The organism is Shewanella sp. MM_2022_3 (assembly GCF_022557375.1).
GTDB classification, from domain to species: Bacteria; Pseudomonadota; Gammaproteobacteria; order Enterobacterales; family Shewanellaceae; genus Shewanella; species Shewanella xiamenensis.
The window spans coordinates 115,344-157,258 of sequence record NZ_JAKZGV010000007.1; the positions used below are offsets into that span (position 1 = coordinate 115,344).

At 48.0% G+C, this 41,915-nt stretch carries 40 protein-coding genes, 1 tRNA gene and 1 rRNA gene (1 of these 42 only partly in view); 16 read left to right on the plus strand and 26 right to left on the minus strand.

Annotated features, from left to right (window positions below; all coding sequences use genetic code 11):
- Window positions 1-81: the end of a thioesterase family protein gene (locus MMG82_RS06620; protein ID WP_041416664.1), read on the plus strand. It extends 348 nt beyond the left edge of the window; the window shows 81 of its 429 coding nt (coding positions 349-429); its start codon lies off the left edge, out of view; its stop codon occupies window positions 79-81.
- A 60-nt stretch (window positions 82-141) separates the two neighbouring features.
- Window positions 142-405, plus strand: coding sequence for a GNAT family N-acetyltransferase (locus MMG82_RS06625; protein WP_241406651.1), 264 nt, complete (start codon window positions 142-144; stop codon window positions 403-405).
- A 20-nt stretch (window positions 406-425) separates the two neighbouring features.
- On the opposite strand, the gene MMG82_RS06630 is transcribed toward MMG82_RS06625, so the two are convergent.
- The 7 genes from MMG82_RS06630 to MMG82_RS06660 form a co-directional block, all read right to left on the minus strand.
- A complete protein-coding gene (locus MMG82_RS06630; RefSeq protein ID WP_039977429.1) occupies window positions 426-974 on the minus strand; it encodes an HPP family protein in 549 nt (182 codons plus the stop codon).
- Window positions 975-1,092: 118 nt separating this feature from the next.
- On the minus strand, window positions 1,093-1,503 hold the full coding sequence (locus MMG82_RS06635; RefSeq protein WP_023265906.1) for a thioesterase family protein: 411 nt from the start codon (window positions 1,501-1,503) through the stop codon (window positions 1,093-1,095).
- Window positions 1,504-1,610: 107 nt separating this feature from the next.
- The gene (locus MMG82_RS06640) at window positions 1,611-4,100 is read right to left on the minus strand and encodes a hypothetical protein (protein WP_047536439.1); all 2,490 of its coding nucleotides are present in this window, start codon (window positions 4,098-4,100) and stop codon (window positions 1,611-1,613) included.
- Window positions 4,101-4,240: 140 nt separating this feature from the next.
- Window positions 4,241-6,034 carry a long-chain fatty acid--CoA ligase gene (locus tag MMG82_RS06645; protein WP_047536437.1) on the minus strand — a complete coding sequence of 598 codons (1,794 nt, stop codon included), beginning with the start codon at window positions 6,032-6,034 and terminating at the stop codon, window positions 4,241-4,243.
- Between the two features lie 128 nt (window positions 6,035-6,162).
- A complete protein-coding gene (locus MMG82_RS06650; RefSeq protein WP_144376203.1) occupies window positions 6,163-7,473 on the minus strand; it encodes an ABC transporter permease in 1,311 nt (436 codons plus the stop codon).
- The gene (locus MMG82_RS06655; protein WP_047536432.1) at window positions 7,470-8,333 is read right to left on the minus strand and encodes an ABC transporter ATP-binding protein; all 864 of its coding nucleotides are present in this window, start codon (window positions 8,331-8,333) and stop codon (window positions 7,470-7,472) included. The genes MMG82_RS06650 and MMG82_RS06655 overlap by 4 nt, the downstream gene beginning before the upstream one ends.
- A gap of 40 nt (window positions 8,334-8,373) precedes the next feature.
- Window positions 8,374-8,745: a GntR family transcriptional regulator gene (locus MMG82_RS06660; RefSeq protein WP_218678099.1), complete on the minus strand. Its 372-nt coding sequence runs from the start codon at window positions 8,743-8,745 to the stop codon at window positions 8,374-8,376.
- A 92-nt stretch (window positions 8,746-8,837) separates the two neighbouring features.
- Here MMG82_RS06660 and MMG82_RS06665 point away from each other — a divergent pair, with 92 nt between their 5' ends.
- The 4 genes from MMG82_RS06665 to MMG82_RS06680 all read left to right on the plus strand — a co-directional run bounded on the left by MMG82_RS06665 (window position 8,838) and on the right by MMG82_RS06680 (window position 12,743).
- A complete protein-coding gene (locus tag MMG82_RS06665; protein ID WP_241406652.1) occupies window positions 8,838-10,457 on the plus strand; it encodes an alpha/beta hydrolase in 1,620 nt (539 codons plus the stop codon).
- 3 nt (window positions 10,458-10,460) lie between these two features.
- A complete protein-coding gene (locus MMG82_RS06670; RefSeq protein ID WP_037416198.1) occupies window positions 10,461-11,195 on the plus strand; it encodes an ATP-binding cassette domain-containing protein in 735 nt (244 codons plus the stop codon).
- A gap of 91 nt (window positions 11,196-11,286) precedes the next feature.
- Window positions 11,287-12,426 carry an ABC transporter permease gene (locus MMG82_RS06675; RefSeq protein ID WP_037427971.1) on the plus strand — a complete coding sequence of 380 codons (1,140 nt, stop codon included), beginning with the start codon at window positions 11,287-11,289 and terminating at the stop codon, window positions 12,424-12,426.
- A 56-nt stretch (window positions 12,427-12,482) separates the two neighbouring features.
- On the plus strand, window positions 12,483-12,743 hold the full coding sequence (locus tag MMG82_RS06680; RefSeq protein ID WP_037416192.1) for a phage-shock protein: 261 nt from the start codon (window positions 12,483-12,485) through the stop codon (window positions 12,741-12,743).
- 166 nt (window positions 12,744-12,909) lie between these two features.
- On the opposite strand, the gene mog is transcribed toward MMG82_RS06680, so the two are convergent.
- The 4 genes from mog to MMG82_RS06700 form a co-directional block, all read right to left on the minus strand.
- Window positions 12,910-13,443, minus strand: coding sequence for a molybdopterin adenylyltransferase (gene mog / locus MMG82_RS06685; protein ID WP_088587005.1), 534 nt, complete (start codon window positions 13,441-13,443; stop codon window positions 12,910-12,912).
- Window positions 13,444-13,649: 206 nt separating this feature from the next.
- Window positions 13,650-14,609, minus strand: a complete 960-nt coding sequence (locus MMG82_RS06690; RefSeq protein WP_241406653.1) for a carbohydrate kinase — start codon at window positions 14,607-14,609, stop codon at window positions 13,650-13,652.
- 92 nt (window positions 14,610-14,701) lie between these two features.
- A complete protein-coding gene (locus MMG82_RS06695; protein WP_241406654.1) occupies window positions 14,702-17,098 on the minus strand; it encodes a TonB-dependent receptor in 2,397 nt (798 codons plus the stop codon).
- 257 nt (window positions 17,099-17,355) lie between these two features.
- A complete protein-coding gene (locus MMG82_RS06700; protein WP_241406655.1) occupies window positions 17,356-18,576 on the minus strand; it encodes an MFS transporter in 1,221 nt (406 codons plus the stop codon).
- 257 nt (window positions 18,577-18,833) lie between these two features.
- Between MMG82_RS06700 and gtfA the strand changes: the two genes are divergently transcribed.
- Window positions 18,834-20,318, plus strand: coding sequence for a sucrose phosphorylase (gene gtfA / locus MMG82_RS06705; protein WP_241406656.1), 1,485 nt, complete (start codon window positions 18,834-18,836; stop codon window positions 20,316-20,318).
- Between the two features lie 60 nt (window positions 20,319-20,378).
- Here the strand turns inward: gtfA and MMG82_RS06710 are convergent, their stop codons facing one another.
- From MMG82_RS06710 to MMG82_RS06725, 4 genes are all read right to left on the minus strand, one after another.
- The gene (locus MMG82_RS06710; RefSeq protein ID WP_047536421.1) at window positions 20,379-21,407 is read right to left on the minus strand and encodes a LacI family DNA-binding transcriptional regulator; all 1,029 of its coding nucleotides are present in this window, start codon (window positions 21,405-21,407) and stop codon (window positions 20,379-20,381) included.
- Between the two features lie 88 nt (window positions 21,408-21,495).
- The gene (locus MMG82_RS06715) at window positions 21,496-22,944 is read right to left on the minus strand and encodes an MFS transporter (protein ID WP_241406657.1); all 1,449 of its coding nucleotides are present in this window, start codon (window positions 22,942-22,944) and stop codon (window positions 21,496-21,498) included.
- A gap of 24 nt (window positions 22,945-22,968) precedes the next feature.
- Window positions 22,969-23,433 (minus strand): NlpC/P60 family protein, encoded by a 465-nt coding sequence (locus MMG82_RS06720; protein WP_037427995.1) that lies wholly within the window; start codon window positions 23,431-23,433, stop codon window positions 22,969-22,971.
- 115 nt (window positions 23,434-23,548) lie between these two features.
- Window positions 23,549-24,286: a sulfite exporter TauE/SafE family protein gene (locus tag MMG82_RS06725; RefSeq protein ID WP_172587826.1), complete on the minus strand. Its 738-nt coding sequence runs from the start codon at window positions 24,284-24,286 to the stop codon at window positions 23,549-23,551.
- Between the two features lie 133 nt (window positions 24,287-24,419).
- Between MMG82_RS06725 and MMG82_RS06730 the strand changes: the two genes are divergently transcribed.
- From MMG82_RS06730 to MMG82_RS06750, 5 genes are all read left to right on the plus strand, one after another.
- Complete coding sequence (locus MMG82_RS06730; RefSeq protein ID WP_241406658.1) at window positions 24,420-25,346, plus strand: pirin family protein; 927 nt, start codon at window positions 24,420-24,422, stop codon at window positions 25,344-25,346.
- Window positions 25,347-25,572: 226 nt separating this feature from the next.
- Window positions 25,573-26,619: an ATP-binding protein gene (locus MMG82_RS06735; protein ID WP_241406659.1), complete on the plus strand. Its 1,047-nt coding sequence runs from the start codon at window positions 25,573-25,575 to the stop codon at window positions 26,617-26,619.
- Complete coding sequence (locus MMG82_RS06740) at window positions 26,620-27,309, plus strand: response regulator transcription factor (RefSeq protein ID WP_188871359.1); 690 nt, start codon at window positions 26,620-26,622, stop codon at window positions 27,307-27,309.
- A gap of 44 nt (window positions 27,310-27,353) precedes the next feature.
- A complete protein-coding gene (locus MMG82_RS06745) occupies window positions 27,354-28,052 on the plus strand; it encodes a TrkA family potassium uptake protein (RefSeq protein ID WP_188871361.1) in 699 nt (232 codons plus the stop codon).
- A 1-nt stretch (window position 28,053) separates the two neighbouring features.
- Window positions 28,054-29,415, plus strand: coding sequence for a TrkH family potassium uptake protein (locus MMG82_RS06750; RefSeq protein ID WP_241406660.1), 1,362 nt, complete (start codon window positions 28,054-28,056; stop codon window positions 29,413-29,415).
- A 36-nt stretch (window positions 29,416-29,451) separates the two neighbouring features.
- On the opposite strand, the gene MMG82_RS06755 is transcribed toward MMG82_RS06750, so the two are convergent.
- The 7 genes from MMG82_RS06755 to MMG82_RS06785 form a co-directional block, all read right to left on the minus strand.
- Window positions 29,452-30,531 (minus strand): Fic family protein, encoded by a 1,080-nt coding sequence (locus tag MMG82_RS06755; RefSeq protein WP_047539608.1) that lies wholly within the window; start codon window positions 30,529-30,531, stop codon window positions 29,452-29,454.
- Window positions 30,532-30,873: 342 nt separating this feature from the next.
- Window positions 30,874-31,404 carry a hypothetical protein gene (locus tag MMG82_RS06760; protein WP_099457171.1) on the minus strand — a complete coding sequence of 177 codons (531 nt, stop codon included), beginning with the start codon at window positions 31,402-31,404 and terminating at the stop codon, window positions 30,874-30,876.
- A gap of 326 nt (window positions 31,405-31,730) precedes the next feature.
- Window positions 31,731-32,051, minus strand: a complete 321-nt coding sequence (locus MMG82_RS06765; RefSeq protein WP_241406661.1) for a hypothetical protein — start codon at window positions 32,049-32,051, stop codon at window positions 31,731-31,733.
- Window positions 32,052-32,072: 21 nt separating this feature from the next.
- Complete coding sequence (locus MMG82_RS06770; protein ID WP_241406662.1) at window positions 32,073-33,257, minus strand: NAD(P)/FAD-dependent oxidoreductase; 1,185 nt, start codon at window positions 33,255-33,257, stop codon at window positions 32,073-32,075.
- 240 nt (window positions 33,258-33,497) lie between these two features.
- Window positions 33,498-34,514 carry an NAD(P)H-dependent glycerol-3-phosphate dehydrogenase gene (gene gpsA / locus MMG82_RS06775; protein WP_037431152.1) on the minus strand — a complete coding sequence of 339 codons (1,017 nt, stop codon included), beginning with the start codon at window positions 34,512-34,514 and terminating at the stop codon, window positions 33,498-33,500.
- Window positions 34,515-34,518: 4 nt separating this feature from the next.
- Window positions 34,519-35,004, minus strand: coding sequence for a protein-export chaperone SecB (secB, locus tag MMG82_RS06780; protein ID WP_011620882.1), 486 nt, complete (start codon window positions 35,002-35,004; stop codon window positions 34,519-34,521).
- Between the two features lie 256 nt (window positions 35,005-35,260).
- Window positions 35,261-35,695 carry a rhodanese-like domain-containing protein gene (locus MMG82_RS06785; RefSeq protein WP_037414466.1) on the minus strand — a complete coding sequence of 145 codons (435 nt, stop codon included), beginning with the start codon at window positions 35,693-35,695 and terminating at the stop codon, window positions 35,261-35,263.
- 265 nt (window positions 35,696-35,960) lie between these two features.
- Here MMG82_RS06785 and gpmM point away from each other — a divergent pair, with 265 nt between their 5' ends.
- From gpmM to MMG82_RS06805, 4 genes are read left to right on the plus strand one after another with little or no spacing between them, the layout of a single operon-like run.
- On the plus strand, window positions 35,961-37,505 hold the full coding sequence (gpmM, locus tag MMG82_RS06790) for a 2,3-bisphosphoglycerate-independent phosphoglycerate mutase (protein WP_037431153.1): 1,545 nt from the start codon (window positions 35,961-35,963) through the stop codon (window positions 37,503-37,505).
- Window positions 37,506-37,515: 10 nt separating this feature from the next.
- Window positions 37,516-38,649: a peptidoglycan DD-metalloendopeptidase family protein gene (locus tag MMG82_RS06795; protein ID WP_047539598.1), complete on the plus strand. Its 1,134-nt coding sequence runs from the start codon at window positions 37,516-37,518 to the stop codon at window positions 38,647-38,649.
- Window positions 38,650-38,697: 48 nt separating this feature from the next.
- Entirely contained in the window at window positions 38,698-39,903 is a 1,206-nt protein-coding gene (locus MMG82_RS06800; protein WP_047539596.1) for a S41 family peptidase, read from the plus strand.
- A gap of 12 nt (window positions 39,904-39,915) precedes the next feature.
- Window positions 39,916-40,671, plus strand: coding sequence for a divergent polysaccharide deacetylase family protein (locus tag MMG82_RS06805; RefSeq protein WP_037431157.1), 756 nt, complete (start codon window positions 39,916-39,918; stop codon window positions 40,669-40,671).
- Here MMG82_RS06805 and MMG82_RS06810 read toward each other — a convergent pair.
- From MMG82_RS06810 to rrf, 4 genes are all read right to left on the minus strand, one after another.
- Entirely contained in the window at window positions 40,646-41,101 is a 456-nt protein-coding gene (locus MMG82_RS06810; protein WP_037431159.1) for an Rrf2 family transcriptional regulator, read from the minus strand. The genes MMG82_RS06805 and MMG82_RS06810 overlap by 26 nt on opposite strands.
- Before the next feature lie 21 nt (window positions 41,102-41,122).
- Window positions 41,123-41,377, minus strand: coding sequence for a YkgJ family cysteine cluster protein (locus MMG82_RS06815; RefSeq protein ID WP_011624688.1), 255 nt, complete (start codon window positions 41,375-41,377; stop codon window positions 41,123-41,125).
- A 306-nt stretch (window positions 41,378-41,683) separates the two neighbouring features.
- Window positions 41,684-41,760: transfer RNA gene (locus MMG82_RS06820), tRNA-Asp, on the minus strand.
- Between the two features lie 36 nt (window positions 41,761-41,796).
- Window positions 41,797-41,912 (minus strand): 5S ribosomal RNA (rrf, locus tag MMG82_RS06825).
- Window positions 41,913-41,915 lie beyond the last annotated feature (3 nt).

Genomic DNA, 41,915 nt, shown 5'->3' on the forward strand with positions numbered 1-41,915 from the left:
ATGTTTAACTTTAAAACAGGTCAAAAAGCCGAGCTTCCCACAGAATTACTCGCCATTCTTAAACAACACGAGCAAGCTTAAGCTACCGAGTCGCAGGCTTAATTGCCAGCACACCTTAAGCCAAATTCAGTAGGAGTATGTATGCCAGAAAAAGAGCAAATCGAAACCATCGTTGAACATCAACATGATAAACAACGCTTTGTGATCCCCGTTGATGGGCATGAGGCGGTACTGGAATATCGGCTCAATGGTCAGCACATCGATTTTAGTCGTACCTTTGTGCCCGACAAACTGCGTGGCAAAGGTCTTGCCGAACGTTTAGTTCGCCATGGCCTAAAATGGGCCAAAGCCCAAGAGTTTGAGATAGGAGCCAGCTGTTGGTATGTGCAGAAGTTTTTGAAATAACAGGCTTCGCAACAGGTAAGCTAAATCCAATACACTGGATAGTGGCGTTTGGGATCGGTGGAGAGGTTATTCACGACCAGCGCCACCAGCAATAGCAGCAGTGAGCCGAGAAAGACTGGCATCACCGCATAGAGAAACCCGAGTTGATGCACGTTATCACCGCCTATCACAGCAATTAATGCCGTTGCGCCGCCCGGTGGGTGCAGCGTGCGGGTTAAGTACATCAATGCGATGGCAAGTGATACCGCTAACGCACTCGCGAGCACCATATAATCGGCAAATACCTGATAAACAGCCACACCAATCAGTGCCGATAGCACACTGCCACCAATCAAGTTACGTGGCTGAGAAAACTCAGCCAGCGGCGCGCCATACACTAATACCGCCGACGCCCCAAATGAGCCAATCACAAACATGGTGCCAAGCAGATTATCACCCATATAAGTGGCGAGACTGGCGACTAAGTAAATGCCACAAAAGGCCCCTACCCATGACCAAACGATCTTTTTCAGGGGTTGTCGTGGCGGACAGATGTCCTTAGAACGCATTCGGGTGAAGTAAAATCTCATGCTAGATCCGGCCGGGAGGAATAAAGGCGCGGATAAGTGATCCGCATCACATTTGCGGCCGCCACGTTAACGTTTTCACCGCGCAATTGCAATTGTGCGGTGAAAGCGAATACCGGACTTAAGCAGTTTCGCCGTTCAGGCTAGCTAAGATTTCACGAATATCTTCGGGGATAGGGCGACTCTTCTCGCAGCTGTAGTCGTAGTGTACTAAGGTGGTTTTCACTTCGGCGGTTTTATTGCCAGCCTGCCAACAGCTTTGGGTCAGCTCGAAACTGCTATTACCGATACGGCTAACATAGGTTTTCACCGTCACACTCTTGCCGTAGTATGTCGGCGCGATAAAGGCCACGGTAAAGCCTGCCACTATGAGGTTCCACTGATGCAAATCCAACTCGGGATTAAAAATCTCGAAGATTGGCGTGCGCGCCGCCTCGCACCACACGGGGATCACTGTGTTGTTGATGTGGCCTAGACCATCGGTTTCGGTAAATCTTGGCTGGATGTCCAGGCTGTATTCGGTGACTGACATGCAAACTTCCCTTTTGTTGTTCTTATACTTTTATGCTGTGAATGGGATAAACGAGGTGATTGCCCCGTTTATCCCTACCAAGCCTAACAGAAATAAGAAGCGCGATGCTAGAACTGGCAGCTCGCGGTCTCTGGGGTTTGCTTGCCATTGGCATCGTATTTTTTCATACAGCCAGCCTTACCCATATCATAGATTTTTTCGTATTTGAGCTTGCCACTGCTGTCGTAGGACTTAAACACGCCATGGCTTTTGGGGTTTTCTAAGTGATAGATTTTGCGCCCCTTAGTCACATGGGAAAAATCCGAGAATCCAGGTTCTTCCTGATAGATCACTCCGTTGATATAGCGCTTATGCACCACATGTTGCTCATCAATCCGCAGCATTTCGCTGGCTAACTTACCATTCTGGTCATAACAGACTTTATCCACGGCATAATTGCTGTCGAGATCCTCGATACAACTCACGGCACCATTATCAAAATACTCCCGCTGGATACCACAGCGCGCAATGGCGTTATCCCAGAAATAAGGTTCACCGTTCCAGGTTTCGCCTTCTTGCTGGCAATAGTTCCACAAACTCTTTAACTGACCGTTCGGATAAAAAGTGTAATGGGGGCCAGAAAGACGGTTATTGATAAGATGACCATATTGTACGAGCGAATAGCCGCCGTCGGTGGAATAGCGAATGCTTGGGCCATATTCCTTACCCGCTTTATAAGTCTGCAAGGACATTAAGCGGCCGTTAGAATCAAATCGATATTCTTTATCGACTGACCCATTAGTGTAATAGCTTAATTCGGATAGTCGGCCGCCGCGATACACTCGCTGCTCACCATCTTTAATCGAGCTAGTCTCGGCATTGTTTGTGTTTATTACACCCTCACAATCGCCTGCATAAGGCTCTTTTCGCATCATGCATTCATCCTGCGAGGGTTTAAGTTTTACAGCGTCATTGAACTTATACTGACTCAACTCATTCAGATCGCCGTTAGGTTCGAGCCACATTTGTGGGCCATCTAACTCGCCTTGACGATAGTTAGCTACATTGCTGACAGTGTTCGGGGCTGAATACCATAGACTCTCACCGTGGAGTCTGCCCTTATCATAATGTTTAAGGGCAAACATAAAATTATCTTTATTGAATAACTTAGCCTCACCTTGGCGTAGGCCGTTCTCATAGTTGACTTCGGTCTTGTAGAGGTAAGTCACCGATTGTCTAGTGGTAAATGCATCGTTAGCATCTGGGGTTCGAATATAGACCCAAGTGCCTGAACGTTTACCATCGAGGTAGCTGCCTTCACCGCTTTGAAAGCGATAATCCCCTTGGGTGACCTTTTCTACCCAAGCGCCTTGCTTCACACCCTTTTGGTATTGGCCTTTGCTACCATCGGACTCAAGCCACTCACCGTCTTTTACGCCATTGAGATAAATGCCCTTTTCGGATAATTTCTTCGCGCCTTCGGTGCCGGAATCGTAATCTGGGGTATAGATTTCACTCGGGCCATCGGGCACGCCCTTGTTGTAGTGAATAAAGCCGTAGTTATCGGCGTCATCCATAATGGACTGCAATACCCATTTACCCTGCTTTTGGCCGTCGAGGTACTCGCCCTCCCAATAGGTTTCACGGCTGTCGGCTTCTATCCATTTACCCACTTGTTTGCCCAGCTTATAGTCACCAGCATACATCACACTGCCATTGCGGGCATCGTAGGCGGCAAAGTGACCATCAAGTTCGCCTTGAACATAATTGGCTTCACTGGCAACACCAGCCCAAGTACTGCCCATGCTCATGAATTCGTAAAAAGGCCCTGTTCGCGGGATTTTTTCGCTGCCATTTTTAAGCCAATCGACATCGTCGGCCTCATAACCAATGGCGACTAACATAAAACTGCCATCTTCTTCGACGTAAGCACTGCGATCAAACGTGGCGACTAGACTATATTTTCGTTCACGCCCCTCGGCATCCTTATCGGTGCGAGTCACGGGATAGCGCAGCTTGTATTCCACTGCGGTTTTTACATCCGCCGCTGTGCCTTCAGAATTGCGATAACCAATTAGTGTTGGTTTGAGCTTAGAGGTACCATCTAAAATCGCTTTAATATCAGGATCTTTTACCCCTTCCGCCTCATAGGTCATACGATACTGCTGTGGTGGCAGCTGGCTTAACACCTTGCGAACGCCGCCGACGGTAAAGGTGCTAATGGTTGGTACAACTTCATCGAGCACGGCTTGCAAGCGTGGCAATTTAGTTAGCTCTTCACCCTCAAAGCCATAACCCCGTAGATGCTGACCATCGGCATCCTTGAGCATGACGATAACTTCCTTAGTACCGCCCTTGTCAAAGTCATGGTAAAACACCGCCACGATTTCAGCGCGGCCGTAATCGTCAATACGCACACCGGGCGCATCGCCATAGAGCATTTCGCCCCATACCTGTTGATCTTTTTGATAAAAATTAAGCCATTGGCCATTGGGAAGATCCACGGGACCGTGAACCATTTTGTCATATTCCGCCGCAACCGCAGCAGGAATGACCACAAAAGAAGATAACCACACCGCACCGACCGCGGCGCATAAACGACGAATCGAAAGTTCCATTTAACTATCCTTTACACCGACACCTTGCGCCTCGTGCGCACCAGTAAACGGGGCGAATTTTAAGCTAAGAACTATGCGTCAGGAAGTAGTTGAGACAAAAAAGGCCGCTAAGCGGCCTTTTAAGATCAAATATTTAACAATCAATTATTATACATAGCATTAATTTCATGGGCGTACTTGTGATAAATCATTTTGCGACGCAACTTAAGCGTCGGCGTGATTAATCCTGCCTCCATCGAAAAAGCTTCCGGCAGCAGGGTAAACTTTTTGATTTGCTCAAAACCAGCCAACTCCTGCTGGAGCTGTTTGAGACGCTGCTCGAAATGCTCAACCACATGGCTATGGCGCAGCAGCTCAATAGGCGACTCATACTTTAAGCCTTTTTCCTTTGCCCATGCTTCGAGGGATTCAAAGGCTGGCACAATCAGCGCCGTCACATAGTTACGCGCATCGGCAATCACCGCCACTTGTTCGATAAAAGGACAACACCCAACAGCACCCTCAACCCTTTGCGGTGCAATATATTTACCGTTAGAGGTCTTCATCAATTCTTTAATACGATCGGTAATAAACAAATTGCCGTGGGCATCGAGTCGTCCCGCATCACCGGTTTTTAACCAGCCGTCTTCAAAGGCGGCGGCAGTATCTTCAGGGCGATTGTAATAACCGCGCATCACAGTGTCGCCACGGACTAAGATTTCATCGTCTTTACCCAGTTTAATTTCGATTTCGGGCAAGACTTTACCGTTTGACCCCGCGACACGGTTATCCAAAGTGTTACAGGTCACAGTAGCGTTTGTTTCGGTCATGCCATAGCCACAAAGCACAGGAATACCAATAGCATGGAAAAAAGACGCCACATTTAAATCAAGTGCAGCACCGCCACAGGGCATAAACTTTAAGCGTCCACCGAGCACTGCCTGCAACTTGCTGTAAACCAATTTGTTCGCCAAACGCCATTGCAAGGATAACCACAAACCGCCCTTAGCGCGGCCTTGGCTCACTTCAAACTGACGCTCGCCAACTCCCATCGCCCAAGCAAATAATTTTTTACGACCCTCTGCGGATTTCGCTACCTTATCCTGTACTGCGCTGTAAACCTTCTCGAGGAAACGCGGCACCACACACAAGGTATGCGGACGCACAGCACTTATCGCTTCTTTTACTCTTTGGGTATTTTGCAGATAGACATTATGGCCACCACGGCATAAAACGTAGAAACTCCAGCTACGCTCAAACACATGGCTTAGAGGTAGGAAAGCTAAAGACACATCGCCAGCATTAAAAGGCAAAATCTGATCGTGCTGACGCACAGTCGAAGCCATATTGCGGTAATCCAGCATGACGCCCTTAGGATCACCCGTGGTGCCGGAGGTATAAATCAGGGTTAACAGATCATCAAGATTCGCGTCTTTTAAGCGTTGCTCCAGCTCGGCACTTTGGTCATATGCCTGCGCTAGCACGTTATCTAAATGTCTATGCTGAGGTTTATCCTGAGCCAACTGAACTGAGGCATCGAACACAATCACATGCTCTAGGGTTGGACACTGTTTTTGTAGCTCGCAGGCCAGCGCATATTGCTTAGCGTCGTCGACAAAAATCACCTTAGCCGCCGCATCATTAATGATAAAGCTGGCTTGCTCTAAGGTACTGGTTGGATAAATGGGCACGACAATGGCACGGCTTTTCAGAATGCCGATATCGGCACAGGTCCATTGTGGGCAGTTTTGTGACAGGATCACACAGCGGTCTTGCACTTGTACGCCGAGTTGAATCAACACTTGTGCAATTTTATGGCTGATCTCATCAAATGCCTGCCAACTGACTTGATGCCAAGGGGCTGCCATTTCAAAACCTTCCAGCGCAATAGCCTCCTTTAACGACTGGCTTTGCTGCTGTAATAGTCGAATTACGTGATATTGTTCGAGCGACATGAGTGACTCACCTTTTAGCTTACAAGTGTTCCGCTTTTGCAGCATTCTACCTGAAGGCAAGCTAAAAACTAAGAGTTTTTGCTCTAATCTTGTGCAAATGTCGCCCAAATCACGTCATTTAAGGCCGATTACAGCCCAACGATATCGCCCCGCCATAACTTTTTACGGCCGCCAAACAGGGCAATTTGCCCCAACACAACCAGTAAAAGATCGCCTATTAACCAATAATATAGATGACCATCATGCTGCAATGCCGCTAAACTGATAGACACCCATAGTGAATGCCCCAGCACCACCAGCATAGTCAAGCTAACCTGTAACACTCGGCGGCACAGGCAACCTAGCCCTAACACCAAGGCACAAGCCCAATAGGTGCTCATCACTAAATGCGCCAGCAATGGCACACTCATCTCGCCATTGAGCCAAGTAATAAACACACTACAGAGCAACATGCCGACACTGATGAGATACAGCAATCGTTGCTGTCCTCGGGCAAAAGCATTAACCAAACCAGTTCTGCCATCAAAACCCGGCATCAACAACAGTAACTCTGTTGCACGCGCTCGTTGCACCCGACTCCAATGCACTAGCGAACAGCTGATCACACAAAACTGCGCCAGTAGCAGTAACACCGGAAAATCCCAATTAAACTGATGGGATAATACCCCCAGCACTAATGTCAGCACGGGCAGCAACAACAGCAATACGGTTAACATCGGCCCGATAAAAAAGTTAACCGGATGCAAATAACGCTCGAAACGGCTCAAAAACCGCATGGATTGCAGATTAGGCAACCAAAACCAGCCCATTTCTAACCCGTTGAGGTACACACTGCGTGCTTCCACCCGCCAAGGTAATACTAGGCAGCGGCGCCAAATCAGAACGACAAACACAAACAGCACTATGATGCTCAGCCACAATGGTACTTGCTCAGCCAAAGCGCTAGAAAACGGCACTAAAATAAACAGTAAAAATGAGGAGTAAAACCATTGGGTTTGCCGCAGACACAGCAAAATAAAACCTAAGCTTATCCCTTGGGCAAACACCAGTAACGACAGGCTAGAGGTAAAGTCAAACAATACGCATAAAAGCACCGCAAGGCTAAACACGCCAATGAGCATCACCTCGCACTGGATAAAAATATTCTGCCGATAACGGGGGATTAAGATTGAGCACTCACTCGCCATCAAGCGAATCAACTGCCACGCGACCGCAGCTGAGGTAGAGACAATCCCCATGCCGACAAAAATATCAAAACTCTCCTTCTGCCCAGCCCATCCCGCCAAAACGCTCAGGGCTAAGCCAAATAATCCGGTACCCAAAAAACTCACACTGCCGACATCAAATAACCACAGGCGCAGCATGCCGTTAAAGGGATTGATTGAATGCTGTGTTACAGGCTTATCAGTAGGTTGCACAAGCGGTTTAGCTGAACTCATTTGTGTAACTCCACAAAGAGTTGCTCCAAATTAAGCGCTTCACTTCGCTGCACGCCGGGAAGATTGAGATCGATTGCGCCACTATCCACCAGCACAGAATTACCATCACGGCTCAAAATACGCACCTGCTCAGGCAACTCCGTACCCACAGCCAGTTTGAGTAGACGCACCTCTTCCCGTAGAGCATCGATTTCCTTAAACAGCACTAATTCGCCCTGTTTAATCAGTGCCACATGACTAGCGACCCGCTCTAAATCTGAGGTGATATGGGATGAAAACAGCACCGCCGAGCCGGATTCGAGGGCCAAGTCGAACAAATCGACCATAAATTTGCGTCTGACGATAGGATCGAGGCTGGCCACAGGTTCGTCGAGGATCAGCAACTCGGGACGATAGGCCATCGCCATGATCAAGGCCAAGGATTGACGCTGCCCAACGGACAGACGTTGTACCTGTTGGCTGACATCTAACTCAAAGCGGGCAAGCCAATCTTGCTCTAACTGCATGTCCCAATGGGGATAAAAGCTGCGGTGTAAATCAAGAGCGCGCTCAACGGTAAAACCTTCATAACCAAAGGGCTGTTGTGGCACATAACCAAGGCGCTCCTTTGCGGCTGACGAAAGTTGTTCCGGCGTCTCACCTAAGGTGCGGATGTCACCCGAATCGGGCGAAAGAATCCCCAAAGCGCAGCGCATTAAGGTCGATTTACCCGCACCATTTTGTCCCAATAAGCCAACCACCATCCCGGCAGACAAGCACAAGGACAGATCCTTTAACGCCTGTTTTTCAACGCCATTTTTTCCACGAAAAACTTTGTTTACCTTAGAAAACTCAAGTATTGGGGGAAACTCTTGATCCATCGAATTGCGTCCTTTTTATTCTCGTTTTCGCTTGGGCCGACTAGGCTTGCCAGCGATCGTTAATCAATTGCAGCAACTCGGGCAGGCTCACGCCCAGCTGCTTGGCTTGTGCCAATAAGCCCTCTAATTGTGGCTCAAGCAGACTCACGCCCGACTCCATCGCCTCGGTACGGGCAGCAACCCGAGTCGCCTGCCCACGGCGGCGTTCTAACCAGCCCTGATCCACCAATTGCTGAATCGCGCGAGATACTGTCATCGGGTTCACCGCAAGGTATTCCGCAATCTGGCGCACTGAGGGTAATACGTCTTCCTCTTGCAGTTGGCCGCCCACAATCAAGCGCACGATTTGCTCGTGTAATTGCTTGTAAATTGGCTCACCACTGCTGGGGTTGACATTTAAAAGTTCTAACATTAGGCTTTACACACTGTATTAATACATTGATACACCGATACACTGTATTTAAAGTATCACACTCATCCTGAAATGCAAAAAGGAAAGCGCTCATGATAGATAGCATGATCCACAGGAAGTCCCATAATGCCGGCGCTTGCGTTGCGATTAAGCGTTCAAACACTGGCTGGCATAAACATATTTCAACTCGCAAAATCATAGGCTTGAGCACACTTATGCTCGCTATGGCTAGCGCAACGGTTTGGGCAAGTGAAAAATCAGCTCCTTCAACAACCCCCACAAATACCTGTTATGTAGAAGGTGTTTCGGACCGTTTAAACTGCGGCTTTGTGACTGTGCCAGAGAATCCCAACAAGCCCGATGGCAAACAGATCCAAGTGCATTATGTGGTCTTGCCTGCGGTGAAAAACGTCAATCATGAAGAAGCACTGCTGGCGATAGCAGGCGGCCCAGGTCAATCGGCCATCGATAATGCGGCAAGCTTTGATAGCATGCTGAATAAAGTGCGTCAGCAGCGGGATATTTTGCTGATTGATCAACGCGGTACAGGTCGCTCAAATCTATTGAATTGCGATGCAGGTGAACAATCCTTACTCGCCCTCAACGATGACAATGTTGATAGCTTAGCCGAGGCGCAAAAATGCCGAGATCAATTAACGGGTAGCGATGTCACCCAATACGGCAGTCTCAATGCCGTGGCAGACTTCGAAGCCGTGCGCGCCCATTTAGGCTACAAAAAGCTGCACTTATACGGCATTTCTTACGGCACACGCATGGCGCAGCTCTATATGCGTTTGTATCCCGAGCACTTAGCCACAGTTACCTTAGACGGCGTAGTGCCGATGCAGCAAAGCGTATTAGAAATCGGCTCGGCAATTGAGCGCGGCTTTGACTTATTGTTTAAAGATTGCCAAGACACCGCGGCCTGCCATGCCGAGTTTCCTGAGCTCAGGGCCGAGTTTGACCAAGTGGTCGCAAGACTGACCGAAGGGCCAGTGATGGAGCAAGTACACGACCCGGTCACGGGTGAAAAGACCTTACTCACGCTCACCCGAGCGAAGTTTTATGGCGCGATCAGAATGGCACTGTATCAAACCAATGTGCGCGCCTTAGTGCCCCATGCGATTCATCAAGCCGCCAAAGGTAACTATCAACCGCTACTCGGATTGTATGCCTTAACTACCGATGGTGCAGGCATGGCAATGGGCATGCACGCCTCCGTAGTTTGCGGTGAAGACATCCATCGCATCACCCCAGCGATGCGTGAACAGGCAAAAACCTCCTATGTTGGCAAATCTATGCTCGAAGGCCTAGAGGCATCATGCTCTGTGTGGAAAGTGCCACCCGTCGATGCCAGCTTTAGCGAGCCTATTAAGAGTGATATCCCCACGCTGTTGCTGTCGGGCGAAATAGACCCTGCCACACCACCAAGTTGGGCGGAACTTGCCATGGAAAAACTCACCAACGCTAAACACTTGGTCGCACCTTATGCGACCCATGGCGTGGCCTATCAGTCCTGCGCCAATAACCTAGTTGCCGAGTTAGTGCGTACTGGTTCGGTTAAAGATCTCGATGGTGAATGTTTGAAAAAGGATGTGCGCCGCAGTTTCTATTTAAACGCCAGCTCAGTTGAACCACTCGCGACCGAAGATGCAACCCACTCTTCCAAAGATAAGCCCAAAGATAAGCCCAGCACTGGAGCCAAGGAGTAAGTCATGATCAAAGTATCCCATCTTTCTAAGCGCATCGGCGAAGTGCAGGCCCTAAACGATTTGAGTTTTGTTGCTGAAAACGGCCAGATCACCGGCCTGCTCGGCCCCAATGGCGCGGGTAAAACCACCTGTTTACGCACTATCTTTGGCCTGCTGAAACCCGATACTGGCACGGCAGAAATTGAAGGTATCGATGTCGCCATCGACCCAATTGGTGCCAAGCAGCAACTCGGCTTATTCCCCGATCCATTTGGCCTGTATGAGCGCCTCACGCCGCGGGAATATATCCGTTACTTCGCCGAACTCAGCGGTTTATCCGCCAGTGACGCCAAGGAGGCCACCAGCAAGGTTATCGCCAAACTGCGCCTCGAAGATATTAGCGATCGCCGCTGTAAAGGCTTCTCCCAAGGGCAACGAATGAAAACCGCCCTCGCCCAAGCCATAGTCCACAGTCCGAGCAATATTATCCTCGACGAACCGACCCGTGGGCTGGATGTAATGAGCACTCGCTTGCTGCGCGATATTCTTATCGACCTTAAAAACCAAGGGCATTGTGTGCTGTTTTCCAGCCATGTGATGCAGGAAGTCGCGGCGCTGTGCGACCAAGTGATTGTGATGGCACAGGGCCGAGTGGTGGCCATCGGCAGCCCAGAACAGCTTTGCGCACAAACGGGTAAGGCCTCACTCGAAGATGCCTTTATCCAGCTGATCGGCACCGATGAGGGTATTGCCGCATGATGACTCACAGCTACATCAACGCTTATACAAATTGCGATAACGCCTGCTTCGACTTAATAGCGAACAGACAAACTTGGGATAAGGAATAATCATGAACAAAATCATCGCAATGGTTCGCAAGGAACTGATAGACGCCGCCCGCGATAAACGCTCTGTGATGGCGGGCCTCTACTACGCCATAGGCACGCCGCTGATCATGTGCGGCCTATTTATGGTGCTTATCGGCCAACTGACCAGCCCGGACGATCTGAAAATCAGCATCACTAACCCCGACAAAGCACCGGACTTAGTGAGATTTTTGTCCAACAAGGGGATTACTCAGGGCGAAGCAGGCGCTAAGGATCTGAAAGCCATCGAGCTGATTATCAGCCCCGACTATGCCAAGCAGATGAACCAAGGCAAAGGCGCCGAGATCACTATCGTGGCCGATAACTCAGAGGAAAAACTGCAAAACTCGATTCGCCGCTTAGAGAAACAGTTGCAGGCCTACAGCGCCGAAATGGGCAGCCTACGCTTAATCGCCCGTGGCATCGACCCTCGCGTGGTGCAGCCACTGAAAGTGAATGTGCACGACCAAGCCACCACCGACTCTAAGGGCGGGATGATCTTAGGCATCGCCATTTTCACTATGATTTACTCAGTGTTTATCTCGGGGATGAACTTGGCCATCGACACCAGCGCCGGTGAGCGTGAACGTAACTCTTTGGCATTGTTACTCAGCCATCCGCTGACCACGCGCCAATTAGTGCTCTCTAAAATCATTGCTGTCGGCCTGTTTGCCCTGCTCGGCTTAGTGTTGATTTTATTAGTATCTAAGGTCGCCTATACCTTCGTGCCTTGGCAGGAACTCGGCTTTAGCGTCAGCATTACCAGCGAATTTATGGCGTTGATGCTGCTAGTTGGTATCCCAGTCGCCCTGATGGCTGCCTGTTTGCAATTGTTTGTGTCCTTTATGGCCAAAACCTTTAAAGAAGCCCAGTCCTATCTAACCATGGTGCTGTTTGTGCCCTTGGCACTGTCGATGGCCGCCAGCTACAACATCGCGCCCGACGTCCTGCAATGGTTGCCCGTTTCGGGTCAGCAACAGGCACTGATGGACTTTATTAAAGGTAAAGATATGAACATGCTGCAATTGCTGGTATCGACCTTGGGCACACTCGCCATTGCGGTAATACTGGCATTCGGCATGGAAAAATCGTTAAAGAGCGAAAAAGTGATCTTCGGTTTGTAACACTATCAACCCACAGAGGGCGCGCCGCGCCCTAACATTGAGTTAAGGAGCCAATCATGGAAAAAGAATTTATTATCATGGTCATTATGGTGACCTTTATTATCGGTGTAAGCGCCACAGAGATGTTTAAGCATTACCTAAAAATGCGCCAACTGGGTGGCGGAAACGATCGACAGCTTGAGGATAAACTCACCCAGCTGAGTCTACAAAATCAGGTACTGATTGAACGAGTACAAGTGCTGGAGCGCATAGTGACAGATGCAGAGGACAACGCCGCTAAAACCACACTGGCACAGCAAATTGAGGCATTAAAATAGTCATTAATGCACCGCAGTTAAACTCGTATTACAGAGTATTAAAGCTGTGTCTATAGGCGCTAAGTCAAGCTGCGTAGTTGCGACTTAGCGCGACCACAACAGTCCACAACAAATGCCAATAAAAAACCCAAGCTAGGCTTGGGTTTATGCAATCTTGCAGCGCGGATTATTTTGCCTTAGGTCTAAAAGGTTTCATCACGGCTTCGTTACACTCGAGGTACGGCCCTTCCATCAGGTCGATACAGTAAGGAATCGCTGGGAATACCGCATCTAAACATTCACGGATTGATTTAGGCTTGCCCGGCAGGTTCACAATTAATGAATCCCCCCGTAAGCCCGCAGTTTGGCGCGAGAGAATCGCCGTAGGCACAAACTTTAATGACTCAGCGCGCATCAACTCGCCAAAGCCCGGCATCATACGATCGCACACGGCCTCAGTCGCCTCGGGCGTCACATCGCGTTTTGCTGGGCCAGTACCGCCCGTGGTCACAATCAAGCAGCAATCCTGCTCATCGGCCATCTTGATCAGGGTCGCTTCAATCACATCCTGCTCGTCGGGGATCACTTGATAAATCGGCTCCCACTCGCTGGTGAGGTAATCATTGAGGGTGTCGATAATCGCCTTGCCCGAGATATCCTCATAAATCCCCGCGCTGGCACGATCGCTCACCGTTACAATCCCGATTTTTGCTTTGCTCATAGGAAATCCCCAATCATGTTGAAATAAAACCATATCGACCGAAAGCAGAGGAGAAACCTATGCTCCTTCGACTATAAGCCGCAGCTAAAATAGCACAAATGCTCGGCCAATGGGGCAAGTAAAACGTGATGAAGTTCGCGCAATATGCTCGAAAAAAGCTAAGACAAGCCATAGCTCACCTTAGCTTAATAGTTTGGACTAAAGGGTTAACTCACCTGCGACAATGTGGGTAAAGCAGGGAAAGCGCCCTTCTGACAACAGGTTACAGCACCGCAACGCACCGCAAACTCAACCGCCTTGCGCAACTGTGCCTGACATGCAAGTCGATGTTTTAAGGTTAAATGCTCGAGATCAAACTCCAACTCAGAACCCAGTGCAAACAAAAATCCCGCCATAAAGCTGTCGCCCGCCGCCGTGGTATCAACGGCTTTAATTTGGGGGACTGGCACGCTAAATCGCTCATCTACTGTGATGCACTGCACTGGATTGGCGCCGTCAGTAATTAGAATCACTTCAACACCTTGCGCCAAACAAAACTGCAAATAATCTTCGAAACTCTTATTCCGCGTTAAGGCTAAATAGTCGGCTTCTTCACGGCTCATTTTCAGCACTTGTGTGTAACGAAAACACTGCTCTACTCGCTCTGCAAGCAATGCGGTATCGGGCCAGAGTGATAAGCGCAAGTTAACATCAAAACTCACTATCTTATTGAATGAATTAGCGCAACGGGCACCATAGATGCTCGCGTTAAAAATGCTCGCTTCGGTAAAGGTGTTGGAACAGAGATGAAAAACATCCATCTGTGGCCATGGAATGGCATCGAAATGGCGCTGACTATAGCAAAGGTCGGCAGTCCCTTGGCGGTTAAACTCGAAGGTTCGTTCACCATTCTCATCCAAATTTACCACCACTGTCGCCGTTGGCGCACCTGGCACTTCGGCCAAATAATCTGTAGCAACGCCTTCGTTTTCGAGGGATTGTTTTAACATTGCGCCATAATCATCGCTGCTAATGCCGCCAGCAAAATAACTCTTACCGCCCAGTTTGGCATAACCTACAGCCACGTTTGCAGGCGCGCCGCCCGCAATGGCTTGATGGGATTTGTCGCTAGCCTCTGTGGGTAATAAATCCACTAACACCTCTCCAAAACTGAGTAATACCGTCATATGGATCCCTTTATATTTCTATTAGTTAAGCAAAAAGCCCATGCTGGATGGGCCTTTTAAATTGTCGGTTTTAAACCTCAAACCCGCCGGAATTAAAACTCGTATTTCAAGGTTGCACTCGTGGTTCTGCCATTAATGGTGCGAGCGCGGATAATATTGTTATCAGGAATAGAACCTTCCTCAGCCTCTGTGATACCCGTGGCTTCAAACAGGTTGTTGACGTTTAAGGAGACACTTAAGGCCTGAGTTAAGTTGTAGGTTGCAAAGGCATTGACCTGATTGTAACCATCAAACTTGAGGTCATTATTATCTTGTGCATAGGAGTCAGTAGTGCCAATCAGGTTGATGCCCACTGAACCTTGGTCAAAGTTATAACGGCCCATCAGCGAGTAGATAAAGTCGGCCTGTCTTCTTGGAGTATTACCCACAACATCTGGTGTTAAAGCGTCCTTAGCAATCTCAGCATCGGTCCAAGTGACATTGCCCCTAAAATCGAAGTCACCGATAAAATAGGCCGATTCAATTTCAATTCCTTTGGCTTTGTACTTACGGTCGAAGAAACGCTGACTGGTCGCCTCAAAGTTTTGCTCTTCGGTCTCGGAGTAGAAAGCGGTCGCGAACACCGATAAATCATCGTAACGGTACTTAACGCCTAACTCATATTGATCCACATTATCGACCGCATCTTCTTTTGCCACTGAACCATCGGCACGAACCTTACCAAATAACAGGCGATCCGCGTTGGCACGGCCGCCATGACTCAAGCGACCAAAAGCAGCTAAATCGCTGTCAAACTGATAGTTTGCACCGAGTGAATAGGAGGTGTAGCTCCAGTCATAATTCACGGGTTGCGGATTAGCATTATCGATAGAAGAGACACTTTGCTCAGGAATAGAGATTACGCCATCCAAGTTCATATCGACTTGCGATTGCACATTGCCAGCGTAGTAACCACTGGCATCGCCGCTGTCGTAACGCACACTGGCATCCAGCGATAAATCCCCAAAGCTTGACGCGACCGCAAGATAAGGCGCCTTAATGTTGTATTCGGTATCGTAATTACGTTGGCAACAATTACCCCAATAAGGCACACCATAGCCGTAGAGCCCAGCATCGGAATAGGCGGTACCATCGGCAGCCACAACATCAAGCAATGCGGCGTTATCCCCTTTGACTTCCATCAAATAGGAGTTCCACATCCAAGTCATATTGATATTTTGGGTGGCATTGTAATAACCCAAAGTAACGCTGGTATCGTCAAAGGTTTTCGTTAATTTTAAGTCGTTTACGATTGAACCAAAGTCATTCATCTTAACGTCGAAGGTATGGATCCGCATGGCGAGTCCATCCATAGGATTGCCCGCATCAGGACCATTGGCATAAATTAACTTGGCGCCAGTGCCCGCAATACTGGCCGCAATGTCGGCGCCATTAGCCACTTCTGCTGGGAATGGCGCCATAAAATTGCCACTCACATCCGAGAAACGGAAGCGGTTTTCGACCTGCCAGTCATTGCCTAAATCAAAGGAAGCTTCTAATCCCACTGAGTTAACCTCAGGATTCATCCCATCGCGCATATCGCCGCGACGACGCTCACCATCGGCACCTAAACTCAGGGTTGAGAGAAAATAAGCTGACTGGATGGCATCGGATTTCGCATTAAAACCAGGAACAGAGCTACCGTCCGAATACATTGGCATGGGTAAGTAGCCAATACTTTTATCATCTAAATGTTTGAAATAAAGACGAACATAGCCACTATCGAACTCTTTGGTTATGTTAGCTTTTACCTGACCACCTTTGTTGGCGTCATAACCTGCTTGGCGAGGGCCTTCACCAGTACGCACAAAACCACCCACATGGAAACGCAGGCTGTCATTGATGCTCGAGCCATATTCAAAGTCAGTACGGAAAGTATCGTAGTCCAAGCCAAAGGTGGTAGACACGCTGCCAGCATCCGAGCTCCCAGTTTTACTGATCACGTTAATAATGCCGCCGGGAGCGTTACTCGCCGCAGTGGATGCCGAACCACCACGAATAGATTCAATGGTTTGTACTGTAGAGTCTAAACGTAAAAAGATATCCGCATTACCAAAGGCAATATCGCCAAACTGTAGAATTGGTAAACCATCTTCTTGAATTTGAAGAAACTTAGCACCACCCGATGCCACAGGTAAGCCACGGACTGCAATGTTAGCATTACCTTCGCCGCCCGTTGATTCCACCTTCATGCCCGGAATGATCCGGAACGCTTCGGCGGATGAACGTGGAGTACTAACCTCCAACTCCGCGAGTGATACGCTGCTGACTGACACGCTTGAGTCCATAACGCGGGTACCACGGGCCACGCCCGTAACAGTAATGCGCTCAAGGCCTAACGCATCTTTCTTGGTTTCTTCCTGCGCGGGTGCATCGGCAGCCCAAAGCTGAGAACTCACCAAGACGGCGATTGTGCTTAACAAGAATTGTTGTGATGTGCGATTTATCATTTTTATGTCCCCACCCATATTTGAGAAGCCGCCCTCTCCCCACGGCGACTTCTACTGAAATTGTTGTTAATCGATTAGCCTGTTATTTCACTTTACTAAAAAACATCTTAATCGATTAAGTTAACAAGTTAGCAACTAAACAACAAAAAGCAAGTGCATTTTTTGTACAAACCAACAAACTTAAAGTGGGAACAACAGACAATTAATTGATTCATTAGAGAAATGTGACATAAAAATTTTTTCTGTCACATTTCAATTCAAGCGCTTTCACGGCTTAACAGCGGTTGGGAAGGATCTTTAATCAGATTAACCCCCGCTAGTAGACACAACAAAACGGCAAACCCAGTAGCGAGGTAAAAGCCATACTTCACATGGCCGAAAATATCCCCAACTAACCCCATACAAAGGGGAGCCAGCGCCGCAGAAACCGCGGTAAAAAACAGGATAACCCCAGCCACAGAACCGTGCTGCGCCACGGGGAAACAACTGATCCCCTTGGAGTTTAAGGTAGGATATATCATTGACATAAACAGCCCAGAGAGGGGCAAGAGAATAACGGCGGCCTCAACACCATAGAGCATAGAACCGAGATAGCAAAGGCTGATCGCCAAGCTAAACCAGAACATAACCTGTTGCCACGAAAAGTGATTTAATATCCATCCGCCCAAAAACCGCCCACCCGCTCGCAGGGTAAAAAAGAGGGTTAAGGCATAGGCCGCCAGTGCAGTGTAATCCCCCTGATACTCTTGCAGCAGGCTAGGCATCCATACATAAATAGCCACTTCGGTGGCCACATACAAACCAATCGCAAGGGAAAACCCTAATGCATAAGGGTTTTTCATCATACTGAAGGTGTTCGCCAGATTAATTGTTTCCGTCGAGGATTGCTTAACCTGCGGATAATCGGCCCTAAACGCTAACCAACAGAGCAGCAGACAAAATACACCCGCCCCAAAATACAAATACTTCCATGACACACCACTGATAAGCAGATAGCTGACGATGGCTGGCCCCACCATCGCGCCAACCCCAAAGAATCCTTCGACCGTGTTCATGGTGCTGGAATGTTGTTTTGGTGACCGAGAGATATCACCGATCAGGGCTAAAGCCCCAGTTTTAAATACCCCAATTGCCAAGCCCACCAAGGCCAATAGCATCAGGAAATAATAAAACGACTCCCCAAGCGCAAATAAAAAACAGGCAATAGCGAACAACAACAACCCTAATAAAATGGTTAGTTTACGCCCTATTTTATCCGCCAAAAAACCCAGAAACAGGCCACTTATTGCGATAAAAATCATCGGCATATAATGGAAGGCGCTCGCCTGAGACAAAGAGAGGCCAAATTCAGCAATCAGCTGCGGGATGATCACGCCCACGGCATCGGAGGTCATAGCAAACATAAAAAACATTAAATACGTCAGCACTCTAATACGAGTGTGATGGCGATTTTCTACAGAATTTGAATCACTTACCATACTGTTTCACCTTATCGTTATCGCGCCTAACTCCCTTTGAAGCTGGCTAAGCCCCAAACAGCTTTAGGCATTATTTATGTACAGCAGTGAGCTAATCCCCCCAAAACCTAAGACTAACTCAAAAATAAAACAAACCACTTGAATAATGTTTCACATTGGTTAAATATACAACTTAATCGATTAAGTTTGTTTGCGCAATTTATAAATAAACGCGGGCAAACTTTACTCTGGGAAGGCTACTCAAACGTGGGCAAAGTATGAAAAATCAAGTGCAATTGATCACCTATGTCGATCGGATAACCGGTGCCGGACTCAAAGAACTCAAAACCTTACTCAATAACGAGTTACAGGGGTTATTTGGGGGCGTTCACCTACTGCCCTTTTACTATCCTATCGATGGCAGCGATGCGGGTTTTGATCCCATAGACCATGTCCAAGTGGATTCACGCTTAGGTGATTGGGACGATGTCAAAAGCATAGGTGAAGAGTTCGACATCATGGCCGACTTGATCGTTAACCATATGTCCGCGGAGTCTCCGGAGTTTAAAGATGTGCTCAAGCATGGCAAACAATCGGCTTACTGGGATTTATTCCTAACCAAGGACAAGGTATTCCCCGAGGGATTAAGCGAGCAGGATCAAAAAGCTATCTATCGCCCTCGCCCAGGGAGCTGCTTTAGCACTTACACCTTAGCGGATGGTTCAACGGAAGAGTTTTGGACCACCTTTACCCGTAACCAAATCGATATCGACGTACACTCCGCAGCAGGTAAAGATTACTTAAACCGTGTATTGGCGCGATTTAACCACAGCAAAGTCAATTTAATCCGCTTAGATGCCGCAGGTTATGCGATCAAAAAGCCCGGCACTAGCTGCTTTATGATTGAGGAATCCTTCGAGTTTGTAGATAAATTAGCGAAGCAAGCCAATCAGTTAGGCATGACAACCCTAGCCGAAATTCACTCCCATCACATGACGCAAATCGATATCGCTAAACGGGTCGATATGGTTTACGACTTTGCATTACCACCGCTGATTTTACACACGCTCTTCAGCCAAGATTGTCGTGCCCTGAGCCACTGGCTTGAAATGGCGCCTCGCAACTGCATTACCGTACTCGATACCCACGATGGTATCGGCATTATCGATGTGGGCCCAATGGATGGCTTACAAGGATTATTGGACGAAAAACAAATCGATAATCTAGTTGAAACCATACACAGCAACAGTCAAGGCGAGAGTTTACAAGCCACAGGGGCAGCCGCCAGCAATGTCGATTTGTATCAAATCAACTGCACCTATTACGATGCCCTCGGGCAAAATGACCTAGATTACTTGATGGCTCGAGCGATTCAGTTTTTCGCACCGGGTATTCCGCAGGTGTACTACGCAGGCCTGCTTACCATACCCAACGACATGGTATTGCTAAATCAAACCCATGTTGGCCGAGATATTAATCGCCCCTATTTAAACCGAGAAAAAGTGCAACAAGCCCTGCAAAAACCAGTGGTTAACGCTCTTATTCAATTGATTAAACTGCGTAATAGCAGCGCCGCATTTAATGGCCGTTTTACGATGGCAGCCAGTGGAAAATCACTAACACTCACATGGTCTGCGGTAAATGCGCAGGCGAGTCTTAATCTCGACTTTGCCAATAAACAAGGGCTGATCACCCTGCTTGATGAGCAAAGCATCGAAACCCAAATCAGCTTAGCCGACCTGCTCACCCCAGCACAGGGATAAATACCAAACATAAAACAAAAGGCGCTTTAATAGCGCCTTCTTCATTTAAAAATCCATATATTAACAGCTTTTACCTAAACGTAATTCATACCCTAATACCTGAGCATGTACGGCATCGTCGATAAACATCTGCGCCGCCATTTGGCCTTTTTGTTCAGAGTATTGATAAACCGTAGTCAGCGGAGGATTCGAGCGAGTCGCCTCATCAATACCATCAAACCCCACTACACGAATATCCTCAGGGATCGCTAATCCCATCGCCAGTGCCTCGCCCAGCACGCTAAGAGCAATTAAGTCACTCATGCATAAAAATACGTTGGGTCTTGGGGTCGAATTCAGCGCCTCCTTGGCCGCAATCCGCGCATATTCCGCATTACTTTCAGGAATATTCCAAATTCGATCATTGCCAAGGGTAATACCGGTTTCCTCAATTGCCTGTAAATATCCCTGCAACCTCTGGTGTGCAATCGACATATCGATTTCGAGCAAATTCAAATCGTAAACTCGGCAAGTTAAATGGGTATCGAGCAGTCTTAGGCCTAATATTGCAACCTGATCGGTAGGTGATTTTAATGCCAATTTTGCCACTTCATAGGCGGCTAGCTTATTGTCAATGCTGACAGCGGCGTTGCGGTGGATATCAAAATCCACTGTAACCACCTTCTTCTTAACCTGTTTCAATTGCTCAGCAAGCAAGGCATTGCGGGGGCGACCATAACAAATAAACCCATCCACAAAATCTGCCACCGCATTCACACTGTCAGAGCAGCCCGAAAACAGCAATAAGTTGAGTTTTTCCCGCTCCAATACCGAAGCCACACCCTTCATAAACTTACTGGCGACAGGATCGGACACCATATATTCAACACTATCGGACAATACCAGCGCGACGGTATCAAATTTGCCTCGGCGTAAGGATTGCGCCGCCTTGTTTGGGCCAAAGTAACCCAATTTAGAGCAAGCGGCCAAAATTTCGTTGCGGCGTTTTTCCGATAGTTGATCGGGACGATTAAAAGCATTAGAAACAGTGGCGTTAGAGACACCTAGCTCGTTAGCTATGCTCTTTAAGGTCCAGTTTTTAGTTGTCATGCAGAATTCCTGGCAAAGAATGGGGTCACAGCGGAAGCTAACCTATCGCAAATACTACACAGCTTAAATCCGTCATGCACCAACAAATCTACTCATGATCCCTAAGCGCTGTGGCGGGCGAGAGATACCCTACAATCGCAGAGCTGAGCGCCACCAAGGCCGCCGCGATAAAACCCCATTGGAAGGCGTGATGCACAACCTCAATGGGTAGCTTTTTTATCGCCGCAATCCCCACCTGCGCCCCTTCGAGCGGTAACAAGCTATATAGCAACAGGCTGAATAAGGCCGTACCAATTGCCGCGCCCATGGAGCGACACAAGGACACCATAGCGGTAATTTGGCTTAAACGCGCCTTGCCCGACACACTCTGCACAACTAACTGCACGCTGGGCATCACGGTTCCTAACCCTATGCCCACCAGCACACCTAATCCGCCAATAAGATCCGCATTGGGCGGGACTAAACCGATAGAGAGTAAACCGATAGAAGCCAGCCCCATCCCGAAGGTCGGCAACCATTTAGGTGCTACATCTCGGCTCAACACCCTGCCCGCAATAGTAGAACCTGTCACTATACCAAAGGTCATTGGTATCAGTAGCAAGCCAGTTTTGGCCGGATTGGTTTGCAGACCGACCTGTAAGTAAATGGGTAAAAAGAAGATCATCGCAAACAGACAGGCGGCAAACAGCGCAGCGGTTAATAGCGGCATATAAATGGCTTTGTTGGCGAGTAAATCCAGCGGCAAGAAAGGACTCTCACGCTGACGCTCCCACCACAACAGCAAGGCGGCGCCCACAAAGATAAATCCCATAAAGCCTAAGCTTGTGGCCGATAGCCAAGCAAAGTCTTGCCCTGCCACGGACAACCAATACAGCAGCGCCGTAATGATAGAAGGAAATAACAGCACGCCAAGCAAGTCAAACCGACCCAGTCGTACAGGTTTAACACTCTGTTTATGCAAGCGATTAAGCCGCCAAACCGCCAGCATGGCCAAGGGAATATTCGCCCAAAATAACCAGTGCCAAGAATAGGCATGCACCACAAAGCCACCAATCACTGGGCCGACAACACTGGCGAGAGTAAACATAGCGGCAAAATAGCCCTGAAAACGCGCCCGTTGCCGTATAGGCACCAGTTCCCCCACAAGGGATTGGGACAGACTCATCAAACCGCCACCACCGAGGCCTTGGAGAATCCTTCCGGCAATCATATGGTCCATCGTCCCGGCGCTGGCGGAGACAATTGAGCCTAACGCGAACACCGCCAAGGCAATCATCAAGATTTTGGCGCGGCCAAAGTTATCCCCTAGCCAGCCGTAAATAGGCACACTGGCCGCCATCGCCAGCATATAACCGATAGTGATCCACGAGGCTTGCCTGAGGCCGCCAAGATCTTCCACTATCGCAGGGGTTGCGGTGGCGAGTAGGGTTTGATCGACCGCCGCCAGAAACATGGGTAAGAATACGGCGGAGAAAATCGCCAGAAAAACCGAAGTGGGTAGAGGCTCATGTTGGGACGAAGCAGACGCTGTAGTCATAGAGTCTCCACCTGTAATCAAGGCTTAAATTCGCCTTGCATTCCAATATTTTGATGCCCAATAGCTATTAAGTAAGCTCGAAATTTTTACCCCTTGGCTCGTCGAAACATGGAGGAAATTATTCCCGCCCACATAAATGCCGACATGGTGCGTGCTCCAGCCGGTTTTAAAGAATACTAAGTCCCCCTTACGCAGTTGATCCCGCGCCACGGGTTTACCAAGTGCTTGCTGCTCCTCCACTGTACGCGGCAGAGTCATACCCAACATTTTTTGGTAAGCGACCGACACAAAGGCCGAGCAATCGATACCTTTCTTGGTCGCCCCCCCCAAACGATAAGGGACGCCGCGCCATTCGGAATGCAATTCGGCGATATTGCTATCGTTCCATACCGAGACGGGTTCAACTTGCTTAACCACAGGCTTAGGTTCTGGCGCGCTCGCACAGGCACCAAGACCTAAGGCTAAGATAACTATCAGTAATCGTTTCATTAGCGTAAAACTCATCGCGGGCAATTCTTGCGTAATATCGGGTGCTATCAGAGCGATAACTAACATACCGTGAAAAAATCGATGGTAACAGCCTAAGCTAATCTCAAGCTTAAAACTATAACGCCGTCCACAATAAGCGAATACCCACCAGCACCATTAAAATCAAGATGATGCGTTTAAACAACCTATCGCTGATCTTATCTTGGATCAACAGTCCCAGTTTTACCCCTAACCAAGCCAAAGGCGCAAGTAACAGAGAAATCAGAATGTTACCTTGGTTAATTTGCCCGAGCAGACTGTAGGGCACTAACTTAACCAGATTCACCACCGCAAAAAACACCACGGCCGTGGCTAAAAACTCTGGTTTGGCCAAGCGTAACGGCAGCAAATAGGCATTGAGTGGCGGCCCGCCTGCATGGGCCACAAAGCTGGTAAAACCTGCGGTTAAGCCGCAGAGTCGTCCCACCAAAGGTGAAGGGGTCGCTTGGGTTTTATCCCCTAAAACCAAGCCATAAAGACCAAATCCTAAGGACACACAGCCCAAAATCGCCCGTAAGTAATCTTCGTTTAATCGGTCGAACAACCAATAGGCTATACCTATGCCCACAATCGCCGCGGGTAAGAGGATCCATAATTGGCGTGGATTATGTTGGCACCACCACGAACGAACACTTAAAAAATCCATATAAATCAGCAGTGGTAACATGATTGCCGCCGCAGTTGCTGGGCTTATGGCTAGCGCTAACAGGGGCACAGTCAAGCCACCGACGCCACCAGCAAAACCCGATTTAGAGATCCCAGTGATCAACACCGCAGGAATCGCCACTAGCCAAAAAACAGGGTCTGTTAACATCCCTTATTCCCAATATTGCGTTAAAGTCATTAAGGTCGAGCGTGAGTAACCGACCTTGAGGGCGATAACACGCCTCGCTGCACCAGCATAAATGTTAAATCTATCCGTGTCTAAATGAAGATAAGGAGTCGATATGAGTCAAATGCAAACGTCGCCGTTTTACGGCGGCCCAAGGGAATGCCCCGTCGAAGATGGGCGGATCCAAATCCAACATATAGCCGCCAAAATCGGTGATGTAGGCGGGATACCCGTAGCGCGGGCGATTCCGCAAAAACCGCGTCGACTCATAGGCCCTTGGTGTTTTCTGGATCATATTGGCCCTGTCACCAACGGTCCCTTAATGAATGTGGGCGAGCATCCCCATATTGGCCTTCAAACCTTCACTTGGATGCTGGAGGGGGAAATCATGCACAGGGACAGCCTAGGTAGCGCCCAAGTGATCCGCCCAAAACAAGTCAATCTGATGACAGCGGGCCATGGTATCGCCCACACCGAAGAGTCAGTCGAAGGTCATCGCACTATGCATGCAGTGCAACTATGGATTGCGCTACCGCTGGAACACAAAGACACAACCCCGAGGTTCGACCATTATCCCCAGCTGCCCACTTGGCAGGAGGCGGGCGCGGAATTCACCCTATTGATTGGCTCGTGGAAGGATAAACAAGCGCCCACACTGCACTTTTCACCGATAGTCGCGCTTGATATTTTTGCCACAGAGGCCACTCAACTAACAATCAGGCTCGATCCGCGATTTGAATATGGCCTAATGCCACTTGAGGGCCGATTCGATATCGACGACGAATCCTTTGATAACAATAACCTCGCTTACCTTGGCATGCTGCGCGAGGGTATAACGCTCGACCTTCACCAAGGCGCACGTTTACTGCTGATTGGCGGCGCGCCCCTCACCGACACAGTCAGTATTTGGTGGAATTTTGTCGGCCACAGCAAGGAAGATATCGCCAGTGCCCAAGCCGATTGGGAGGCCAAGTCCCCACGTTTTACCACTGTGCCGGGTTATAGTGGCAAACGCTTAATGCCGCCGCCCATCCCTTGGTAATCCGAGCAGTAATACGTTATCGCGAGGTAATCGAGCTAGACTACCTCGCTTAAGGCGGCGTTTGCAGCCACTATCTAATGTAAGTTGGCGAGCAAAACCGCCTGCCTGATGCAAATGCCAGACAACACCCACACGCCAAGCCCCAGTAAATTTTACGGATTTTTTACGCGCTATCCCCACAGGCCTTTGCTAAAGTACCCTTAATTTCCGCAACGCCTTAGCCGTTATGACTTTTGCAAACACAGTATCCATCAACCAATTCTGGCGCACGCATCCCGCGATATTTACCGCCATGTTGTTAGTGGTAACGTTAATAACTAGCTATTTTATTGATGTATTTTCAGGATCAGCCATTGCCGTACTGCTTATCCTGCAATTAGCCGTGGTCGCCGTGGCCCTGCAATGCAGCGCCAACTATGCCTACTTTGTGGCCGTGTTTGGCGCTGTCAGCTTTAATTTTTTATTTACCACGCCGCGCTATTCGTTGCAGATGTTCAACATCGAAGACATAGTCAATCTAAGCGTGTTTTTGCTGGTCGCCCTGACTAGCAGCAAATTGGCCGAACATTACCGCCGCCAGCAGCATGCACTCGAACAGGCGCAGCTCAGAAACAGCATTTTGCTCTCGGTCTCCCACGATTTACGCACGCCACTTGCGACCATTATCGGCACCTTAACCACGCTGAAGGAATACCAAGCTAAGCTCAACCCAGAGCAAACCGAGGAGCTTATCGACTCGGCCGCCGCCGAGAGTCATCGCCTGCACCAATATATCGAAAATCTTTTGCAAGCCACTAAGTTACAACATGGTGCGCTCAAATTTAGCCTAGATGAAGCCAATCTACGCGAAGTGTTACAACGCACTATCGCCCGCTTTCAAACCGAGCAACCGCGGATCAAAATTCATAGTGAACCAGAGCTACCACCATTAATGATTTGCAGCTCTTTGATTGAACAAGCGATTTTTAATGTGCTCGATAATGCCCTGCATTATTCCCCCACCAACCAGCCTGTGATCGTAAGCCTCTATCGCTACCAAGATATGCTGCGTATCGATATTCAAGACCTAGGACAAGGCATAGCTCCATCTCAAAAGGAGGCGATTTTCGAACTGTTTTACCGCCAACATCCCTCTACCGATGGCGGTGCTGGATTGGGTCTACCTGTCGCCAAAGGGATTATTACTGCCCATAACGGGCGTATCAGCGCCGAAAGTGTTGCTCAAGGCAGCCTGATCCGCATCGCGTTACCGATAACGAAGGAAAGTGCATAAATGGCTTACAAGGTGTTAGTGGTAGATGATGAGCCACAAATCCATACCTTTATGCGGATCTCACTTGAGGCGGAAGGCTTTGAATACGTGAGCGCCACCAGCATAGCCACGGCGCTCAAACAATACCAAAGCCACCAGCCGCACCTTATCGTGCTCGACCTCGGCCTGCCCGATGGCGATGGTATCGAACTACTCCATGCACTGCGCCTGCAAGATAAGACCCCCGTGTTGGTTTTAACCGCCCGCGATCAGGAGGAAGAAAAAATCCGCCTACTCGAGGCAGGCGCTAACGACTATCTAAGTAAACCCTTTGGCATCAGGGAATTAATCGTGCGTATCAAGGTATTAGTCCGTGACCTTGTGGATACCTCAAGCACTATCGATATGCTGCAATTTGGCCCGCTCACTCTACAAAAGAGCAGCCATCAATGCTGGCTTAACCAGCAGGAAATCGCCCTCACCAAAAAAGAGTTTGCCCTACTGGTTCAGTTAATGTCCCACCCTGGGCAATTGCTGAAACAGAGCGAACTGCTGCGCAATATCTGGGGCGAAACTCACCAAGAAGATAGCCATTATCTGCGGATTTTAGTCAGCCAACTGCGTAAAAAGCTTAACGATAGTGACGAACAACAACTGATCAAAACCGAGCCTGGTTTAGGGTATCGACTCACCGACCTCGGCCCGCCCTAGGCCAGCTCGCCTCACTCTTTAGCTCAACCACACAAGGATATGAAATGGCACATTTTACTGTCATCGGATTAGGCCGCTTCGGCGTTGCTGTAAGCAGAGAACTGATCCACTTAGGTCATACGGTTACGGGTGTCGACAATGACCACAAAGCTGTTGAAAAATATGTAGAAAGTCTTACTGAAGCGGTAATTTGCGACTGCGCCGATGAGGCGTCGCTGCGGGAACTCGATCTTACCAGTAGTGAAGTCGTGATTGTCGCTATCGGTTTTGATATGCAATCGAGCTTACTTTGTACCCTGGCACTGAAAAATCTCGGCGTGCAAAATATTTGGGTTAAAGCCAGCAATAAAGCGCACCACACCATATTGTCTAAACTCGATGTCGCGCGAATTATTCACCCCGAGGAAGATATGGGGATCCGCGTCGCCCAGTCGCTAAACTACCCTATGGTAAATAACTTTCTCGCCATAGGAGATGGGCTCTATATTGTTGAAATCCATATTAAAGCCCATTTACATCAAGTCACAGTTGGCCAACTACTAGGGAGCCTACAAGAGAAAAACACCGATGAGCAAACCAATGTGCAACGCAGCCCTAAAGGCAAAGTCACACCGCTGATGGTTAAGCGCGGGCAGAGCGTATTTAGCAAGATTGATAGTGACTTTATCCTACACACTGACGATGCCCTATTCCTCTGCGGTAGCCGTGCCGAGTTAAAACAGCTCGCACCAAGGTTGGTGTAACGTGGTTCAATGGCATCCTTCGCTCACCCTAGAGCACACACCTAAAAGTAGTAAAAAACTCTTTGGCGCGCCGCCTTTTATCTTAAGCGCAAGCTTTGCTCTGCTGATCTTACTTGGCACTTGCTTGCTTAAACTGCCTATCGCCACCGAGTCGCCCATTACTTGGCTGCAAAGCCTCTTTACCGTGACCTCGGCGGTGACGGTCACAGGGCTTGCGGTCATCGATACTGGCAGTGTGTTCACACCCTTTGGCCAAGTGATTATCGCGCTGTTAATTCAATGCGGCGGCCTAGGCTTGATGACCTTTGCCATAGTCACGCTAATAGCGCTGGGCGGTAAGATAGGTTTCTTGCAGCAAACGGTGGCGAAAGAAGCGTTTAATCAAACCGATACCTCTACCTTAGTCTCGACTGCTAAGGCCGTACTGGTGTTTTCGCTATTGGTTGAAGCCGTGGGTATGCTGATTTTATCTGTCTACTGGAGCGGCGAATTGGGTTGGCAAACTAGCCTGTTTCACGGCTTCTTTTATACCATTAGCGCCTTTAATAACGCGGGTTTTGCCCTAAGCCCAGATAGCTTAATCCCCTATGTGGCCGACCCAGTCGTGAACCTCACTATCACAGGTTTATTTATTGTGGGCGGCCTTGGATTTTCGGTGTGGATTGACCTTAAGCGCAATAAACGTTGGTCGAAACTCACCGTCTACAGCCGTATGATGATTACTGGCACCGTACTAATCAACGCCGTAGCCGTGATAGCCATTTACCTGATTGAGTACAACAACCCCAACACCCTCGCGCCCTTAAGCGAACTCGGCAAATGGTTAGCCTCTTGGTTTCAGGCCGTGACCCCACGCACCGCTGGCTTTAACACCCTGCCCATAGACCAACTCGAGGATGGTTCCACCCTATTGATTTTAGTGTTGATGTTTATCGGCGGCGGCTCCCTCAGCACCGCCAGCGGCATTAAGGTCGTGACCTTTATGGTGTTAATCCTCGCCACCTACGGCTATTTACGCCGCGATGAAGCCGTGTATGTGTTTAAGCGGGAAATCCCCAAAGACACCATTAGCAAGGCACTCGCCCTCACGATGATCTCCATCGGCGTCACTTGGCTGGCAATATTCGCCCTCGTGCTCACCGAAAAAGCCCCGATAATGGATATCGCCTTCGAAGCCGTATCCGCCCTCGGCACAGTTGGGCTATCCCGTGGATTAACAGGCAATTTATCCAGTGCAGGCCAAGGCATTATCATCTTTATGATGTTTATGGGACGCCTCGGCCCACTGATGTTGGCCTACTTCCTTGCCAACCCAAGGGTAAAAAAGCTGCGCTATGCAGAAACTAAATTGGCAATTGGGTAAGGAAAACACTAAGGCGCACCGTAAAAAATAATTCGCTTAGCTATGAGCTATCAACAACCGACACAGTGGAGCATTAATGTAATAATTAGCACGCCCCACTTTTTGTTTCGTTAAGAAACCGTGCTCGACCAGCTGCTCTAAATATTTAGTGGCGGTAATGCGTGTCACACCCAATTCTTCGATTAGAAAGTCAATCTTGGTATAGGGATGATTAAACAAATTGTTTAGTAAATCTTGGCTATAGACTTTTGGAAGCTGCTCACGGATACCTTGTTTGACATCAGTCATCAAGGTTTTCATTTCGGTGATCAGCGAAATGGTATTTTGTGCTGTGTCGATAATGCCATCAAGCATAAATAGCAGCCACGGCTCCCAATTCCCCGAATCTCTTACCGCCTGCAATTTCGCATAATAATCAGGCTTATGCTGAATAATATAACGGCTTAAATACAGAACAGGCAGGTTAAGTAAATCTTTAATAACCAAGTACAAAATATTCAATATACGACCAGTTCGACCATTACCGTCATAGAAGGGGTGAATACTTTCAAATTGATGATGAATAATTGCCATTTTTACCAACGGATCGGCATCACATTGCTCGTCATCGTTGATAAACAGAATCAGATTTTCCATAAGCTCAGCAATATCATCTGCATGCTGTGGTGGTGTATAGATCACTTCCCCAGTCCGCGTATTCTTAAGCTCCGTGCCCGGTAACTTCCGCAGTCCCGCATTGTTGTGCTCTAGATTTTGTTGTATCGCAAGAATATCGCTGAGGCGGATCAATTTGTTTTGCCGCGCAATATGAAACCCTTGCTTTAAAGCAAAAGCATAATCTTGGACTTCTTTGGTAGCAGGGTTAGTAATGGCCTCTTCAAATAAATTGGCCTTATAAAGCTCATCGTGCGTAGTGACGATATTCTCAACTTCAGAACTATCTTTTGCCTCTTGCAGAGCTAACGTATTGATTAAAATAGCTTCATTGGGAATGCTGGCTGCGACACCTTTAAGCTCTGCCAAGTAGCGATGTGCTTCGGCAGTTTTTTTGAGTACCGAACGGGTTTCCCACAGTTCAATGTTAGGAAGAGGAAGCAAAGCCAGTGAGTCTAACATAGATAAATTCCACTCTTTTCTATACTGAAGAGATTCAATATGTATAGTTTTCCTCAAAAATTATACATGACAGAGAAAACATGTATAGTTTTTCAAGTTTTCTATACATTACACCTAACTAGTTAGACTCAATGGCAAGAATGTTAAAAATGGTAGGATTACCGCAAAAGAGTCACGCAGCACAATACAGCTAACCAACTGATATACAAGAATGAACTCGAGGCTTTTCAGAGTTCTGCGAAGAAGCGGCATACAAACCTCCTTGTTTAATGCTTAACCAAACCAAGCATAATAGGAGGTTGACTTAAGTGCTATTAAGGATGGGTGTCCAGTTTTTCAGCCTCAAGTAAAGTTAAGCATAAATTCGTCCAAATCTTTTGCGATAGTATCTATCGTTTTCTTTTCTGACTGCCGAAGAACTGCTGCATGATAAGAAAATTTGTTACGCAATTGCTGAAAGTTCAATTGGTAGCTTTTCCCACTCAATATGGTTTCAATCGGATTATTGTAGCCTTTGAATAGACCGAGCAAACCAGACCTTTGGTCTAAACTACTTTTTATGGATGCAGCAACATTTACGACATCATGGTAATCATCACAAAACTGCCTTAGCATCGTCTCATAATTAAATTGACTAATTTGAAATTCATTTTCTAAAGCAACACGATTTTTTAATTCATTGATTTGGTCAAAAATAGAAGATAAACGTAAATAAATATTAGATACGTCGATCTGAGCTATTAATCCAATATTCCGTTTATAATTTTTTTCGTTTAAGTCAAAAGAGTTTGTTGGGTTTCTCATTTCTTCAAAAACACTCATTATTAGTTTTTTGAACAAATCTAATACGTAGTTCGGATCAGTTAGTTCCATAATCTTACCTAAAAAATAGAGTCACCCAAAGTAAAGCAATAACATAATTCACTTTCGATTTTCCGACAACACATCTGGCTAGAATGACTTCAATAAGTAACAAGAAAAGTAGCAAGGCTGCATTCGAGGTAAAGAATCGAGATAATAGCTTAGATAGTTACGATTGCCATTGTCGTAACTTTGACCGTTGGCGGCATGTATGCCGCCTTCGAGCCTATAGGGATACTTCTTGTAAAATAAAAAGGCGGCGTGTCACAGGGGAAACAGTGACAATGTATACAACGCCAACTTCCTTGAATTGTTATGTGCAGAAAACAAACTTAAATTTACGTATTCCACCGCGCTAACTGAGAATTTCCCAATATAAATTCGATCTCATTTTGCGACAGTACATTTGCATCTTCAGATTCAAGCACTTTAATATCTAAATGACATCCCATATTGGCACAAAAGAACTGTACTATTTTCAATCTAAAACTAGTAAGTTCATTCGCTTCTAACTCTTTGCTTGCGCTACTTAGCAACTTGAGAGCATCAGCTCTTATACGGACGTATTCTTCATCAACCCAATGTTCATCTGAGTCATCCTTAAAATTGTTATGACAAGCGATTTCTAGTTCATTTAATTTTTCTAAATATTTCTTCAAACTTTATTGTTCCCAAACAGACTAAACCGCTTGTCCAGCCGCCACGCCAGATGCCCAGGCCCATTGAAAATTAAACCCGCCTAACCAACCGCTAACATCCATCACTTCGCCGATAAAAAACAGGCCGGGGACTTTTATGGCTTCCATGGTTTTGGAGGACAGTTCATGGGTATCCACGCCGCCGAGGGTCACTTCGGCGGTGCGATAGCCTTCGGTGCCATTCATTAAGACTGTCCAGCGGTGCAGATCGTCGACTAACTTGGCGCGCTCTGCATGAACCAACTGATTTAAGGCTTTGTTGAGTAAAGCCTCATCGAATAACACTTCCACCAGCCGCTTTGGTAACCACTGGCTTAAGGTATTACGCAGACTCTGTTTAGGATGTGCGGTCAGTTGTTGCTCTAAGGCCTGTGCAGCATCCATATTGGGTAATAGATTGATTTCTATGGTTTCGCCCGCTTTCCAATAGTTAGAAATCTGCAAAATAGCGGGGCCAGATAAGCCTCTATGGGTAAAGAGCAAAGCTTCGCTAAAGGCGGTGCCATCTTTGGCGGTAATGCGGCTCGGTACGGCAATGCCCGACAGCGGTTCGAAGCGAATTTTATCTTCGCTGTGCCAAGTAAAAGGCACCAGACCCGCGTGTGTTGGCAACACCTTAAGCCCAAACTGCTCGGCCAATTGATAGCCGTAGGGCGTGGCGCCAAGTTTTGGCATGGATAAACCGCCGGTGGCGATCACTAAGGAGTCGCAACTTAACTCGCCATTTGAGGTGTTTAGCTCAAAGCGACCAGCCTCAGTTTTGCTCACCGCCAGAATATCGGTACGCAACTTAATGCTCACGCCCGCCCATTCACATTCGGTCAGCAGCATAGTGACTATCTCTTTGGCCGAGTCATTACAAAACAGCTGGCCATGATCGCGCTCGTGGTATTCAATGCCGTGGCGCTCAACCAGTTCAATAAACTGCTGCGACGGATAACGCGCCAATGCGGATTTTACAAAGTGCGGGTTGCCACAGATAAAGTTGGCGGGTTCGACTTTCAGGTTAGTAAAGTTACAACGGCCGCCACCGCTGATAAGGATTTTACGCCCAGCCTGCTTGGCATTATCGAGTACCAGTACATCACGACCTCGGTAACCCGCTGTTGCAGCACACATTAATCCTGCGGCGCCGGCTCCGATAATAATTACATCATGATGTTTCACACTTATACTCCCGTCGATAAATTAATTTGGCTATTGCCCATCATCCCAAATAGTTCAAAGACTGAGTTACAGTATTGATCTTCGATATTGGGGTAGATATTCCGCATTCAGCATCCACTCTTAATGGATACAGCCAATGCCCGACTGCTGCCGGTAACATTAAGGCGATAGCGATCGGACATAAAAAAGGGCGCTATTTTAGCACCCTTTATTTTATTCAGCATCATCACGGCTCGCGCTTTATTGCGCTGGCGTTTCTGATTTTTTTTCTCTGCTGAGCAGTTCTTTGGCGGCATCCAAGGGCGCTTTGCCTTGGTATAACACTTGGTAGATTTGCTCGGTGATCGGCATTTCGACGCCCATGCGCTTCGCCAGGGTAAACACTTCTTTAGTATTGCGATAACCTTCAACCACTTGGCCGATTTCGGCCTGGGCGGTATCCACATCGCAGCCTTTACCTAAGGCTAAACCAAAGCGGCGGTTACGGGATTGGTTGTCGGTACAAGTCAACACTAGGTCGCCTAATCCAGCCATGCCCATAAAGGTGGCAGTGCTAGCGCCTAAGGCTTCGCCTAAGCGAGTTAACTCGACTAAACCACGGGTGATTAACGCCGTTCTGGCATTAGCACCAAAGCCAATACCGTCGGACATCCCCGCGCCAATGGCGATAACGTTCTTCACCGCGCCGCCTAATTGCAGGCCGATAAAGTCGTCGTTAGCGTAAACACGTAAGCGTTTAGGGCTGTGCAGCAATTCCACTAGCTCAGCGGTAAATTTAGGACAAGTGCCCGCAACCGAAATCGCCGTAGGTAACCCCATGGCTAATTCCTTCGCAAACGTCGGTCCTGACAATACCGCCAGCGGATATTGCTCGCCTAACACATCACGGGCCACATCTTGCAGCAAACGTCCGGTTTCAGGCTCGAGTCCTTTGGTCGCCCATACGATGCGAGCATCTTGGCGTAACAAAGGTTTCGCTTGGGCCAATACCGAGCCAAACACATGGCTAGGTACTACAATCAGCACATTATTGCTGGCCGCTAAAGCTTTGGCTAAGTCGGCTTCGATATGTAAACACTCAGGAAAGGCAATACCCGGCAAGAACGCTTGGTTGCATTTATCCTGAGCGAGCGTCTGCATATGGGCAGGATCGTGCCCCCACAACAAGGTCTTATGACCATTGCTGGCTAAAGAGATGGCAAGGGCGGTGCCATAAGAGCCCGCCCCTAACACCGTGATATCGGCAGAGTTTTTCATGTAATTAAGCGTTAGCTTCTTCGGCTGCGGGTGCAGCTGCTGCGGCTTGACGTTGTTGCACGTATTGTGCGAACAGAGCGTCGAAGTTTACTGGTGCTAAGTTCAGTTGTGGGAAAGTGCCACGACCCACTAAGCTACCTACAGCTTCACGCGCATATGGGAATAGGATGTTAGGGCAGTATGCGCCTAATGAGTGAGCCAGTTGTGGCTCAGTCAGACCTGCGATTGAGAAGATACCCGCTTGTTGTACTTCACACAGGAATGCAGTTTCGCCAGCGTTTTGTGCAGTCACAGTCAAAGACAGAACTACTTCGTATACGTCATCGGCTAATTTAGCGCTGCGAGTGTCTAAATCTAACTTAACTTCTGGATTCCATTCTTTTTGGAATACAGCTGGGCTGTTAGGTGTTTCGAAAGAAACATCTTTAGTGTAAACACGTTGGATGTTGAATTGTGGGGCTTGTTGTTCGTTGTTTGCTACTTCAGCCATAATTTCCTACCTATCCTATCAATGTTATGCCAGCACTTTTGTGGCTGGCTTTTTGTCAATTTAGCTCGGGCTTATTACGAGGCCTGTATTAGATCTCAGTACCGTCCCTACTTTCCCTTAACGGGTACTTGTGAAGTCAATCTAAACACTTAATAAAGCCCTTAGTGACTGCAGGATTAGTATGCCAAACAATGATGACGCTACTGCTGCACAATCAATTAACTATGCTGCACAGCGCATAACTGCCGCCGACAACTTATCTTTTGCTTTTTGAAACAGGCATATTCGCTGCCTGCCATTCACCCATACCACCTTTTAAGTTATACAGGTTTTCAAAACCTTGTTTACTTAAAAGCTGAGCCGCTTGAGACGAGGTCATGCCAGCATTGCATACCAGTATAATGGGACTACCTTTAAACTTTTCAAGGGCAGAAACCTGATTATTTTTGATATCCGCGAGCGTAACGTTAACTGCATCAACAATATGGCCCTTGCGGAATTCGTCATTAGAACGCACATCCACGACTTTGGCGTCTTGTCGGTTCACCATAATAGTGAGTTCTTGATGAGTAACATTTTTGATTTTTGAAAAGCTCGATTTGATCACACTGACCACAAGCATCACAAACAAACCCACCCAAGCCAGACTTAGCATAGTGTGAGCCTTAAAAAATTCGATATATTCTTGCATGGTTACAGCCCGTATAAATGGCGAAAAATTCGATAAGGGCACAGAGTATACCCATTGCCTTGGCAGATTGCAGCAGTTTAGTCACAGTTCTAGAACACAGCTCAGCCCTTGCGCCATCTCGCTTCTCTTGGCGCTCACAGAATTCGCTGAAATAGCCATTCGATGACCTTAATCTAGGTAAAGCGCTTTTTCGTACCCCGCTTACGTAGTAATATTTAACCAATTTCAGATTTCTTTAGCTTCCTTAAACTTTAAAGGTATCACCATGACGACAACTAAACGTCCAATCGCGTTGTTGATCCTCGATGGCTGGGGTTACCGTGAAAATACGCATATGAATGCGATTTACCACGCCAACACACCAGTACTCGACCGTCTCAACGCCCAATATGCCCACGGTTTAATTTCAGGCTCAGGCTTAGATGTAGGCTTGCCCGATGGGCAGATGGGAAACTCTGAAGTAGGCCATATCAACTTAGGTTCTGGCCGAATCGTTTACCAAGAGCTGACTCGTATCAGTAAAGCCATTGCAGATCATGAGTTTGAACAAAATCCAGCCCTTTGTGATGCCGTTGATGCGGCAGTAAAAGCTGGTGGTGCAGTGCACATTATGGGCCTGCTCTCTCCCGGTGGCGTACACAGCCATGAAGAGCATATCGAAGCCATGTGCCGCATGGCAGTAGCACGCGGTGCCACTAAAGTGTACTTACATGCCTTCTTAGATGGTCGCGATACCCCACCTCGCAGCGCCAAAGGCAGCCTAAGCCACTTTGATGATCTGTTTACTACATTGGGTCATGGTCGTATCGCCTCGATTATTGGTCGTTACTTTGCTATGGACCGCGATAACCGTTGGGACCGCGTGTCTCAGGCTTACGACCTGATCACCCAAGGCAAGGCGAAGTTCCAATACGATAACGCTGTGACCGCATTAGAAGCCGCTTATGAGCGTAACGAAAATGATGAGTTTGTGTCGTCTTCTGCCATTACCGATAGCGAAGGCAAGGTTGCCAGCTTGAACGATGGCGATGCGCTGATTTTCATGAACTTCCGCGCCGACCGTGCTCGTCAAATCACCCGCAGCTTTATCAATGCCGATTTCGACGGTTTTGAACGTGCAGTGACGCCAAAGGTTAACTTTGTAACGCTGACCGAATACGCGGCTGATATCAAAGCACCTATTGCTTATCCTTCTGAAAACCTAGTAAATACCTTAGGTGAAGTGCTGCAAAATCGTGGTCGTACTCAGTTACGTATCTCCGAAACTGAAAAATATGCCCATGTCACCTTCTTCTTCAACGGCGGTAAGGAAGAGCCATTCAACGGTGAAGATCGTATCCTGATCAACTCACCTAAAGTGGCAACCTACGACTTACAACCTGAGATGAGCTCAACCGAGCTGACGGATAAGTTAGTCGCAGCGATTGAATCCGCTAAATACGATGTGATTATCTGTAACTACCCTAACGGTGATATGGTGGGTCATACTGGCAACTTCGATGCGGCAGTTAAAGCCTGCGAAGCTGTCGATGCCTGTATAGGCCGCGTAGTTGACGCACTGGCAAAAGTGGGCGGCGAATGTATTATTACCGCCGACCACGGCAACGCCGAGCAGATGACCGACGAAACCACTGGCCAAGCCCATACGGCGCATACCAGTGAACTCGTGCCCTTTGTGTTTGTTGGCCGTGACGCCACCATAGATGAAGGCGGTAAACTGAGCGATGTCGCCCCAACGATTCTGCACCTGATGGGTGAAACCATTCCCGCAGAGATGACGGGTAAGCCCTTAATCCACGTTAAAGAGTAGTTGTTACCTAGTGAGCACTCGACTCCCCGTTAAAGCCAGCATTATTGCTGGCTTTATGATGTTATCTTTCTCGGTCTACGCTTCTGATTTGGAGAAGCGTCAGTCCGAGTTGAAATCCATCCAAGCGCAAATCAACCAACAACAAAGCGCGCTTAAAAACACCAGTAAGCAGCGGGAAAAGTTACTCGCACTGCTACGCAGCGATGAAGAGGCGATTGCGGCGGCAGTCAAAAAGGTCAATAGCACCAAAACCAGTTTGACGCAGATTGATAATACACTTGCCGAACTCAAGCAACGCCAGGAAGAGTTAGAAACCCTCAAGGTGAGCCAGCAAAATACGCTTTCAAAACAACTTGCGAGCGCCTATCTAGCCGGTAACCACGATTACACTAAGATGATGCTGAATCAGCAAAGTCCCGCCACTATTGAGCGGATGTTGGCCTATTACCAATATCTCAACAAAGCGCGGATGAAATCGATTAATGAGTTAAAACAAACCATCACAGAGCTGGATGAGATTAAAGTCACCCAAACCAGCAAGCAAAAACAATTAACTAAGTTGATGGCCGAGCAACAAGTGCAATCTAAGCGCTTGAACCAAGAACAAGATCAACGCCAATTAACCCTCAATGAATTACAGCGCACCTTAAACACTAAAGGTGCCGAACTCGAACAACTGCAAATTGAAGAGGCCAGCTTAAAACGGGTCGTTGAGCAAGCACTTAAGGCCATGCGTGACAATCCTTCGATGGAAGGCTTCGATAAACAAGGCGGTAAACTCAAATGGCCAACAAAGGGCCGTGTTACTGCTGGTTTTGGCAGCCCGAGATCGGGCCAAGTGGTGTGGAAAGGCACTATGCTCTCTGCGCCCGAAGGACAAAATATTCGCGCGGTTTCTGGCGGTAAAGTCATCTATGCCGACTGGCTTAAAGGCTTTGGTATGGTGATGGTGATAGACCATGGTAAAGGTTACATGAGCCTCTACGGCCATGCGCAGGCCCTGTTAAAAAGCCCTGGAGACATGGTCAAAACCGGTGAAGCAATTGCTTTAGTCGGACGTTCGGGTGGACAGACAGAGCCTGGCCTATACTTTGAAATAAGGTATAAGGGGCAAGCGGTCGATCCAGCCAAGTACTGTCGTTAATCAGTACTGTTGCTAAGGTAGCCGTCCCCATCAACATCGGGGACGGCTATGAAACATCTAATACGCAATATCGTCTGCCTTGGACTCGGCCTAAGCCTAGGCCTGTCCATTAGCCTCTCCAGCCAAGAGAATGCCAAATCATATCAGAGTGACTTCGACTACCCGCTATTGCAGGATGTATTAGAAACGGTCGAAACCTATTACGTTAAAACCATTTCCAAAGATGAGCTGGTGCAAGCGGCCATTAAAGGGATTTTTGAGCACTTAGATCCCTATTCCAGCTTTTTAAATCACCAAGAGTTACTCGACTTAAAAGATTCCAATCGCGGCGAATACTTCGGCTTTGGTTTTGAGGTCGCTAGCGATAAAGACCATATCAGCATTATCGCGCCCTTTGCGAACTCGCCCGCCGAACAGGCAGGTATCCAAGCGGGGGACATCATTATCAAGCTAAATAACACGCCAACCACCGAAACCAATCTTGCGGATATCCTCAATCAAATCAAACAACATAGCCTCAGCAATCAGAGTATTCACCTCACACTGAAGCACCATAATGATGACGCCCAGTTCGAGGTATCACTCAAACCAAGCACTATTACGATTCAATCTGTCGCCAGCAAATTACTGGATGGTAATATCGGCTATATTAGGCTCAGCAGCTTTCAAGAAAACTCCACCGAGAATATGGTGCGCAGTTTAAGCCAGTGGCAAAACGCGCATCTTACGGGCTTGATTTTAGATTTACGCAATAATCCCGGCGGCTTGCTGGATCAGGCAATCAAAATTGCCGACCTGTTTCTGGCTAAAGGACGAATCGTCTCTACCTCAGGCCGCTTCTTCGATGCCAATTCCGACTATTACGCCTCCCCCCAAACCATGCTGACCAATGTGCCAATGTTAGTGCTGATCAATAAAGGCTCGGCCTCCGCCTCCGAAGTCCTCGCCGCAGCACTACAAGATAATGGTCGCGCCAAGCTGCTCGGTGAAACCAGCTTCGGCAAAGGCACAGTACAAAGCCTGATCCCCATACTGAACGACGGCAATGCCATCAAGCTCACTATCGCCCAGTACAACACACCCAAAGGGGAAAACATCCACGCTATCGGCATAGTGCCAGATATCAAAGTTGCAACCGAAACTGGCTCCAATCAAAAGAATATGGCTATAATCGACGCCATCTCAGCACGAACCGATGTCAGCCAAGATAACATAGTCATTTCCGCTATTTCTTGGATACAACATCATGACTAATAAGAAGAAATAGTGCGTCTATTTTATATATTGGCCCTTTTGGCTATCAGTATTGCGCCAAGCAATGCAGCTCAAATCGCCTTAATCATCGATGATATCGGCTATCGTCACACCGACGAAGCCGTGCTTTCACTCCCCAGCGCAGTCACCTTATCGGTGCTGCCACACACGCCGCTCAGCAATAAGCTAGCCAAAGCCGCACACGCCAAAGGCCACGAGATTATGCTGCACTTACCCATGCAGGCGCTCAATGGTAAAGCCTTAGGGCTCGGCGGTTTAACCAACAAAATGAGCGAAGCACAGATACGTAGCAGTGTACTTGCTGCTATCGCCAGCGTGCCCTTCGCTAAAGGTGCCAACAATCATATGGGGAGCCTGCTGACGCAGCTCGATGATCCTATGTTATGGGTAATGGAAACGCTAAAGCAGAAGCAGCTCTACTTTGTCGATAGCATGACAACCAAATTCACTAAGGCGGGAGATAAGGCAGATTTACTCGGCGTGCCACTGCTACGACGCCAACTCTTTCTGGATAATGATGTCAGTGCAACAGCGCTGGAAAAACAGTTTAACTTGATGATAAGTCAGGCTCACGCGCAAGGCAGTTTAGTGGCCATCGCGCATCCTTACCCCGAAACCATTCACTTCTTAAAAACGAACTTAGCACGCCTAAAGGCGGAAGGAATTGAGCTAGTACCGACATCACGCTTGTTGCCCATCGAACTAGCCCATGAGAAAGGCGCTAATCCAACTGTAAGACAGAAATAGTCATATCTGGCAGCAATGCTAGCAACTCATTTCGATTGCTTACAATGTCCTCCAAGCTGTATTGATCGAGCACGCTTAAATACGCCTCAACCGCTTGGGCTAATACGCCCTTCAACTGACAGGCGGGAGTGAAGCGGCAGTAAGGTTTGCTGCAATCAATCGGTGCCAGCGAGTTCTCTAACGCACGAATGAGTTGCCCAAGATTAATCTCGCTCGCTGGTTTCCCTAAACGAAAGCCACCCATCTTACCGCGTATGGTTTCTAGATAACCTAACTTGCCTAAGTGGTGCACAATTTTCGAGACATGATTTGGTGACAAATCGAAGACCTCGGTAATCTCTGCGATCCTAAAAAGGGTTGTTCTATCGGGCTGAACCGCCAAATACATCAGCGTGCGAACACCAAAGTCGGTATAGCGTGTTAACTGCATAATTCACCTGTCAGCAATAAACTATTGAGATGTTTGAGATTCAAGGTTTGTGATCAACCAAAGCGCCTCTTCGTTAGAATCCCCACAGACATCTAAAGACGCTTCAAAATCACTACAAACCGCAGGACGATCAGGCGAGCCGAAAATCAAACACAAATTATCATCACTGAGCTGCACACAGCGCTCCCCAGCCGCCTTACCATTTGGCATTCCAGGGATCCCACTGCTAATTGAAGGTGCAATACAACAAGCACCACAGCCTAGGCGACAATTCATTTTATTACTCGTAAAAATTGGTAAACATTATACCGTTTAATTTATCTGTGGGCAGAAACACAGTTCAATACTGCCAAGTGGCGCACAACCACCTCACCCACAAATGAAAAACTGACCAGTCCAACCGTAAAAATAAGCCGTCTATCATAACGAAAACGACTCAATTCTTTTAATAAAAATGATGGTATCAGAATAGCTTACAAGAATGAGACAGAGTACAACACCGCTGATAGTTAGTCTGAGTAGATTTATCCGGCGAATAAACGAAAAAAGCCTCATCTTTCGATGAGGCTTATTTCTTTATGTTGGCGGAGCGGACGGGACTCGAACCCGCGACCCCCGGCGTGACAGGCCGGTATTCTAACCAACTGAACTACCGCTCCTTTAACTTAACGTTTGCACATTAAGCTAAATTAGGCGCTTGGCGATGACCTACTCTCACATGGGGAGACCCCACACTACCATCGGCGCGATTGCGTTTCACTTCTGAGTTCGGGATGGGATCAGGTGGGACCACAATGCTATTGTCACCAAGCAA

Coding starts and splice junctions, on each gene's coding strand:
- MMG82_RS06625 (WP_241406651.1), top strand. CDS start 142: ATGCCAGAAAAAGAGCAAATCGAAACCATCGTTGAACATCAACATGAT.
- MMG82_RS06630 (WP_039977429.1), bottom strand. CDS start 974: ATGAGATTTTACTTCACCCGAATGCGTTCTAAGGACATCTGTCCGCCA.
- MMG82_RS06635 (WP_023265906.1), bottom strand. CDS start 1,503: ATGTCAGTCACCGAATACAGCCTGGACATCCAGCCAAGATTTACCGAA.
- MMG82_RS06640 (WP_047536439.1), bottom strand. CDS start 4,100: ATGGAACTTTCGATTCGTCGTTTATGCGCCGCGGTCGGTGCGGTGTGG.
- MMG82_RS06645 (WP_047536437.1), bottom strand. CDS start 6,034: ATGTCGCTCGAACAATATCACGTAATTCGACTATTACAGCAGCAAAGC.
- MMG82_RS06650 (WP_144376203.1), bottom strand. CDS start 7,473: ATGAGTTCAGCTAAACCGCTTGTGCAACCTACTGATAAGCCTGTAACA.
- MMG82_RS06655 (WP_047536432.1), bottom strand. CDS start 8,333: ATGGATCAAGAGTTTCCCCCAATACTTGAGTTTTCTAAGGTAAACAAA.
- MMG82_RS06660 (WP_218678099.1), bottom strand. CDS start 8,745: ATGTTAGAACTTTTAAATGTCAACCCCAGCAGTGGTGAGCCAATTTAC.
- MMG82_RS06665 (WP_241406652.1), top strand. CDS start 8,838: ATGATAGATAGCATGATCCACAGGAAGTCCCATAATGCCGGCGCTTGC.
- MMG82_RS06670 (WP_037416198.1), top strand. CDS start 10,461: ATGATCAAAGTATCCCATCTTTCTAAGCGCATCGGCGAAGTGCAGGCC.
- MMG82_RS06675 (WP_037427971.1), top strand. CDS start 11,287: ATGAACAAAATCATCGCAATGGTTCGCAAGGAACTGATAGACGCCGCC.
- MMG82_RS06680 (WP_037416192.1), top strand. CDS start 12,483: ATGGAAAAAGAATTTATTATCATGGTCATTATGGTGACCTTTATTATC.
- mog (WP_088587005.1), bottom strand. CDS start 13,443: ATGAGCAAAGCAAAAATCGGGATTGTAACGGTGAGCGATCGTGCCAGC.
- MMG82_RS06690 (WP_241406653.1), bottom strand. CDS start 14,609: ATGACGGTATTACTCAGTTTTGGAGAGGTGTTAGTGGATTTATTACCC.
- MMG82_RS06695 (WP_241406654.1), bottom strand. CDS start 17,098: ATGATAAATCGCACATCACAACAATTCTTGTTAAGCACAATCGCCGTC.
- MMG82_RS06700 (WP_241406655.1), bottom strand. CDS start 18,576: ATGGTAAGTGATTCAAATTCTGTAGAAAATCGCCATCACACTCGTATT.
- gtfA (WP_241406656.1), top strand. CDS start 18,834: ATGAAAAATCAAGTGCAATTGATCACCTATGTCGATCGGATAACCGGT.
- MMG82_RS06710 (WP_047536421.1), bottom strand. CDS start 21,407: ATGACAACTAAAAACTGGACCTTAAAGAGCATAGCTAACGAGCTAGGT.
- MMG82_RS06715 (WP_241406657.1), bottom strand. CDS start 22,944: ATGACTACAGCGTCTGCTTCGTCCCAACATGAGCCTCTACCCACTTCG.
- MMG82_RS06720 (WP_037427995.1), bottom strand. CDS start 23,433: ATGAAACGATTACTGATAGTTATCTTAGCCTTAGGTCTTGGTGCCTGT.
- MMG82_RS06725 (WP_172587826.1), bottom strand. CDS start 24,286: ATGTTAACAGACCCTGTTTTTTGGCTAGTGGCGATTCCTGCGGTGTTG.
- MMG82_RS06730 (WP_241406658.1), top strand. CDS start 24,420: ATGAGTCAAATGCAAACGTCGCCGTTTTACGGCGGCCCAAGGGAATGC.
- MMG82_RS06735 (WP_241406659.1), top strand. CDS start 25,573: ATGACTTTTGCAAACACAGTATCCATCAACCAATTCTGGCGCACGCAT.
- MMG82_RS06740 (WP_188871359.1), top strand. CDS start 26,620: ATGGCTTACAAGGTGTTAGTGGTAGATGATGAGCCACAAATCCATACC.
- MMG82_RS06745 (WP_188871361.1), top strand. CDS start 27,354: ATGGCACATTTTACTGTCATCGGATTAGGCCGCTTCGGCGTTGCTGTA.
- MMG82_RS06755 (WP_047539608.1), bottom strand. CDS start 30,531: ATGTTAGACTCACTGGCTTTGCTTCCTCTTCCTAACATTGAACTGTGG.
- MMG82_RS06760 (WP_099457171.1), bottom strand. CDS start 31,404: ATGGAACTAACTGATCCGAACTACGTATTAGATTTGTTCAAAAAACTA.
- gpsA (WP_037431152.1), bottom strand. CDS start 34,514: ATGAAAAACTCTGCCGATATCACGGTGTTAGGGGCGGGCTCTTATGGC.
- secB (WP_011620882.1), bottom strand. CDS start 35,004: ATGGCTGAAGTAGCAAACAACGAACAACAAGCCCCACAATTCAACATC.
- MMG82_RS06785 (WP_037414466.1), bottom strand. CDS start 35,695: ATGCAAGAATATATCGAATTTTTTAAGGCTCACACTATGCTAAGTCTG.
- gpmM (WP_037431153.1), top strand. CDS start 35,961: ATGACGACAACTAAACGTCCAATCGCGTTGTTGATCCTCGATGGCTGG.
- MMG82_RS06800 (WP_047539596.1), top strand. CDS start 38,698: ATGAAACATCTAATACGCAATATCGTCTGCCTTGGACTCGGCCTAAGC.
- MMG82_RS06810 (WP_037431159.1), bottom strand. CDS start 41,101: ATGCAGTTAACACGCTATACCGACTTTGGTGTTCGCACGCTGATGTAT.
- MMG82_RS06815 (WP_011624688.1), bottom strand. CDS start 41,377: ATGAATTGTCGCCTAGGCTGTGGTGCTTGTTGTATTGCACCTTCAATT.